Raw genomic sequence first — 55,359 nt, forward strand, 5'->3', positions numbered from 1 at the left:
TAGCCGAACGGGTCCCCCTCGTCGGAGCCGCCGCGGCGACCGCCGGGCAGGAAGAGCTCGATGGCCCAGTCGCGCGCGTTGTTGACGACGATGCCGAGCAGCACGACGAGCGCGATGCCGCCCTTGAGCACCGGGGTGGCGGGGTGGGTGCGCCGGGCGGCGAGGCGGGGGCGCCGTCGCTCACAGGCCGGCCCGTCGCGACTCGGCGAGACTCACGAGCCGGTCGCGCAGCGCCTCGGCGTCGTCGGCGGGCACCCCGGGGATGGTCACGCCCGACGAGGCCGCGGCCGTGACGAACTTCAGGTCGCTGAGACCGAGCGCCCGTACCACGGGGCCGCGGTTGATGTCGATCAGCTGCATGCGGCCGTAGGGCACCGCGACGAAGCGGACGAACATGACGCCCTTGCGCAGCAGCAGGTCGTCGTCGCGCAGCTGGTAGCGAATCGACCGGACGCGCCGGGGCGTGAAAGCGGCCACCAACGCGAAGATCACGACCACCGCGGCGGTGACGGCGTAGGCCCACCACTGCTCGAGGAGCCACAGGGGCAGGGTGGCGGCCGCCGCGATCAGGCCGGTGACCACCCAGCCGATCAGCTCGGGCCAGACGTACTTGGGCGAGACGCCGGTCCAGGAGCCGGACACGGCGTCGTCGCGGCGGGCGATGTCGTCGTAGGCGCTGTCGAGTCGATCCATGGCGGAGGTTCCTCCGGTCGGCGGTGGCGAGACGGAACACGGCCCTCAGGCCGCTTGCGCCCCCGGCCCGCCGTCGTCGTCGCCCGGTGGCACCGTGCACATGCGCTCGGCGACGACCCCCGCCACGAGGAGGGCGAGACCCCCCACCACGGCGACGATCGTGGGCACGAGCGAGCCTACCGCGACGGTCACGCCGCGCGTCAGCATGAAGACGAGCACCCCCGCGGCGGCCCCGCCGAACAGCGCCCCCGAGAGACTGCTCGCTTTGGCCAGCAGCAGCACCCTCGTCGCGTAGTACGGGTCGATGCGGTCGGTGCTGGTGCCCCGGGCGACGCGGCGCACGGGCACGGCCATGCTGACGACGATGCCGCCGATGGCGAGCAGCACGAGGCCGAGCGGCACCGGGGGCACGAGGGCGGCCATGCCGTTCGCGACCAGGGCGGCGTCGACGACGAAGCCCGCGACGAGGGCCGCGAGGCCGAGTGCGATCAGGGTGCCGGGGCGGGTGTGCTTCACGCGGTGACTCCCTGGTCGTGCCGGTCGTCCGCCGACGGGATGGCCGAGGAGGCGCGGCGCCGGTCGAGCAGCCGCGTCGCCCCGGTCACGGGTCGGGTCCGGTCGGGGAGCCGCGCGATCAGGGCGGCGACCGGTCCGTGGCCGCCGAGCCGCGCCTCCTCGTCGATCTCGAACCAGGGCTCGAGCACGAAGGCGCGCTCGGACGCTCGCGGGTGCGGCAGGGTGAGGCGCTCGGTGTCGAGCTCGAGATCGCCGAAGGCGACGATGTCGAGGTCGAGCGTGCGATCGCCCCAGCGGACCTCGCGGGTGCGACCGTGCTCGGACTCGATGCCGTGCAGCGCGTCGAGCAGCGCCAGGGGGTCGAGGTCGGTGTCGACGAGCGCGACCGCGTTGAGGTACTCGGGCCGCGTCTCGTCGGGGCCGTCGAGCGTCAGCGCCACGGACGACACGGGGGTCGAGGCCGCGACGACGGTGATGCCCGGGGTCGCGTCGAGGGCCCGCACGGCGTCGCCGAGCAGTTCGTCGCGGGCGCCGAGGTTCGAGCCGAGCGCGATGACGGCGCGGGTGGTCGGTGTGCCAGCCGCCCGGTTGGCGGGTGTGCCGGCCGCTCGGGTCGCTGGTGTGCCGACGGCGTGGGTGCTGGGCGCGTGCGGCTCGGCGCTCACGGGCGCTCCCGCACGATGGTGATCGAGACGTCCGAGAACGGAACGGTGATGGGCGCGCTCGGCTTGTGCACGGTGATCTCGGTGCGCACGGCGGCGGGGAACGCGAGGACCACGCCGGCCAGACGCTCGGCCAGGGTCTCGATCAGGTCGACCGGGTCGCTCTCGACGGCGGCGACGAGCTGCTCGGCGAGCACGCCGTAGTGCACGGTCGCCTCGAGGTCGTCGCCGGTGGCCGCCGCCCGGGTGTCGAGGTGCACGACGGCGTCGACGACGAACTCCTGACCGTCGCGGCGCTCGTGGTCGAAGACCCCGTGGTGCCCGGTGGCGCGCACGCCGCTCAAGCGGAGCACGTCGAGGCCGACGGCGGCCGTCGCAGCGGGGGCCGCCGCGGCGGGGCTCGTCTCGGCGGCGGGGCTCGTCTCGGCGGCGGTCATGCGTGCCTCGCCGATCGGGTCGACTTCGCGGCGCCCGCCGAGCGGCCCCCCTGCTGCCAGGCCTGCCAGACGTCGAGCGCCGCCCGGGTCGCGGCGACGTCGTGCACGCGCACCGCCCAGACGCCCTCGAGGGCGGCCAGCACGCTGACGACCGCCGTGGCCTGGTCGCGGGCCTCGATCGGAGCGCCTTCGGGCAGCAGCTCGCCGAGGAACCTCTTGCGCGAGGCCCCGACCATCAGCGGCAGCCCGAGACGGCCGAGCCCCCGCAGACCGGCGAGCACCTGCCAGTTCTGAGCGGCGTCCTTCGAGAAGCCGAGACCGGGGTCGAGCACGAGACGGGAGGGGTCGATCCCCTGGGCGACGAGGTCGGCGACGCGCTGCTGCAGCTCGTCGTGCACGTCGGTCACGACGTCGCGGTAGTCGGGCCGGTCGGAGCCGTCGAGCGGCCCGCGCCAGTGCATGGCCACGAAGGTGCTGCCGGTGTCGGCGACGGCCTGCGCCATGAAGCGGTCGGCGAGACCGCCCGAGACGTCGTTGACGATGTCGGCTCCGGCCTCGACGGCCGCGTAGGCCGTGGCGGCGTTCATGGTGTCGATGCTCACCCGGACGCCTTCGGACGCCAGCTGCCGGATGACGGGCAGCACGCGCCGCTGCTCGTCGATCGGGGCGACCCGGGCGCTGCCGGGTCTCGTCGATTCGCCGCCGACGTCGATCACGTCGGCCCCGGCCTCGACGAGCGCTCTCGCGTGCCGCAGGGCGTCGTCGACCTCGACGTAGCGACCGCCGTCGCTGAACGAGTCGGGCGTGACGTTCACGATGCCGACCACGAGCGGTCCGTCGCGTGGCGGGCGCGGTGCCGGCGTGGCAGGAGGCGCGGCCGACGTCGCGGCAGCCGTCTCAGCAGACGTCGCGGCCGGCTGCACGATGTCCATCACGAGGGTCGCGGCGTCCGGCTCGACGCCGGGCGAGCTGCTCGCCGGGGGTCGCCGCAGCTCGTCGGCACCGCGGACGGGCGGCACCACGGGACTCGGCGCGGCGTGCGAGCCGACCCGGGTCCGGGTCGAGGCCTCGTCGCGGTCGTCGAGCGGCCCGTCGAAGCGTCCGCCGGCGATGAGGCGGCGTCCGGAGGCGCGGGTCGGCAGGGCGGGCTCGCTCACCGTGCTCGGACCGCCGGGGGTGCCGGTCGCGGCGGACGGGCTCGCGGAGCCGGGTGTCACGGTGCTCGGGCCGCCGGGGGTGCGGGTCGCGGGCGTCTGCGTGACCGGGGGCAGCTGGGCCGGGGGTCGGACCGCGGCCCGCTCACCGAGCGAGAGGACGAGGCGACGTTCGCTGCCGGCAGCCGGCGCGCTGGCCGGCGGTGCGTCGAGCACGACCGGGTCGGGGTAGCGCGCCCTCCCCCGCGGACGCTTCCAGACACGTCCGGCCGACGACTCGTCGGATGCCCGGTGTGCTCCACTCGGTGAGTCGGTCACGGGGAGGCGCCTCCGATCGGGGCCAGGGGTCGAACAGGGTCGGGCTCCAGGGTAGCGACCGCACCGGCGGCGTCGAGCCGGTGCGGTCGCTCCGCTCGACGGTTACGCCGTGGCGATGCCGGGCGTCGTGCGCGGCGGGCGCTGACGGCTCGACGAGCTGTCGGCCTCGGGCTCGGAGCCGACGCCGCCGTCGACCGCGGCCGCGTCGACCGGCGCCTTGGTGGGCATCGGGATCGCGGGTCGGTCGGAGACGGGCCGCTTGTCGCTCGAGAGCCACTGCGGGCGCTCGGGCAGCTTGCGGACGTCCTTGAAGATCTCGGCGAGCTCGTCGTGGTCGAGGGTCTCCTTCTCGAGCAGCACGGCGGCCAGCTCGTCGAGCACGTCGCGGTTGTCGTTGATGACCTGCCACGCCTCATCGTGCGCCTGCTCGAGCAGCACGCGGACCTCGGCGTCGACCGTCTCGGCGATGTTCTCCGAGTAGTCGCGCTGACCCATGTCGCGGCCCATGAACTGCTCGCCCGAGCCCTGGCCGAGCTTGACCGATCCGACCTTGTTGCTCATGCCGTACTCGGTGACCATCTTGCGGGCCGTGCCGGTCGCCTTCTCGATGTCGTTCGACGCACCGGTGGTCGGGTCGTGGAACACGATCTCTTCGGCGACGCGACCGCCCATGGCGTAGGTGAGCTGGTCGAGCAGCTCGTTGCGGGTGACCGAGTACTTGTCTTCGAGGGGCAGCACCATCGTGTAGCCGAGGGCACGACCACGCGGCAGGATCGTCACCTTCGTGACCGGGTCGGTGTGACGCATCGCGGCGGCGGCGAGGGCGTGACCGCCCTCGTGGTACGCGGTGATGAGCTTCTCGTGGTCGTTCATGATGCGGCTGCGGCGCTGCGGACCGGCCATCACGCGGTCGACGGCCTCGTCGAGGGCGCGGTTGTCGATCAGCTGCGCGTTGGAGCGCGCCGTCAGCAGTGCGGCCTCGTTCAGAACGTTGGCCAGGTCGGCACCCGTGAAGCCGGGCGTCTTGCGGGCCAGCACCTCGAGGTTGACCGACGCGGCGAGGGGCTTGCCCTTGCCGTGCACCTCGAGGATCTGCTTGCGGCCGTCGAGACCGGGGGCGTCGACGCCGATCTGGCGGTCGAAGCGACCGGGACGCAGCAGGGCGGGGTCGAGCACGTCGGGCCGGTTCGTGGCCGCGATGAGGATGACGTTGGTCTTGACGTCGAAGCCGTCCATCTCGACGAGCAGCTGGTTGAGCGTCTGCTCGCGCTCGTCGTTGCCGCCGCCGACGCCGGCGCCGCGGTGACGACCGACGGCGTCGATCTCGTCGACGAAGATGATGGCGGGCGAGTTCTGCTTGGCCTGCTCGAACAGGTCGCGGACGCGGCTGGCGCCGACTCCGACGAACATCTCGACGAAGTCCGAGCCGGAGATCGAGAAGAACGGCACCCCGGCCTCGCCGGCGACGGCGCGGGCGAGCAGGGTCTTACCGGTGCCGGGAGGGCCGTAGAGCAGCACGCCCTTCGGGATGCGCGCCCCGACGGCCTGGAACTTCGCGGGCTCCTTCAGGAACTCCTTGATCTCCTCCAGCTCCTCGATGGCCTCGTCGGCGCCGGCGACGTCGGTGAACATGACCTGCGGGGTCTCTTTCGAGTTCAGCTTCGCCTTCGACTTGCCGAACTGCATGACCTTGCTGCCGCCTCCCTGCATGGACGACAGGAGGAACCAGAAGATCACGCCGATGATCAGGAAGGGCAGCAGGATGCCGAGCAGCGACACGAGCCAGTTGCTCTGCGTGACGGTGTCGTCGAAGTTCTCGAGGTCGGCGTCGGTGATGGCCGTGACGACCTCTTCACCACGCGGCGTCGCGTAGTAGAACTGCTCCTGCTTGTCGCCGTCTTTCAAGACGAGGTCGACGCGCTGCTCGTTGCTGAAGATCGTGGCCGACTTGACGTCGCCGGCGCTGATCGAGGCGAGGCCCTTCTGGGTCGACACCTGCGTCGTGCTCCCGGAGCTGATGACGCTCCACCCGATGCCGATGCCGATCACGGCGATCACGATGTAGATGATCGGGCCGCGGAAGAGTTTCTTGAAGTCCATGTCAGTACGGGCGGAGCCCGACGCCTTTCTGCAGGGAGAAGATGAGCAGAAGGTTACATCGAGCGCCCTATGCGCCTCATGGGTGTTCGCCGTGGGCCTAATGCGCGCCCCGGCCCCTGCCCGCCGGCCCGACCCGCGCCTCCCGCGAGGGCCTAGCTGTAGACGTGCGGCGCGAGCACGCCGACACCGCGCAGGTTGCGGTACCGCTCGTCGAAGTCGAGGCCGTAGCCGACCACGAAGTCGTTGGGGATCTCGAACCCGACGTACTTGACGTCGACGTCGACCTTCGCCGCCTCGGGCTTGCGCAGCAGGGCGAAGATCTCGACCGACGCGGCGCCGCGGGTGCGCAGGTTCTCGAGCAGCCACGACAGGGTCAGCCCGGAGTCGATGATGTCCTCGACGATGATGACGTCGCGACCGAGCAGATCGGTGTCCAGGTCTTTCAGGATGCGCACGACACCCGACGACTTCGTACCCGAGCCATACGACGAGACGGCCATCCAGTCCATCGCGGCGCTCATCTTGAGCTCGCGCGAGAAGTCGGCCATCACCATGACGGCGCCCTTCAGCACCCCGACCAGCAGCGGGTCGCGCCCGGCGTAGTCGGCCTCGACCCGGCGGGCGATCTCGGCGATCTTCGCGTGGATCTGCTCTTCCGTGTAGAGGACGGAGGTGAGGTCGCTCTCGATGTCGCTGAGTTCCATGGCGGGCTGTCGCTCCAGAGGTGAGGTGTGAGGGGGTGGTGGCGGGGATCTCAGGAGGCGCCGGTCGCGGCGAAGTGCAGCGCGCCTCCGGTGCGTATCACTGTAATGCCCGGCAACGACACGGGGCCCTGCCCGTGCCAGTCGGTCACGAGCCGGGCGACCTCGAGGGTCTGCGCGCGACTGAGCGTGACGGCGAACTCGCTCGCGACGGCCAGTCGGATGAGCCGCTGCCGCAGCGCCGCGGGGTTCGCCGCCAACGACCGGACGTCGAGCGAGATGCCGGCCTCGGCGTGGTCCGCCACCTCTTCGGCCTGCTCGAGCGCGAAGTGGTCGAGCGCGTCGTTGTCCTCCCGCAGCTGGGCGGCCGTGCGGACGAGCGCCTCGGCGACCCCGGGCCCCAGCTCGCGCTCGAGCACCGGCAGCACGGACCGCCGCACCCGCACGCGGGCGTAGGCGGGGTCGTCGTTGTGCGGGTCGTCCCACGGATCGAGCCCGAGATCGGCGCAGGAGGCGCGGGTCGTCTCCCGACGCACCCCCAGCAGCGGTCGGCGCCACCGCCCCGTGACGGGCTCCATGCCCTGGAGGCTCACCGGGCCGCTCCCCCGCGCCAGCCCGAGCAGCACGGTCTCGGCCTGATCGTCGAGCGTGTGGCCGAGCAGCACGGCGACCGCACCGGTCTCGGTGGCGACCCGGTCGAGCGACCGGTAACGCGCCTCCCTGGCCGCCGCCTCGGGCCCGCCATCGGCACCGACCTCGACCCGGCGGATCTCGACGGGGGCGAGCCCGAGCGCGATCGCAGCCGAGGAGGCGCGGGTGGCGACCTCGGCGGAGCCCGCCTGCAGCGCATGGTCGACGACGACGGCCCCGGCGCGGAGACCGGCCCGGGGAGCCTCGAAGGCGGTCGCGGCGGCGAGCGCGAGCGAGTCGGCTCCGCCGCTGAGAGCGACGAGCACGAGGGAGTCGGCGGGCAGCCCCTCGAGCGAGGCGCGGACGGCCCGGCGGACGTCGGCCATGGCCGGGGTCAGGCGCGGACGGGTCGGACGGTGCTCGGCGGGCATCTTGTAACGTTAGCGAAGCCGTCGACCGGCCCGGTCGGCACGCCCCCCGAACTGAACCAGGAGCACCCATGGCCGCGTACGACGCCGTGATCGAGATCCCCAAGGGAAGCCGCAACAAGTACGAGGTCGACCACGAGACCGGTCGCGTCTACCTCGACCGCGTGCTCTTCACGGGCTTCGTCTACCCGACCGACTACGGGTTCTTCGAGAACACCCTCGGGCTCGACGGCGACCCCGTCGACGTGCTGGTGCTGCTCGACTACCCGCTGTTCCCGGGCGTGGGCGTGAAGGTCCGCCCCGTGGGCGTGTTCAACATGACCGACGACGGCGGCAGCGACGCCAAGGTCATCGCGGTGCCCGCGAAGGACCCGCGCTGGGAGCACATCCAGGACGTCTCGGACGTCCCCGAGTACCTCCGCAAGGAGATCGAGCACTTCTTCGAGCACTACAAGGACCTCGAGCCCGGCAAGTGGGTCAAGACCGAGGGCTGGGGCGACGCCGCCGAGGCCGAGGCCATCGTCGAGGCCGGCATCAAGAAGCTGGCCGACGAGGGTCACTGACCTCCGCCCGCAGCACGCAGAAGGGGCCCCGCGCGATCACGCGCGGGGCCCCTTCTCTTTCGTCTCCCCGCTACAGCGTGATGCCGCGCTGCGCCATGAAGGCGACCGGGTTGGCGGCCGTGCCGTTGATGCGGGTCTCGAAGTGCAGGTGGCAGCCCGTCGAGTTGCCGGTCGAGCCGACGTGCCCGATCTGCTGGCCGAGCGCGACCCGCTGGCCGACGCCGACCATGATGCCGCCGTCGGGCTGGTGTCCGTAGGCCGTCGTGATGCCGTTGCCGTGGTCGATCAGCACGTAGTTGCCGTAGCCGCCGTACCAGCCGGCGTAGACGACGGTGCCGGCCGTGGCGGCGAAGATCGGGGTGTTGCAGGCGGCGGCCAGGTCGGTGCCCGCGTGCAGGATGTAGGCGCCGGTGACCGGGTTCACGCGCATGCCGAAGCCGCTCACGACGTTCCCACCCGACGGCCGCGTCCAGCCGAAGCTCGACGTGACGCCCACCGGGGTGCCCGAGGTCGGGCTGCCGAGACGGGCGGCGCGGGCCGCAGCCTCGGCCTCCTTCTTCTTGCGCTCGGCCTCGCCCTTCTCGAACTGGGCCTGTGTGGTGTCCGCGTTCGTCTTGAGCGAGACGAGCTGCGCCTGGAGGCGGGCGCCGTTCTCCTGCTGCTCGGCGAGCGAGTCGGCGGCGGCCCGGGCCGCCTCGTTGGCGACCTCGAGCGCGGCCTGCGCCTTCGCGGCCAACTCGCCCAGCGCCTCCTCGGCCACTGCGGCCTGGTCGGTCAGCGACTGCGCCGTGTTGCGATCCTGTGTGGCCTGCGAGTAGATGCCGTCGGCCTGCTCGGTCAGCTTGGTCATCGCGCCGAGCTTGTAGAGCAGCTCGCCCGCGTCGCCCGGGTCGGCGATCAGGGTGCCGGTCATGTCGTTGCCGTTGCCGCCCGAGCGGCCGAGCTGCGCGGCGAGCTGCCCCGCGCGCTCCTCGCTGGCGGCGGCCACGGTCGCCGCCGAGTCGGCCTGATCGCGCAGCTGCTGCGTCTTGAACTGCGCTTCGTCGAAGGCGGTCTGCGCCTTCTGCAGGATGTCGCCCTTCTTCTTCGCGTCGGCGTTCTTCCGGTCGAGGTCCTTCGTCATCTGGTCGAGGATCTCCTCGAGCCGCTTGATCTCGGCGACCTTCGCGGCCTCGTCGCCGCGCGCCTTCTCCACGTCCGACCACGACGGGTAGCTCGCCGCCTGAGCGGAGTCGACGGGACCGCCCGTCACGCCGACGCCCACGCCCGCGACCAGAGCGAGGGCGACGACCACGGCGGTCGCCCGACGACGGCGACGGGTCGAGGCAGCGGGGCGCGACGCACCGGAGCGGCCGAGGAGGCGGAAGAGACTCATGCAGGATCGATTCGTTCGAGAACGGGGTGACGCCGCCTGCGGCCCCTCAGACCTTCAAGCGCAGGTCGAAACTAACGGCGCCCGACCCGTCCGGGGGGTGACACGCCGGAGCGACGTCGCGGTCGGTGATGGCAGCCGCCGGCCGCGCACGGGCGATCACCGACCACGTTTTGCATTAACGCCGCCTGGTCCGTATGCTCGTCTCTCGGTTGCTCTGTGCTCTTCGGAACACACGGCCCCATCGTTTAGTGGCCTAGGACACCGCCCTTTCACGGCGGCAGCACGGGTTCGAATCCCGTTGGGGTCACTGGTTCGGCAACGATCCAGAGTCCGGTTAGTATAAGTAGCAATTGTTTGGCCCTGTAGCGCAGTTGGTTAGCGCGCCGCCCTGTCACGGCGGAGGTCGCCGGTTCAAGTCCGGTCAGGGTCGCCAAGGCGAGTTTCTCGTCTGGAGGGCCAGTCCCTCCCGGTGGGCCAGAGAGTCGAAGCATCTGTTCGATCAGGCCCCCACGGCTGGGTAGCTCAGTTGGTAGAGCGTTCGACTGAAAATCGAAAGGTCCACGGATCGATGCCGTGTCCAGCCACTCAAGGTCCCGTCTCGGCGGGGCCTGTCGTCTTTAAGCCGGGGTTCGGGTCGCTGCCGGGTATCGGATCACTGCCGGGTATCGGATCACTGCCGGGTCACGGATCACTGCCGGTCCTCGGGCGCGGTCGTCGCGCCGGCCGCTGCGAGGTCGCGTGAGCATCGGCCACGACCCCGGCGTCGCGCATCCGCGCCACCGCTGGCTCGACCCGCTGCTGGCCGGTCTCCTGGCGTTCGTGGTCGCCGGTGTCGGCAGCTGGATCCCCTCGTACTGGAGCGACGAGGCGACCACCCTGATCGCCGCCCGCATGCCGCTGCCCGACCTGATCGCGTTCCTGGGTCAGCGCGACGCGGTGCACAGCGTCTACTACCTGATGATGCACGCCTGGATCGGCGTGATGGGCGAGAGCGAGTTCGCCACGCGCCTCCCGGGGGTGCTGTTCACCGGTCTCGGGGCCGCGGGCGTGCTCGTGCTGGTCCGCATGCTGACCAGCCGCATGACGGCCGTGCTCGCCGCCGTCGTCTACGCGGTGCTGCCGCGCCTCACGCTCGAGGCCATCGAGGCCCGGCCGTACGCCCTCACCGCCGCCCTCGCCGTCTGGGTCACCGTGCTGGTGCTCGTCGCGTCGCGGCGTCAGAGCTGGTGGTGGTGGCTCGCGTACGGCGCGGGTCTCGCCGCGTCCATCGCGACGTTCGTCCCGCTCGCCCTGATGGTCGTGGTGCACGGCGTGTTCCTCGCGTTGGCACCGGCTCAGCGCCGACGTCGGGGAGCCCGCCACCGCCTCCTCGGCTGGTCGCTCTCGACCGCGGCCGCGCTGCTGGCGACGGCGCCGATGATCGGCACGGTGCTGAGCGAGCGCAGCCGACTGCTCGGTTCGGACGACCCCTCGACCGGGGCCGACATCACGTGGTGGACGGTGCTCGTCGAGCCGTGGTTCGCGACGTCGATCGCGTACGCGGTGATCGGCCTGGTGCTGCTCATCCTGCTCGGCACGCGGTTGCGCGACCGGGCACGGACCCCGGGCAGCGTCGTGCTGCTCGGGGCCCTCTGGGTCGTGCTGCCGGTGGGTCTGCTGCTAATCGCCGGTCTCGCGCTCGAACCGGTCTTCCAGGCGCGCCTCGTCGTGTTCGCGGCGCCGGGCATGTGCCTGCTGCTGAGCGTGGCGATCACGGGGTTCCGGCGCCGGTGGGTCAGCATCGCGCTGATCGCCCTGCTCGTCGTCGCCTCCGCCCCGACCTGGGTGCTGCAGCGGCAGCCGACGGGCAAGGGCGGTGCGGCCGACCTGCGTCAGATCGCGGGCTACATCGAGCAGCAGGCCCGGCCCGGCGACGCGTTCGTGCTCGACGCCTCGGGCACGGTGTCGACCCGGCCCCGCCAGGCGTTCTACGCGTACCCCGACCGGTTCGATGGGCTCGACGACGTCGCGTTCGTCCGGTCGGGCGCCGCCGAGGGCCGCTTCACCGACGTGACCCTCGGCCTCGACGACGAGACGCAGCGCGCCGAGCTGCAGGAGCGCCTCACCGACGTCGACCGCCTGTGGATCGGGCGGCTGCAGATCGATGCGCTCGACGACCCCGACCTGAACACCCTCGGCGGCTTCGGCTACGACCTCGCGCAAGAGCACCGCACGGGTCGCAGCGTCGTCTACCTGTTCGTCCGCCCCGACGGTCGCGGCTGAGCGGCGACCGCCGAGGAGGCGCGGGTCGGGTCGACCGTCAGCGTCGCAGATCGAGGGTGCAGCACTTCACCCCGCCGCCGCCCAGCAGCAGCTCGGAGAGGTCGACGCCGATCGGGTTGTAACCCCGCTCGCGCAGCTGACGCTCGAAGCCCGTCGCCCGGGCGGCGATGACGACGTTGTAGCCGTCGCTGTACGAGTTGAGCCCCAGGATGGCGGCGTCGTCCTCGTCGACGAGGATCGCATCCGGGAACCGCTCGCGCAGCACCTCGAGCGAGGCCGCGTCGAAGGCGCTCTCGAGGTAGGCGATGTTCTGGCCGCCCTCGACGGGCTCGGGGTCGAGCACCGCGATGGCCGTGTCGAGGTGGTAGAACGCGGGGTTCACGAGGGTGAGCCCGACGACCTCGCGACCGAAGACCCGCGCGACCTCGTCGTGCGAGCGGGTCGATGTGCGGAACCCGGTGCCGGCCAGCACGACGTCGCCGACGAGGAGCAGGTCGCCCTCGCCCTCGTTGATCTCGTCGGGCACGGCGACGTCGAAGCCGGCCTTACGGAACCAGTCCATGTAGGCGGGGCCCTCGGGCTGGCGCTCGGGGTAGGTGAAGAGGGCGCCGTAGGCCTTGCCGTCGACGACGAAGCCGCCGTTCGCCGCGTAGACCATGTCGGGCAGGCCGTCGATCGGGTCGATCAGGTGCACGTCGTGACCGAGGCCGACGTAGGTGTCGTAGAGCACCTGCCACTGGGCCACCGCCTTGGCGGTGTCGGTGGGCGCCGCGGGGTCCATCCAGGGGTTGATCTTGTAGCTCACGGTGAAGTGGTCGGGTCGGCACATCAGCACCGTGCGCGGGGTGGCTCGACGGATGATCGGGGGCTGGGGGTCTCCGGCGGTGTCCACGGAGTCGCTCGTGATGCTCACGGATGCCAGTGTCACACGCACCGGGCGCAGGAGGCCGGGCTGCGACGCAACGAATGTGCGTTATGGGCCTGGATCACGCAACTAGTTGCCGTAGGGTCTCGGGGTGGACAATCTCGACTTCGGCATCATCGACCTGCTGCGCCAGAACGCCCGCGCCGGCTACGGCGACATCGGGGCGTCGGTGGGGCTGAGCGCCTCGGCGGTGAAGCGACGTGTCGACCGCCTCGTCGCGGACGGCGTCATCAAGGGGTTCACGGTGCAGGTCGACCCGACTGTGGACGGCCTGGGCACCGAGGCGTACGTCGAGCTGTTCTGCCGGGGCACGGTGTCGCCGCAGGAGCTGCAGCGGATCCTCAGCACGGTGCCCGAGGTGGTCGACGCCGGCACCGTCACGGGCAGCGCCGACGCCATCGTGCACATGCGCAGCCGCGACATCCCGTCGCTGGAGGAGGCGCTCGAACGCGTCCGCAACGCCCCGAACGTCGATCACACCCGCAGCGCGATCGTCCTGTCGAAGCTGATAAGCCGCCACCCCGCCTGAGCGCGTCGGGCGCCGGGTCCGTGGGCAGAAAGCGCCCTTCACGAGGCCAGGAAAGACGTTTACTGACCACCGAGCCCGGCCTCGCGCCGCGCAACGCGTCGAGTGGTCAGAAGATGTCCTTCGCGAGGCCACCAAGGACATCTTCTGACCACTCGGGCGCGGGAGCGGGGGCGGCGGGGCGCGGGCTAGCGCGCGGGCGCGGGCGCGGGCTCGAGCGCAGGCCCGCCCGGCGCCCGCACCCGCACCCGCGTCAGAGCCGCAGGTCGCGGAGGGCCGCCTCAGGTCGCCCATCGCGGTGGGCCGCGACCGTGACCGTCTGCTCGTGCACGAAGGGGAGCAGCTCGACCCGGCCCTCGTCGGTGACCTCGCCCGTCCAGATCGCGACGTCGGCGCTGTGCCCGACGGCGGACGAGAGCTCCGTCCGCCCCCGGCCGACGAGGCGGATGCGCAGCCCGCGGTAGTCGGCCACACGACGGCGCTGGGCGGCGGAGGGCGTCATGCCGAGCTCGATCGCGGGGTCGTCGACGTCGTCGATCTGCTGCAGCGACCCGACGGCCGCACGGTCGAAGAAGGCCTCGTCGCTCTCGACGATCACCGCCCCCACCTCGACGGGCGACTGCGGAGACGTGATCAGCAGGTGGAGCGCCGCGGGCAGCGGCAGAGCGGTGCTGAGGTCGATGCGCGCCCCCGCCCGGGTGGCTGCGGCGATGAGACGGACGAGGTCGACGGGGTCGCCGCCCGACGCGAGCCGCAGCACGACCGACGCGGGGCGGTGACGCAGCACCGTGCGCTCGACCTCGAGGCCGCCGAGGGCCCGCGAGGCGCCGAAGACGTCTCGCCAGGCGCGTTCGTCGCTGCGGGCCGCCGCGCGGATGCGGTCGAACTCGTCGAACGAGAGGTTCGCACGGGCGGCCTCGATCAGGCGGACAACCGGCTCGGAGACGCCGTCGAGCTGCAACGACTTCTCGAGCGACCGGGCCGCTCTCGACCAGGCGCCCTGCGCGATGACGGTGTGCGCGCCTCCTGCGGCGGTGGTCCGCCCGACCGACGCGCGACGGCGCCCGCCCGAGGGGCTCCGACCCGCCCGGGGTGCGGCGACGGCGCGGTTGACCACGAGCGAGCCGACGTCGAGGGCCTCGAGCCACTGCTCGACCTCGTCGACGTCGAGCGAATGCAACCCGGCCGTCGACGAGCGCTCGAGCGCCCCCTGGAGGTCGACCGCCTCGGCGAAGGTGTCGACGTGCACGAGTCCGAGCACGGGCCCGCCCGGCATGGGGCGGGTGAAGGCGCCGCCCGGGCGCACGCCGTCTCGGATGCCAGGCCGCCAGAGCACGCCGTCGTCGTCGAGTCGTTCGGGCGCGACGAGCCAGGATTCTCCGGGGTCGAGCTCGGTGAGGGCGGCGAGCAGCGGCCCCTCGGCGGGAGCGATCAGCGGCCCGACGTCGGTGGTGGCGGCGTCCGGCCGGCCGACCCGCAGCGCGGCGACGGCGTCGACCAGACGACGACGGAAGCCCGCGGCCCGCGACCTCGACCCCACGACGACCACGAGCCGGGCGGCCCAGGGCGCCTGACCGGCGTGGGCGAACGCGCCGGCCACGACGTCGACGGCCGCTCGGTCGAGGTCGGCGGTCTCGGCGACGACGACGGAGTTGAGCCCGGGCGTCTCGGCCCAGAGCTCGCGGTCGCCCCGGAACGAGCGGACGCCCGCCGCGGTCTCGAACGGGCCGTGCAGCACGACGCGGTCGACGGCCGGGTGCACGAGCAGATCGTGCGCCAGCCCGAGGTCGTCGACGATCGCCGTCGCGACGAGTTCGGCGGGCACGCCGGCCGAGCGGAGCAGGTCGGCGACCACCGAGGCGGTGCGGCATGCCTCGGACGCGGGGCGCACGACGACGCCGCTGCCCGCCGCGAGCGCCGCGGACACCGAGCCGACCAGGGTCGAGACGGCGGAGTCGGCCGTCGGCACGACGACGGTGAGCCGAGGAGGCGCGTAGCGGGCCCCGCGGACGTCGCCCAGACCGCGGGCGAGAACCGCGTGCCACCGGGCGGCGTCGACCGCCGCGCCGACGTCGAGGGCCGCCTCGCTGAGCGTCGCACCCGTCTCGCTGATCAGGACCTCGATCAGGCGGGCCCGGTGGGAGTCGAGCCGGGCGGCGACGGCGTCGAGCAGGGCGGCGCGTTCGGCGTGGTCGCGGCGACCCCAGGCGACTCCGGCCTGGACGGTGCGGGCGACGGTCTCCTCGAGCCGACTGTGATCGGGCACCCGGGCGCCGTCGATCTGCGCGAGACCGAGCTCGGACGTCTGCGCGGCGACGAGGATGCGCCGGCCCCATGCCCGGGCGAGGTCGAGCGCCGGGTCGGCGTCGGGGGTGTTGACGAACCCGGTGCCCGACTCGACGCCGGAGGTCGGATCAGCGGGCCCACCCGCCGCGGTGTCGCCGCCGGGCGCGCCCTCGGCCCCCGCCGCGGCTTCGACGCCGGCAGCGGGCGCGGGCGCGACCGACCGACGGTAGGCGGCGACCTCGCGCTCGAACCCGGGCCCGTCGGCCGGGTCGACGCCGACGGGGCCGCCGATGAGCCCCCTCACCAGCCCGCCGATCGCGGCGTCGAACTCCTCCGGCGGTGCGACGGGCGTGTACATCGCCATGCCGCCGACCTCGGCGGCGACCGCGCGGGTCTGCGCCGGCGCCAGCCCGTGCACGGCCTCGAAGACGACGTGGGGCACGACGTCGTGCCGCTGCGCGAGGGTCCAGGCGTGGGCGAGGTCGAGCAGGCTGTGCGTCGCGACGCCGACGTGCGCCACCGCGGCGTTCTCAGGACGCAGGGCGTGGGCGAGCAGACGCCGGTACGACGCGTCGGTCGCGGCCTTCGTGGGCAGGGTCGGCGCGGGCCGCGCGTGACGGGACGCGTCGACGGCCTCGGCGGCGAGGTTCGCGCCCTTGACGAGTCGGATGCGGATCGGGGCCCCGCCGTCGGCGACCCGCTGCCGCGCCCAGTCGGTGAGCAGCTCGAGCGTCGCCAGGGCGTCGGGCAGGTAGGCCTGCAGCGCGATCCCGGCCTCGAGGCGCCTCAGCGAGGGCTGGTCGAGGAGGCGCGTGAAGACGTCGACGGTCAGGTCGAGTTCGCCGCGCCGCCCCATGTCGAGGTCGATCAGCGTCGGCGCCCGGCCGGCGAGCGCGAGCTCGTACACCGGGGTCAGCCGGGCGACCAGGGCCGAGGCGGTCTCGTCGAGGGCCCACGGGCCGAAGGGGCCGCCGACGTCGCGCAGCGAGACCGACACGTGGTGCACGTCGTCGCGCGCGACCAGGTCGTGCAGCCGCGCGAGGCGGCGGTCGGCCCCGGCCGGGCCGATGACGGGCTCGCCGAGCGGGGCGAGGTTCGTCCGCGAGCCGCCGGACGCGAGGGCGGACAGGTGCGCGCCGAGCTTGTCGGGGCTCTCGTCGACGACGAGGTGCTCGACCAGGCGCCGGAACGCCCGGCGGGCGACGGGCATCACGGCGCGCGGCGCCAGGGGGCCGAACCCGCCCCCGGTCGAGACGGCGGCCCGCAGGTGCCAGGGCAGGGAGTCGGGCATCGCCCGGCTGAGCTGGTCGAGACGACGCGCCGCGACGGCGTGGTCGTCGACGAGCACGACGCCGTCGACGAACGCGGCCGTGAACTCGAGGCCCTCGGCGTCTCGGACGACGCGGGCGAGACGGGTCGCCGACGCCTCGGCCGGGGCGTCTCTCGCGGCCCGGCGCCACCGACCGGCGGTCTCGACGGTCTGCTGCGTGAGGTCGGCGGCGTTCACATCGGACATGGCCCGAGGATATGCCGGACCACCGTCTCTACACTGGGCGAATGGCCCACGAACTGACCGACGACGAGTGGGCCGTCTGGGATGCGTTCTACGCCATGCGCCGACGTCTCGATCGCGCGCTCGAGCTCCGACTGCACACGCAGTCGGGCGTGTCGGCGGCCGAGTACGAGATCCTGGTGGGGCTCGGTCGCAGTGCCGACCGGCGCCTCCGGGTCCGTGACATCGCCGAGCAGATCGGCTGGGAGAAGAGCCGGGTCAGCCATCAGGTCACGCGGATGGAGCGACGCGACCTCGTGCGCCGCTCGGACTGCTCGACGGACGGCCGGGGCACCTGGGTCGAGCTCACCGCCGACGGCCGCCGGGCCATGCTGACGGCGACCCGCGGTCACACCGCCGCCATCGCCGAGTACTTCGTCGCGGCCCTCGGCTCGGATGCGGCGGCGCTGCACTCGTTCTCCCATCGGGTGCTCGACGCGATCGGCGGCGACGCGTCGCCCGACGCGCCGACGGGCCGCCCGGCGGCCTGAGCCGCCGCCTCCGCGCGCCCGGCTCCGCGCGCCTGTCGGGGCGTCAGTGGAACCGGTGGTCCTGGATGGTCATCCGCGGGCCGAACTTCGGCTTCGAGAACCCGCTGGCCGAGATGAGCCGCATGACCCGCTCGCGGTGACCGCGCCACGGTTCGAGCAGCTCGAGCATGCCGTCGTCGTCGACCGGTCGCCCGATCAGGGCCCAGCCGACGAGGGCCGGGAGGTGGTAGTCGCCGACGCTCGGGCTGTCGGCGTCGCCGTGGGCACGCTGCATCGTCTCGGCGGCCGTCCACACGCCGATGCCGGGGATGGATCGCAGTCGCCTCTCGACCTCCGGTCCGCCGCGACCGAGCGCCAGCGTCCTCTCGAGCGACGCCGCGACGGCGCAGACCCGCATCACGGTGTCGGATCGCTGGGGGCCCACCCCGGCGCGGTGCCACTCCCAGCTCGGGATCCGCCGCCACCCCGCGGCGTCGGGCGGCACGACGAGCCCGTCGGGCGCGGGCCCGGGCGCCGGCTCGCCGTGTCGCCGCACGAGGTCGCGCCAGGCCCGCCAGGCCTCGCGACTCGTCACCTTCTGCTCGAGCACGGCGGGTACGAGCATCTGCACGACCTGGTTGGTGCGCGTCAGGCGGAGGCCGGGGAGGCGGTGGCGGGCATCGCGCAGGAACGCGTTGTCGGCGACGTCGAGACCCGACCAGTCGTCTCCGCGACCGAGCATCTCGGGGACGGCCTCGACGACCCAGTCGGCGCCCGGGCCCCAGGCGTGGGCGCGGATGCCGTCGGTCGTCGACTCGAGGCGGAGCGTCGCGGGGCCGGTCGGCGCCCGCACGGCACGCCACAGGGCGCCGCCGACCACCCGGAACGCGGGGTCGCCCGAACCGCGTGACAGCGGTCGGAGCGTCGCCCGCACGTCGACGTGCTCGCTCGGACGGTACGTCGTCTCGATCGGAGCCCCGGCCTCGTCGGGCGTCAGGGCGGGATCGGGCATGCGGCGATGGTAGACGCCGCCCCCGACACCGGGATCGACCGACCCCCAAAGAGGCATTTGACGGTCGGCGTCGCCGGCGTGCTGCGGCTGACCCTCGATTCGCCCGACGAGCCTCGTCGACAGGACCCGGGCCGACGGGATGACACCGGCGGGCAATAGCATCCGATCATGACGGACATCGCAGGCAGTCGCTGGGTGATCACGGGCGCGGCGGGCACGATCGGCTCCGCCCTCCGGGTCGCGCTCCACGAGCAGGGGGTCGAGCTCGTCTCGACCGATCACGCGCCGACGGCGCCGGTCGGGGCGCGCGACCGCGTCGTGATCGCCGAGCTGGCCGATCTGGAGGCGCTGGTCGAGTCGTTCGCGGGGGCCGACGGGGTCATCCACCTCGGGGGCATCCCCGACGAGGCCGACTTCCACGACCTGGCCGACGTCAACATCGTGGGCACGTATCACGTGCTCGAGGCCGCGCGGCGGGCCGGGGTTCCGCGTGTGGTCTACGCGAGCAGCAACCGTCTGACGGGGTCCTACCCCGCCGGCACCCTCGTCGATCCCTCGATGCCGCCGCGACCCGACGGCTTCTACGGCGTCTCGAAGGTGGCGGGCGAGGCCCTGTGCCGGTTGTACGCCGACAAGTTCGGTCTCAGCACGATCTCCGTGCGGATCGGCACCTACGAAGAGCAGCCCGACTCCCCGCGCACGCAGCGCACCTGGCTCAGCCCGGCCGACGGGCTGCGCGCGTTCGTCGCCGCGATGACCACGGCGGAGCACACCGCGGTGTTCTACGCGGTGTCGGCCAATGCCGAGCGCTGGTGGAGCCTCGACGCCGGCGCCGCCGTGGGCTTCGCGCCCCTCGACGACGCGGGGCAGCGTGGCCCCGTCGCGCCGATCGACCCGAGCGTGCCCCAGGGCGGCGACTTCGCGACCCCGGAGTTCTCGACGGACAGGATGCGCCGGTAGCTCAGGCGAGCAACGTGCCGGACGAAGTACCCTGGAGCCCATGAGCCACGCCCGGATCCGACACGTGCGACGTCGCGTGACGGTCCGTGCGCAGTCGTTCCCGAAGGCCCGCGTGCTGACGAAGCGCACGTGCGGCACGAACGGGTGGATGAGCCTGTGGGGCAGCAACGCCCACGGCGAGATAGCCGGCTGCCCGCCGCCACGGCGCTGAGACCGCCCGACCTCCAGGCCGGGTGACACGCATCCCGTTCTCGCTCCACCGACCCCGAGGTCACGCATGTCCGACGCTCCGTCCACCCACCCCTCCCCCCAGCAGGCCCCGGGAGGCGCATCCCGCGCGCAGCGCATCTCGCGCTTCGTCAGCCGCGACACCACGGGCGGGCTGCTGCTGCTCGTGGCCACCGTGCTCGCACTCGTCATGGCCAACAGCCCGGCCGGCGGCTTCTACTCGGAGGTCCGGGACCTCCGCTTCGGCCCCGAGGCGCTCCACCTGAACCTCAGCGTGGGCACCTGGGCCGCTGACGGCCTGCTGGCGATCTTCTTCTTCGTCGTCGGCCTCGAGCTCAAGCAGGAGTTCGTGGCGGGTTCGCTCCGCGACCCGAAGGTCGCCGCCCTCCCCATCGCGGCGGCCGTCGGCGGCGTCATCCTGCCCGCCGTCATCTTCACGCTGATCAACCTGAACGCCGGGCCGGACGCCCTGCAGGGCTGGGCCATCCCGGCGGCGACCGACATCGCCTTCGCCGTCGCGGTGATCGCCGTCGTCGGCAAGAACCTCCCACCCGCTCTGCGGACGTTCCTCCTCACGCTCGCCGTCGTCGACGACCTCATCGCGATCACGATCATCGCCGTGTTCTACACGGCCGGCATCGCCTTCGTCCCGCTCCTGCTCGCGGTCCTGCCGCTGATCGCGTTCGCGGTGCTCGTGCGCCGCGGGGTGCGCTCGTGGTGGCTGCTGATCCCCCTCGGCGTCACCGCGTGGGCCCTCGTGCACGCCTCGGGTGTGCACGCCACCATCGCCGGTGTCGTCCTGGGCCTCCTGGTGCCCGCGATCGCGACGAAGCGGGCCGGCGTCACGCACGTCACCGCCGACGGCCGAGAGGAGCGCCACCCGCTGACGCACCACTTCGCCGAGCGCTGGAGCCCGATCTCGTCGGGTCTGGCCGTGCCGATCTTCGCGTTCTTCTCGGCCGGGGTCTCGGTGGGCGGCGTCAGCGGCCTCACCGAGTCGCTGACGGACAGCGTCGCCCTCGGGATCATCGTCGCCCTGGTCGTCGGCAAGTCGATCGGGATCACCGGCGCGTCGCTCCTCGTGACGCGCCTGCCGGGCATCCGGCTCGACCCGAGCCTCCGCTGGCCCGACGTGCTGGGGCTGTCGTTCGTCGCCGGGATCGGGTTCACGGTGTCGCTCCTCGTCGGCGAGCTCGCCTACGGCACCGGCAGCGCGCAGGACGACGTGGTGAAGGTCGGCGTGCTGGTGGGCTCTCTGGTGGCCGCGCTGATCGGCGCGGGCATCCTCGTCGTGCGCGGCCGCTGGCACGCCCGGCAGCCCGGCTGAGGCCGGGCGGACCCCGCCGAGCCCCCTCGGCCGGCGCGGTCCGCCGACACCGGCATATCGGGTCTGGCTTAAAAGAATGACAGATGATATGTTTTGCTTCCGACCTTGGAGGCAGCATGCCAGTTCCCGACCGCTCCACACGTCGCCCCCGGCGACTGCTGCGTGACCTGACGTTCGAATCGGTGCTCGACGCCATTCTCGACGGCACGCTGCACCCGGGCGAGCGCCTGTTCGAAGACGACATCGCCGCGTGGCTCGGCGTCTCGAAGACACCCGTCAAGGAGGCGCTGGCGCGTCTCGCGACGCAGGGCCTCGTCGACATCGAGGCCAACCGGTACACCCGGATCTCGTCGGTGACGGTCGCCGATCTGCTCGACACGTTCGAGCTGATCGGCATCCTGCACGGCGACGCCATCCGCTCGGCGGCGCACGCCCCGACCGACGAGACGGCGGAGATCGCCGACCGCGTCGTCGAGGCGATGACGGCCGACGGCGCCACCTGCGCCGACGTCGTCCGAGAGACGACGGTCTTCGTCGACCGTGCCGAGAACCCCCTAACCCGCAAGGCCGCCGAGCCCCTCGACCACCGCGCGGCGTTCCTCTCCCGCCACGTGTCGATCGATCTGCACCACCCTGCTCTGCGCCCGTCGTTCGACGCGTTCGTCGCGACGCTCGTCGATCGCCGGTGGGTCGAGGCGGGCGACGCTCTCACGGGGCTGCTCGGTCGCGACGCCCTCGGGCCCGTGGTCGCCGGGCTCGACGACATCCCGCCCCTGCCCGAGACCCGGCGGGTGACCCGGTGACGTCGACGCCCCTCCGCCCGCACGCCGAGAGCATCCGCGTCGAGCTGCCGCCCGTCCGACGCCGACCCCACCGGGTGACGAAGCGCGTCGTCGACGTCGTGGTGGCCGCCCTGCTCATCGTCGCCCTGCTGCCCCTGGCTCTCGTCACGGCCCTCGCCGTGCGACTCGACAGTCGCGGCCCCGTCCTCTACCGGCAGGTGCGCGCCGGGCTCGACGGCGAGGCGTTCACGATGCTGAAGTTCCGCACCATGCACGTCGACGCCGAGACCCGCCTCGCCGATCTCGTCGCGCGCAACGAGGCCGGCGGCCCGCTCTTCAAACTGCGCGACGACCCGCGCATCACCCGGGTGGGTCGCGTGCTGCGCCTCTACTCGATCGACGAGCTGCCCCAGCTCTGGAACATCCTCCGAGGCGACATGAGCCTCGTCGGGCCCCGACCCGCGCTCTTCCGCGAGGTCGACCATTACTGCGACCGGGCGCGTCAGAGGCTGCTCGTGCTGCCCGGTCTGACCGGCCCGTGGCAGGTCGGCGGCCGCTCCGACCTCCCATGGGACGACGGGCTCGACCTCGATCTCTCGTACGTGCACGACTGGACTCCGGCGACGGACGCCGTCGTCCTGGCGCGGACGGTCCGTGCGGTCATCCGCCCCGTCGGCGCCTACTGACACCACCGGCGGTCACGCCGCCGCGCTGCCGGCACGCACGACCGAGAGCAGCACCGGCGCCGACGCGATCTCGGCGAGGGCGACGCGCGAGGCGCCGAGGTCGGCACGGGCCACGGCGGCGCGGAGGGCCGCCAGCGCCGCCGACAGCCCCGCCTCGTCGAGATCGTCGCCGATGAAGCGGGCGTGGAACAGCACCGTGGGGCCGAAATGGCCCATCAGCTGAGCGAGCCGCCGGTTCGACGACGCGGTGGCCATCGCCTCGGCGGCGGAGACGAGCGCCTCGATGACCGGGGGCGCGGTCGGCGACGCGACCCGCGCCTCCTCGTCCACCGGCAGCGGGCCGTCGAGCGCCGTCGCCACCGCGACCCGGGCGGCGTCGTCGGCGATCGCCTCGGCGAGCGCGAGATCGGCGAGCGAGCAGAGCGTCGACAGCAGAGGCCGCACGAGCCACGGGCGCGCGGTGCTGACCCGCGTGTACCGCTTGGGCACCGTCTCGACGAGAGAGAGGTCTTCCAGGCGGGCGAGCGCCATGCGGATGGGTGTGCGCGAGACGCCGAGCCAGTCTTCGAGATCGGTGTCGTGCAGGCGCTCGCCCTCGCCGAGCTGCCCCGACACGATCGCCTCGAGGACGAGCTCGAAGACCTCATCGCGGTGGAGGCGCCGGCAGAGGGTGGGCGACGGGGTCGTCGGGATGGGCATCGATCCTCCTCGTGGTGGGTGGGGGCACCGACCGGTCGACCTGTCGTGCCACATCCCAGAATAGTGCATTTATCATCCAGCTTCTGACGACCGATGGCTACACTCTTCCGGTGGCCGTCCCCAAGATCCTGCTGTTCTACGTCTTCACCCCGCTCGCCGACCCCGAGGCCATCCGCCTCTGGCAGCGCGAGCTCTGCCGCTCGCTCGACCTGACCGGCCGCATCGTGCTCTCGCCGCACGGCATCAACGCGACGGTCGGCGGCGAGCTCGCCGACGTCAAGCGGTACCTGCGGACCACGCGCGAGTACGCCCCCTTCGCGGGCGTCGACGCGAAGTGGAGCGAGGGCACCGGTCACGACTTCCCCAAGCTGTCGGTCAAGGTCCGCGACGAGATCGTCACCTTCGGCGCCCCCGACGAGCTGCGCGTCGACGAGCAGGGCGTCGTCGGCGGCGGCACCCGCCTCAGCCCCGACGACCTGCACGATCTGATGGACCGCGAGCAGGTGACCTTCTTCGACGGCCGCAACGAGTTCGAGTCGCGCATCGGGCGGTTCCGCGACGCGGTCGTGCCCGACGTCGCCACGACGCGCGAGTTCGTCGCCGAGATCGAGAGCGGGCGCTACGACCACCTGAAGGACGAGCCGATCGTCACGTACTGCACCGGCGGGGTCCGCTGCGAGGTGCTCAGCTCGTTGATGACGAGCCGCGGGTTCTCCCGCGTGTACCAGCTGGAGGGCGGGGTGGTCCGCTACGGCGAGCGCTTCGGCGACGACGGCGTCTGGGACGGCTCGCTCTACGTCTTCGACGGACGCGGCTCGGTCGACTTCTCCGACCACACCGCGGTGCTGGGCCGCTGCGTGCGCTGCGGCGACGCCACGAAGCGGATGCAGAACTGCAGCGACGTGCAGTGCCGCGAGCAGCTGGTGGTCTGCGACGCCTGCGGACGAGGAGGCGCGGTTCACTGTGACCCGCACCGCGCCTCCGGCGTACCGTCGCAGCCATGACGGACACGAACGACATCAAGCGCATCTCCGAGGTGCTCGACAAGGGCCGCATCGGCATCCTCACGACCCAGGGCAGCAGCCAGCACCTGGTCAGTCGACCCCTGGCCATCGTCGACCGCGAGTTCGACGGCAAGGTCTACTTCTTCACGCCCGACCCGTCGCCCAAGACGGACGACGTGCGCGCGCACCCGCAGGTCAACGTCGCGGTCGAGACCGGCAAGGGCTACCTGTCGCTCTCGGGCAAGGCGACAGTCGTCAAGGACGCCGAGATCATCGACGAGCTGTGGACCACCGCGGCCGAGGCCTGGTTCGACCAGGGTCGAGACGACCCGACCGTCGCGCTGCTCGAGGTCGACGTCGAGACGGCCGAGTACTGGGTGAGCAACGAGCCCAAGGCCATCACGATGCTGAAGTACGCGAAGGCCGCGATCACCGGCGGTCACCCCGAGAACATCGCCGACACGGGCACCGTCCGCCTCTGAGGCGTCTGGGCTGCGCCCGACTCGGGGCGCGGCCCGGCTGCGGGCGGCCCGGCTGCGCGCGGCTCGGTCGCGCGCGTCCCGGCTGCGAGCGGCTCAGCCGCAGGTGACCTCGCGCCCGGCCGGGTCGACGTACTCGCCCGAGCCGAGCTGGGCGCAGGTCGCCGACAGGCGCGCCAGGTAGTCGAGGGCGCTGACCCCGTAGACGATGCTCGCGATCAGCACGACGCCTCCGATCGCGACGCCGATCAGGGCCAGCCGACGAGAGAAGCCGGCGCGCGACGAGCGGTGGGCGGCGACCAGCCCGAGCACGATGCCGAGCGGCGCGAAGAAGACGCCGAAGACGACCGACGCGACGGCCAGGCCGTGCCCCGGGTCGTCGTGCCGCGGCCGCGGAGCGTCCCACACGTCGTCGTCGGCGGGTGCGAAGTACGAGTCGAAGTCGGCGTCGTGGGCACGGTGCTCGGGTGCGCGCGTGCCCTCCGCAGCGGACCCGGCTGCGCCTTGACCGGACGGCGTGCGCTCGGGCGCTTCGGGCGACCAGGTCTGCGGGGCGACCGTCGCGGTCGACGCGACCCGTGCCTCCGGCAGGGTGTTCACCGGCCGAGGAGGCGCGGCGAGGGGGATCGAGCGATCCTCACCGGGTGCGGGTCGGGTGAAGCGCGCCCACGGCGACGGGGGTCGCGGCGTGGACTGGTCGGTCATGCGTCCACGGTAGTACGCCATGATGGGATCGACCTCGGCCCTCCGGGCCGGGCCCGACCTTGCGATGGAGCATCACGATGAGAATCGGAATCCTCACCAGCGGCGGCGACTGCCCTGGACTCAACGCCGTCATCCGCGGAGCCGTCCTCAAGGGCACGCAGATCCACGGGCAGGAGTTCGTCGGGTTCCGCGACGGCTGGCGGGGGGTGGTCGACGCCGACATCGTGCCTCTCGTCCGCAAGGACATCCAGGGCATCGCGAAGCAGGGCGGCACGATCCTCGGCACGAGCCGCACGAACCCCTTCGAGGGCGACGGCGGCGTGGCGCGCATCACCGAGAACATGGAGCGCCACGGCATCGACGCCATGATCGCGATCGGCGGCGAGGGCACCCTCGCGGCCGCCAAGCGCCTGACCGACGCCGGCCTCAAGATCGTCGGCGTGCCGAAGACGGTCGACAACGACCTCGGCGCCACCGACTACACCTTCGGCTTCGACACGGCCGTGCAGATCGCGACCGACGCGATGGACCGCCTCCGCACCACGGGCGAGTCGCACAGCCGCTGCATGGTGGCCGAGGTCATGGGCCGCCACGTCGGCTGGATCGCGCTGCACTCGGGCATGGCGTCGGGTGCGCACGCGATCCTCATCCCCGAGCAGGCGACGAGCATGGACCAGATCGTCGCGTGGGTGAAGTCCGCCTACGACCGCGGGCGCGCACCGCTGGTGGTCGTCGCCGAGGGCTTCGTGCCCGACCAGGGCACCGACGTGCACTCCGAGCGCGGTCTCGACGCCTTCGGCCGCCCTCGTCTCGGCGGCATCGGCGAGCGCCTCGCCCCCATCATCGAGGAGCGCACCGGCATCGAGACCCGCGCGACGACGCTGGGGCACATCCAGCGCGGCGGCACCCCGACGTCGTACGACCGGGTGCTCGCGACGCGTCTCGGTCTCGCGGCGAGCGACGCCGTGCAGGAGGGGCGCTGGGGTCGCATGGTCGCCCTGCGCGGCACCGACATCGTGCACGTCTCGTTCGAGGAGGCGCTCGACAGCCTGAAGACCGTGCCGCAGCACCGTTACGACGAGGCCGCGATCCTCTTCGGCTGAGCCGAGGAGGCGCGGGTCGCCTCCACACGGACGGATCCGTCCACATTCCCCCGTGCAGGCGAGGCGCGAGGCGTCGTCATCTGACAGTCTCGATGCATGGTCACGTTCATCGTCGTCGGGTCGGTGGGGCTCGTCGTCCTCCTGGTCAGCATCGTCGTGGGTGATCTGCTCGACGTCTTCGACATCGGCGACGGCCTCGTCTCGGGCGTCGCCGTCGGCGCGGCGCTCGCCATCTTCGGCCTGGCCGGCATCGTCACGCTGCAGAGCGGTCTGCCCCCGGGGTGGACGTACGCGATCGCCGTCGCGATGGCGCTCGTCGCCCTCGTGCTGATCCAGATCGTCATCCGCCGCGTGACCAGACGCGAGACCGGCGGCCACTGGTCGCCCGTCGGCTTCGTCGGCACCGCCACCGAGACCATCACGCCGACCGGCGGCGAGGTCCGGCTCGACGGCGTCCGCGAACTCGAGCGGCGTCTCGCCGTCAGCGACGTGCGCATCGAGCGCGGCACCCGCATCCGCGTGGTGGCCGAGTCCGGGCCGCGCGTCGAGGTCGTGCGCGACGACTCCGAGCCGACCCGCGCCTCCTAGGCTCCCCCGGCCCGCCGGGCCCCCCGACAACCGCCCTGCACCACCGAAAGAGAAACGAGAAGCCCTGTGGACTTCATCTCCGGCAACACCAGCGTCGTCGCCATCGTCGTCGCGGTCGTCATCGCCATCGCGCTGCTGTCGTTCATCGCCAGCCGCGTGCGCCGCGTCCCGCCGAACGAGGCGCTGATCGTCGTCGGCCGTGGTGCCGAGCGCTCCGAGGGCGGCGGCATCTCGAGCCCGCAGAAGGTGATCATCGGGGGCCGCACGTTCGTCTGGCCCATCTTCCAAGAGGGATTCAAGCTCAGCCTCGAGCAGTACCAGACCCCCGTCGAGGTCCAGGCGATCGACGCCAACTACATCCGCACCGCGGTCAAGGCCACGGTCAACTTCAAGGTCACCGGCACCGAAGACGGCGTGCGCCGCGCCGCCCAGCGCTACCTGCTGCAGCAGCAGCAGCTGCCGGTCATCGTGCAGCAGTCGCTCGAGGGCTCGATCCGCGGTCTGATCGGCGGGCAGCCGGTCGACGACCTGGTCAAGAACTTCTCGCGCCTCGCGGCCGACGCCGTCAACGAGACGAAGGGCGAGCTCGCCGAGCTCGGTCTGCAGATCGAGACGATGAACATCCGCGAGATCGAGACCCCGGGCAGCACCTACCTCGCCGACCGCGGTCGCGCCGAGGCGGCCGTCGCCAAGCAGAACGCCGACGTCGCCGAGGCGGAGGCCGAGCGCATCGCCGCCCTGGCCCGCATCGGCAACACGCAGCAGACCGCCGAGCGTCAGCTGCAGCTCGACGTGCGCCAGGCGCAGATCAAGGCCGAGACCGACCGCGCCAACGCCGAGGCCTCCGCCGCCGGCGAGCTGGCCCGTGCCACGCAAGACAAGCTGGTCGCCGAGCAGGAGAGCATCGCCGTCGCCGAGCAGGCCAAGGTCAACCAGGAGCGCCTGAACATCGACGTGCGTCAGCCCGCCGAGGCCGCCGCGTACGCCGCCGTCCAGAACGCCGAGGCCGAGCGCGACGCCGCCAACGCCGCCGTCGAGGCCGAGGCGTTCCGCCGCACGCAGCTCGCCGACGCCGCCCGCGCCGCCGCCGAGAACGAGGCCGCAGCCGTCGAGGCCGCCGGTCGCGCCGAGGCCGCGGCCATCAAGGCGAAGGGTCTGGCCGAGGCCGAGGCCGTCGACGCCCTCGCCGAGGCGCAGGGCAAGTTCGGCCAGGCGGCGCTCGCGTCGCAGGTCATCTCGCGCCTGCCCGACATCGCCCGCGAGATGGCGGCGCCGATGAGCAACATCGACACCCTCACCGTCGTGTCGACGGACGGGGCGAACGAGCTCACCAAGTCGGTGGCGAACAACATGACACAGCTGCAGGACGTCGTCAAGGCCACGACGGGTCTCGACCTCGTCGGTGCCCTGGGCGGGTTCCTGGGCGGGCGTGCCGGCGCGGCGCCCGACTCGACCGTCGGCACGTCGCCTCTGGGCACCACGCCGCGCACCACGCCGCGCGACTCCGCGTAGCCTGACGCCCATGCGAGCCGTCGTCGTCGAGAAGGGTCATCCCGCGTCTCTCCGAGAGGTGGGGCCCGTGCCCGACGGCGACGGCCTCGAGCCCGGCCAGGTCGTCGTCGACGTCCTCTGGTCGGGCCTGAACTTCAAAGACGGGCTCGCCCTCGCGGGCGACCCGGGTGTCGCACGGGTCAGCCCGCTCGTGCCGGGCATCGACCTCGTCGGGACGATCGCGGCCGTCGGGCCGGTCTCGGGCGGCGGGCCGGTCTCGGGCGGCGGGCCGGTTTCGAGCGTCGCATCCTCATCTGCCTCCGCGTCGCCCGCGTCGCCCGCGTCGTTCGCGGTCGGCGACCTGGTGGTCGCCACGGGCGCGGGTCTCGGCGAGACGCGAGACGGCGGCTACGCCGAACGCGCCATCGTCGACACCGCCACGCTCGTCGCCGTGCCCGACGGCATCGACGCCCGGCGTGCGGCCGCGATCGGCACCGCCGGTCTGACCGCGATGCTCAGCGTGCTCCGTCTCGAGCGCGACGTGCGGCCGGGCGACGGCGAGATCGTCGTCACCGGCGCCGCCGGAGGTGTCGGGTCGGTGGCCGTCGCCGTCTTGAGCCGGCTCGGGTACTCGGTCACCGCCTCCTCGGGTCGGGCCGACGAGCTGGGTCCGTACCTGCGGTCGCTGGGCGCCTCGTCCGTCATCGACCGCGCCGAGCTCGGCGAGCAGGGGAAGCCGCTCCGGCGCCCCCGCTGGGCCGGCGCCGTCGACTCGGTCGGCAGCACGACCCTCGCGAGCGTGCTCGCCGAGACCGCCTGGGGCGGCACGGTCACGGCCTGCGGCCTCGCTCAGGGCTCGGACCTCGCGACGACGGTGCTGCCGTTCATCCTGCGGTCGGTCACCCTGGCGGGCATCGACTCGGTGCAGGCCCCCCTGGCACTCCGCCAGGAGGCGTGGTCGCGGCTCGCGACCGACCTCGACCTCGAGCTGCTCGACTCGCTCACCACCGAGACGACCCTCGACGAGGTCGTCGCCCTCGGCCCCGAGATCGTCGCCGGGCGCGTGCGCGGACGCACGGTCGTGCGCGTGGGCGCCTGACACGACGGGCTCCGGCGGAACCCCGATGGTCGGCCCCGAGGGCGGGGCCGTGAGCGTGGGGCCTCGACACGGTTCGCAGCGGTCGAGTAAAGTACCGGATAATCGATACTTCCTCGCGCATTGAAGGTCTGATACATGCCCATCCCTACCGGCCCCGAGAACCCGGCCCCCCGCCGTCTCCTCCGTGACGTCGTGTTCGACAAGATGCTGTCCGCGATCGAAGACGGCACGCTGCAGCCCGGCGAGCGCCTCAACGACGACGAGCTGGTCACCTGGCTCGGCGTCTCGCGCACTCCCATCCGCGAGGCGATCGCCAAGCTGGTCGACTACGGCCTCGTCGAGATGGAGGCCAACCGCTACACGCGCATCGCGATGCCCGACTTCGATCTCTATCGGCACGCGCTGCAGGTGTACGCCGGGCTGAACGAGTTGACGGCGCGGTGGGCGATCCCGCTGCTCTCCGACTCCGACGTCGACGAGTTCACGGCCCTGGTCGACACGGCCCTCGGCCGCCTCGACGCCCGCGACGTCGGCGGCCTCGGCGACTTCCAGGCCGTGCCGGCGTACCTCCGCACGAAGGTCGGCAACCCGCTGCTCGACAGCGCCGAGCGCCTCGTCAACGCGCGGGTCATGTTCATGTCGAAGCCCGTGCTCAACCACTGGCAGTGGGAGCTCACGACGGACTTCCTGAACCGCATCCGCGAGGCCGTGCGCCGACGCGACATCGACCTCGCCATCGCCGCGTTCATCCCGTTGAACGAGGCGAACCTCCGCCACCTCGAGGCCGTCGAGGTCGACGGGGCCCTCCTCTCGACCCCGTCGTGACCCCGCTCGGACACTGAGCCGCAGCACAGCAAGACCGCACCACCGCAAGACAGCACCACAGCACCACAGCACCACAGCACCACAGCACCACAGCACCACAGCGAGACCGCACCACAGCACCGCCTCATGTGCGGGCCGACGCAGGGAAGTCGGCCCGCACCTCCCACCCTCCGCCCGACCCAGGAGTGCCCGATGCCGATCCCCACGCTCACCGACCAGCCGCCCGCCCCCCGCCGCCTGCTGCGCGACGTCGTCTACGACAAGATGTTCGACGCGATCATCGACGGCACCCTCGAGTTCGGCGAACGACTGAACGACGACCAGCTGGTCGCCTGGCTCGGCGTCTCGCGCACGCCCGTCCGCGAGGCCATCGCGAAGCTCGCCGACCAGGCGCTCGTCGACATCGAGGCGAACCGGTACACGCGCATCGTGCACCCGACCTTCGACGAGTTCGTCGACACCATCGATGTCGGTTACGCCGTCTGGGCGCTCTTCGTCGAGCGCGGTGTCGCGCGTCTGGGTGCCGCTCAGCGCACCGAGGCCCTGAAGATCCTCGACGCCCGCGCGAAGGCGTTCGCGGCGAAGAAGCCCGAAGACGACCGCGCGCTCGTCCGCTTCAACGAGCTGCTGCTCGAGGCCAGCGCGAGCACCTCGCTGGCGCGACTGTGGGCGAACACCGGCCCGCGCCTCCTGCTGCTGATCCGTCGCCCGTCGTCGCAGGGTCTGTTCGACTTCGACGCGGCCCTCGCGTTCACGAGGACGCTGCGCGACGCGGTCGCCGAGGGCGACGCCCAGGCCGCGGCCGAGGCGGTCCGCACGCAGCCCGAGCGTCTGGCCGAGTTCCACGAGCAGGTCCGCGAGGCGGGCGTCTACCTCTCGTGACGCCGACGTCGATCACGTCGAGCACCGCACCAGTGGTGCTCGACGTGGCCGACGTCCGGGTCGCCCGTGCGGGTCGCGATCTGCTCGCCGGAGTCTCGATGCGCGTGCGGGTAGCCGAGCACTGGGCCCTGATCGGTCCGAACGGGGCGGGCAAGACGACGCTGCTCACCCTCTGCGGCGCCCTCGGTCACCCCACCTCGGGCACGGTCGACGTGCTGGGGCGGCGGCTCGGTCGCGTCGACCTGAGCGAGCTGCGCCGGCGCATCGGCCACGTCGACCCGCGGCATCGCATGCTGCGCGACAACACGGTGCACGAGGTGGTGCTGACCGGGCTCACCGGCAGCAGCGACCCCGTCGCCCGTTGGTCGCCGACACCCGCCGAGGAGGCGCGGGCACGATCGCTGACCGCCTCCGTCGGACTCGGGGCCCGCTCCACGGCCCGCTGGTCGGTGCTCTCGCAAGGAGAGCGGGGTCGCGCCCTGATCGCCCGCGCGCTGCTCGCGTCGCCCGCGCTGCTGCTGCTGGACGAGCCCGCGACGGGTCTCGACGTCGCCGCGCGCGAGCACCTGCTCGACACCCTCGACGAGGTGCGGGCGAGCCACCCCGACGTCGCCTCGGTGACGGTCACGCATCATCTCGAGGACCTGCCGGCCAGCACGAGTCACGCGGTGCTGCTGCGCGACGGACGCGTCTTCGCGCAGGGGCCGGCCGACGACGTGCTGACCTCGGAGCTCGTCTCGGCGGCGTTCGACCACCCGCTGGTGATCGAGCGCGTCGCCGGCCGCTGGTCTGCGCGCACCCGGCGGTCCGGCCCGGCCTCATCGATGTGACCCGAAACGGGCCCTCAGCCGGTGCCGATGCCACTTTCGGGTCACTTCGATGCTTGCGGCGGGCCGGGAAGGGCCCAGCGGGGCCGCCGGCCGGCGACGCGCACCTGGCGGGGCCGCCCGGCGTCATCGATGTGACCCGAAACGGGCCCTCGGCCGGTGCCGACGCCCCCTTCGGGTCACTTCGATGCTTGCGGCGGGCCGGGCCGGCCCAGCCGGGCCGGGCCGGGCCCGGCCTGCGCGCACCCGGCGGGGCCGCCCGGCGGCATCGAGGTGACCCGAAACGGGCCCTCGGTCGGCGCCGACACCCCCTACGGGTCACCTCGATGCTTGCGGCGCGCGGGGAAGGGGCTAGCCGGGCCGCCGGCCGGCGACGCGCACCCCGCGGGGCCGCCCGGCGGCATCGAAGTGACCCGGAAGGGGCCCTCGGCTTGTGCCGATGCCCCTTTCGGGTCACTTCGATGAGCGAGCCGGGCCGACTAGCGGCCCAGCCGCTAGCCGGCGGCGGGCGCCGTCGCGGCCGCGGCGGCCTTGGCGGCCGCAGGCAGCGCGTCGAGGATCCGCGACACCGCAGTCTCGTCGTGCGCCGCCGTGACGAACCAGGCCTCGTACACCGACGGCGGCAGGTTCACCCCGGCGTCGAGCATCGCGTGGAAGAACGGCGGGTAGCGCCAGGTCTGCTGGGCGCGGACGTCGTCGTAGTCTCGCGGGGCGTCGGGTGTGAAGGCGAACGAGAAGAGCGAACCGGCGCGCTGCACGGTGTGCTCGACGCCCTCGGCCGACAGGGCCTCCGAGACGGCGACCGACAGCCGGTCGGCGACCGAGTCGAGCGTCGCGTAGACCTCGGGAGTCGCGAGTCGGAGCGTCGCGGTGCCGGCCGCCACGGCGACCGGGTTGCCGCTCAACGTGCCGGCCTGGTAGACGGGGCCGAGAGGGGCGAGGTAGTCCATCACGTCGGCACGTCCGCCGAGCGCCGCCAACGGCATGCCCCCGCCGATGACCTTGCCGAATGTGACGAGGTCGGGCTCCCACCCGCTGCCGTCGGGGACGACGTCGGCGGCCTCGAGACCCCACCAGCCGGCGGGCCCGACCCGGAACCCGGTCAGCACCTCGTCGACGATCAGCAGCGAGCCGTTGCTGCGGGTGATCTCGGAGAGACTGCGGTTGAACCCGCGTCGCGGGGCGAGGACGCCCATGTTGGCAGCGGCGGCCTCGACGATGACGGCGGCGATCCGAGGTCCGTGCTCGGCGAACGCCTGACGGACGGCGTCGAGGTCGTTGTACGGCAGCACGAGGGTCTGCGCCGCGGTCGCCTCGGTGATGCCGGCCGAGCCGGGCATCGAGAGCGTCGCGACACCCGAGCCGGCCTCGGCCAGCAGCGAGTCGGAGTGGCCGTGGTAGTGACCGGCGAACTTCACCAGCAGGTCGCGACCCGTGAAGCCGCGGGCGAGCCGGATGGCGGTCATGGTCGCCTCGGTGCCGGTGGACACCATGCGGATCTTGCCGATCGGCCGGGCGTCGCCCACGGAGACGCGCTCGCGCACGAGCTCGGCGAGCTCGGTCTCACCCGGCGTCGACGCCCCGAACGACAGGCCGCGCGCGGCCGCCTGCTGCACGGCCTCGAGAACCTCGGGGTGCGTGTGGCCGAGGATGGCCGGACCCCACGACGCGACCAGGTCGACGTACTCGCGACCCTCGGTGTCGGTGACGTATGCCCCCTTCGCACCCACCAGGAACCGGGGCGTGCCCCCGACCGAGCCGTAGGCGCGGACGGGCGAGTTCACCCCGCCGGGGATGGAGCGCTTCGCTCGGGCGAAGAAGCCGTCGTTGGTGCGGTCGTCGCGGTCGATGCCCATCAGATGCGTCCTTCCCGGAGGCGCGTGGCCAGTTCGGTCGCCCAGTACGTCAGGATCGCGTCGGCCCCGGCGCGCTTGATCGACAGCACGCTCTCGTACGACGCGGCGTCGAGGTCGATCCAGCCGTTGGCGGCGGCGGCCTGGATCATCGCGTACTCGCCGCTGATCTGGTACGCCCAGACCGGGACGGTGCTCGTGGCGGCGGTCTCGGCGAGCACGTCGAGGTAGCTCATGGCCGGCTTCACCATCACGATGTCGGCACCCTCGGCGATGTCGAGGTCGACCTCGCGGAGACCCTCACGGCCGTTGGCCGCGTCGAGCTGGTACGTACGGCGGTCGCCCACGAGCGTCGACTGGACCGCCTCGCGGAACGGCCCGTAGAACGCCGAGGCGTACTTCGCCGAGTACGCCAGCAACGCGGTGTTCGAGAAGCCGGCCTCGTCGAGGGCGTCGCGGGCCGAGCCGATCTGGCCGTCCATCATGCCGCTCATGCCGATCAGCTGCGAGCCCGCCTCGGCCTGCACGACTGCCATCGCGTCGTAGCGCTCGAGCGTCGCGTCGTTGTCGACCGAGCCGTCCGCCGCGAGGACGCCGCAGTGGCCGTGGTCGGTGAACTCGTCGAGGCAGAGGTCGGTCTGCACGACGAGGGCGCCCTGCGCCGCGTCGACGGCGACCCGGGTCGCGACGTTGAGGATGCCCTCGGGGTCGGTGGCCCCCGAGCCCACGGCGTCCTTCTCCAGCGGCACGCCGAACAGCATGACGCCGCCGACACCGGCCTCGGCGGCCTCGGCGACCGCATGCGGGAGGCTGCTGAGGCTGTGGTGCACGACACCCGGCATGGACGAGATCTCGGCGGGTGAGTCGATGCCCTCTCGCACGAACATGGGCAGCACGAGGTCGGACGGGTGGAGGCGCGTCTCGGCCGTCAGCCGGCGGAGGGCGGGGGTGGCGCGCAGCCGACGGGGGCGCACGCGGGGGAACTCTGACATCAGTCTTTCTCGGGATCGGAGTGGCGTCCGTCGAGGGCGTGGTCGACCACGGCCTGGACGAGGGCGGCCGCCGAGCGGGTCTCGGCGATCAGGTGCACCGGCAAGCCGGCGGCGCGGGCGTCGAACGCCGTGCGCGGCCCGATGCAGGCGACGAGTGTGCTGGCGGGCAGCGGGGCGAGCTGCGCCGCGATCTGCCGGGCGACGCTGCCCGAGGTGATGAGGATGACGCCGATGTCGCCCGAGCGGACGCCGGTCGCGACGGGCTCGGAGACCTCGACGCCGACGGTGCGGTAGGCGGCGACGAACTCGGCGTCGAAGCCGCGCTCGGAGAGACCGGCGACGAGGGTCGGCTCGGCCAGGTCGGACTGCGGCACGAGCACGCGACCCTGGACGTCGTCTCGGGGCCACTCCTTGACGAGGCCCCGGGCCGAGTTGTCGCCCTCGGGCACGAAGTCCACGCGGTACCCCGACAGCGTCAGGGCCGCGGCCGTCGTCTCGCCCACGGCGGCGATGCGGGTCGAGGCCGGGGGCCGGATGCCGTTGCCGACGAGGACGTCGACCGTGGTGGCGCTCGTCACGACGAGCCAGTCGTAGACGCCGGCCTCGAGTCGTGCCAGGGCGGCCGCGAGCAGCTCGGGCGTCTCGGCGGGTGCGAAGTTGATCATCGGGGCGATGACCGGGGCGGCGCCGTGCGCACGGAGCGCCGCGGCCACACCGTCGCCCCACTTGCCGCCCCGGGGCACGAGGACGCGGGTGCCCTTGAGCGGCCGCTCGGCCGTCACGAGGCGCTCCCCACCGGGTCTCCGCCGGAGGGCCCGCCGCCGATCGGGGCGAGCTCGGCCGCCCCGAGCTCGAGCAGCTCGTCGACGACGCGGCCGGCGACCTCGGCGACGTCGACCAGCTGCGTCTCGAGCGGGCCGTCGTCGAGCGAGACGGCGTGCGACGAGCTGACCGTGCCGGCGCCCTCGGGGCTGTAGACCGTGGCGCTGAGCAGCAGCAGACCGGCGTCGACCACGGCCGAGGCGCCGATCGGCGCGGCGCACCCCGCCTCGAGCCGCGCCAGCACCTGACGCTCGGCCGAGACGACCAGACGCGTGTCGCGGTCGTCGATCGCGGCGAGGCCGCGGGCGAGGGTCTCGTCGGGGTCGCCCTCGCGGACCTCGACGGCCAGCGAGCCCTGGCCGGGGGCGGTGGGCCACCAGCCGAGACCGAGCAGGTCGGTCGCGGCGTCGAGGCGCCCGAGACGCCCCAGACCGGCGGCGGACAGCAGGACGGCGTCGAGATCGTCTCCGACCCGGCGGAGGCGCGTGTCGACGTTGCCGCGGATGTCCACGACCTCGAGATCCGGTCGTCGTGCCAGCAGCTGGGCGGCGCGACGCGGTGACCCCGTGCCGACCCGGGAGCCCTGCGGCAGGGTCTCGAGGGTCAACCCGTCGCGGGCGCAGAGGGCGTCGCGGGCGTCGGCACGACCGGGTGTCGCGCCGATGACGAGCCCGGGGTGCGAGGCGGTCGGCAGGTCTTTCAGGCTGTGGACGACCACGTCGCACTCGTCGACCAGAAGCGCCGAGCGCAGCGCGCTGGCGAAGACGCCCGTGCCCCCGAGGCTGGCGAGCGACTCGCCCGTCGCCTGGGTGCGGTCGCCCTCGGTCTTGATGCGGATGAGCTCGACGTCGGCGCCCGTCTCGCGGGCGAGCCGCTCGGCGATCGTGGTCGACTGGGCGACGGCGAGTGCGCTGCCGCGGGTTCCGATGCGAAGTGTCGTCACAGCTCTAGGGCACCAGGCCCGAGAGGGCGGGCTTGAAGCCGAGACGGACGTTCTCGCAGCACCCGGGGCGGCAGACGTCGTACCAGGGGCCGAGATCGGTCACGTGCGGGCGGTCTTCGACCGGCACGCCGTCACGGCGTTCGAGCACGAGGTCGACCAGGCCCGTCACGTAGTTCGGGTCGATGCCGGGGGTCGGCGTGCGCACGGCCCAGAAGCCGTTCTTCTCGCTCGTCTCGAGGGCCTCGTTGTCGAGATCCCACATGACCTCCATGTGGTCGCTGACGAAGCCGAGCGGCACGATCACGACGGCGCGCGTCGGACCGCCGGCGAGGTCGTCGATCGCGTCGTTGATGTCGGGCTCGAGCCACGGCATCGACGGCGGGCCGCTGCGCGACTGGTAGACGAGCTGCCACGGCACGGTGCTGCCGCCGCCCTCGGGGATCTCGAGCTCGAGTGCGGCCTCGGCGGCGGCCATGACGACCTCGGCCACGGCCTTGTGCTGCGCGGCGTAGGCGCCATCGTCGTCGAAGCCGCGCGACTGCGGGCCGCTCTTCGCGGCATCGGTCGACGGGATCGAGTGCGTCGCGAACAGCACCTGGATCTCGCTCGACAGATCGAGGCCGTCGATCTCGGCGCGGGCCTTCAGCAGGGCGTCGCGCACACCGTCGATGAACGGCTGGACGAAGCCGGGGTGGTCGAAGAACTGACGCACCTTGTCGATCTGCATCGTGTCGGCGAGACCGGTCTCGTCGAGCGCCATCGCGAAGTCCTCGCGGTACTGGCGGCACGAGCTGTACGACGAGTAGGCGCTGGTCGCGACGGCGATCAGCTTGCGGAACCCGCGGCTGTCGGCCTCGCGCACCGCGTCGGCCATGTAGGGATCCCAGTTGCGGTTTCCCCAGACGACGGGCAGGTCGATGCCACGACGCTCGAGCTCGGCCTCGAGGGCGGCCTTGAGCTCGCGGTTGTGCTGGTTGATGGGGCTGACGCCGCCGAAGTGGCGGTAGTGCGTGGCGACCTCTTCGAGCCGCTCTTCGGGGATGCCGCGACCCCGGGTGACGTTGCGGAGGAACGGGATGACGTCGTCCTGGCCCTCGGGCCCGCCGAAGCCGGCCAGCAGGATCGCGTCGTAGTCGGTCGGCTCGGAGACGTGCTCCGGGCCGCGCTCGGCCGCCGGGGTGGCGTTGCGCACGAGCTCGCCGTTGGTGATTCCGCTGGTGTCGGTCACGACAGAACCTCGATGATCTCGGTGGTGGTGATCCGTCGGCCGGTGAAGAACGGGATCTCTTCACGGACGTGACGGCGGGCTTCGGTGTAGCGCAGGTCGCGCATGAGGTCGACGAGCTGCACGAGCTCGGGTGCCTCGAGGGCCAGGATCCACTCGTAGTCGCCGAGCGAGAAGCTCGCGACGGTGTTGGTCAGCACCGCGCGGTGCTCGGAACCCTGCTTGCCGTGATCGGCCAGCATCTGACGGCGCTCGGCCTCGGGCAGCAGGTACCACTCGTAGCTGCGGACGAACGGGTAGACCGTCAGCCACGTCTCGGGCTCCTTGCCGCGCATGAAGGCGGGGCTGTGGTTGCGCGAGAACTCGGCATCGCGGTGCATGCCCATGGCGTTCCAGGTCGGGAGGAGACCGCCGAGGGCGTCGGTGCGCAGCAGCCGGCGGTAGGCCGACTGGATCGCCTCGGGCACCTCGCCGTGCAGCCAGATCATGATGTCGGCGTCGGCGCGCAGGGCGCTGACGTCGTAGAACCCCCGGACGACGACCCCGTCGGCGGCCAGCGATGCGACGACCGCGTCGAGCGCCTCGGCGTCGGCCTCGTCGGGTGCGAACGGGTTCTGGAGGTCGCGTCGGAGGACGGCCCACAGGGTATAGCCGAGACGCTCGCCCCCACCGGCCGACGACGACGCGTCGGTCGGGGCCGGCGACGGCGCCTCGGGTGAGGGGGCGGCGGGTGAATCTGACGTCGGCAACACGGGTGCCGACCCGTCGGCGCTGGTACTCATGCGGCTATTCTCCCCCTCTCCCGGCTGGGAGCCCAACCAGGTACTTCCAGTTCGAGAGAACGGTGGAGAACCCCTCGCGGAGGGGCCTCCGGGGAGGGACTATCGGCGCTTGACGACAGCGACCAGGATGCCGCCGACGGTCAACGCCACGACGCCGGCACCGGCCAGCCAGGGCCACTTGTCGTGCTCGTACGAGGCCTTCGCGCGCTGACCGGCGGCGCCCAGCTGCTTGGGCACGTTCAGCTTGTCTTCGATCTCGTTCAACGTGGCGGCCAGCTCGGCGCGCGTCTTGTCGATGTGACCCTGGATGTCGTTCGTGTCGCTCACGATGGTTCCGATCGGTGCAGAGGAGGTGCGGAGAAGGAGGGAGCGCGTCAGGACTCGTCGAGGCGCGTGCGCGGGATGGTGCCGACGCCCTTGATGGCGCGCAGGTCGCGCTGGAGGCTGGCGAGGGTCTTCTCGGGGACGACCGGCAGACCTACCTTGATCTTCTTGTAGCCGACCCAGCCGAGGATGCCCGCGCCGATCAGCAGGGCGACGGCCACGATCAGCGCCGAGAGCCAGCCCGGCAGCCAGATGGCGATCAGCAGCACGATCGCGGTCAGCAGCACACCCAGCGCCGCGAAGACCAGCACGAGAGCGCCGACGACGAAGCCGGCGCCGAGGCCGAACGCCTTGAGCGTCGCCATGATCTCGCTCTTGAGCAGCGCGATCTCGCCCTTGACGAGATCGGTGACCAGCGTGGGGACGTCATGCAGCAGGGTGAAGAGCGACCGCGAGCGCGTCCGTGAACCGGAGTCGTGCCGGATCCGGTCGCTTCGGGTGGAATCGGTCATCGGGTCTTACCGGTGGTCGCCGACTTCTGCTTCTTCTTCTTGCCCCCGCCGAAGGCCCGCACGATCACGAACTTCGCGCCGTTGACCCCGGCGTCGACGAGGTCGGCGGTCTTCGCGCCGGCGAAGTCCTCCGCCTTGGCGACCTGTCGCTGCACCGCGCGGCTGTGCCAGAGCTTGGACGACGTCGTCGAGATCTGGTCGTAGCGGTCTCGCCCGGCCCGGGCGCCCAGTACGAAGCCGAGGGCTCCTCCGGCGACGAAGATCAATTTGCCTCGCATGTCGCTCCATTCGTGGTCTGCGCACGGCAGTCGGCCGCGCGAGTCCCCAATCTAGTCCGAGCGCGCCGCGAGTTGCCCGACCCCGCCGCTGAGCAGTGCCGCGGCGGTCGCCCGGGACTGCGCGATGACCGCGGCCAGACCACGACCGGCCACGGCACCGCCGACCCGATGCACGCCGTCGAGGGGGGCGACGGGGGCGACCCGCGCCTCCTCGGCGTCCGTGACGGGTGCGGCGAGCGGGGCGTCCCAGGCGACCCGCGCCCAGCCCTCGACGGCATCGGGGTCGATCGGCACGCCGAGCAGCACCGCGGCGTCGGCGATCGCGACGGCCCGCAGCTCGGCGTCGGGCGTGCCGGGCTCGACCACGGGCGAGTCGTAGCTGAGACGGAGCACGTGCCGCCCGCCGGCGAGGTCGGCGAGCCAGGGCCATTTGACCGTCGCGTGCGTCAGGGCCTTCGCCCGCACGTCGAGGGCGCCGGGGGCGACGAGCACGCCCGTGCCCCGCGGCCCGGTGTCGAGCGCCGGCTCGCGGACGACGAGCGTCACGAGCGTGATCAGACCGGGAGCCGAGGAGGCGCGACCCGCCAGAGCCCGCCCCGCACCGTCGCCCACGGCCAGCACCACGGCGTCGGCGACGAGTCGCTCGCCGTCGACGGTGACGGACGACGCGTCGAGCGCCGACACCACCGCACCGAGTCGCATCTCGACGCCGAGTCGCTCGAGGTCGGCGACCAGGGCGTCGACCAGGCGGGCGTTGCCCCCGCGGAGACCGGCGACGGCCGAGCCGGCGGGGGCCAGCGCGCGGAGGCTGAGGACGGCCGCGGCCAGCGACCCCTCCCGCAGCAGCGCCCGACGGAGCCCTGGCGAGACGCGGTCGACGAGGAGGTCGTCGGGGTGCCGCGAGTGCACGCCTCCGACGATGGGCGTGACCAGGCGGTCGAGCACGGCGTCGCCCATCCGCGCCCGGATGAACGGACCTACCGTCGTCTCGTCGGCGCCCACCTCGGCCGGCTGCGCGTCGAGTCGCTCAGCGAGCACGGCGCCCTCGACGCCGATCACCTGCAGCACGTCGGGGTCCGTGAGGTCTCCGGGGATCCCGAGCAGACCCGTGCGGGGCAGCGGGAAGGCCTGTCCGTCGGCCTCGTGCACCCAGGCGCCGCGGCCGTCGGGCAGCACGACGTCGTCGGCGAGACCGAGCTCGTCGAGGTACGCGGCCACGGTGCCGCCGCGGGTGGCGAAGCTCTCGGCACCCGAGTCGAGGTCGATCCCCGCGACGGTGTGCCGACCGACCTCGCCGCCGAGACGGTCGGACGCCTCGAGCAGCAGCACGCTCGCACCGCCACGGGCCAGCTCGCGTGCGACGACCAGCCCCGCGACGCCGCCCCCGACGACGACCGCGTCGGCCGGCGAACCGCCGGCACCGGTCGAGGAGGCGCGGAGCAGGTCAGGCACGGTCGTACCCTTTCTACGAGAGTGGACTTCTAGAGCGTGTGCGCCAGCTCGACGATGCGGCTCAGCACGTCGGGATCGGTGTCGGGGTTGACCCCGTGGCCGAGGTTCAGCACATGGGCCGGGGCGGCGCGACCGCGTTCGACGACGTCGCGCACGTGGGCCTCGAGCACGGGCCAGGGCGCCTGCAGCAGAGCGGGGTCGATGTTGCCCTGCAGGGGCGTGCCGCCGCCGAGCCGCCGGGATGCCTCGTCGAGCGGGATGCGCCAGTCGACGCCCATCGCGTCGACGCCGACGTCGCGCATGGCGGTCAGCACCTCGCCGCTGCCGACGCCGAAGTGGATGCGCGGCACGCCGAGGTCGGCGACGTGCGACAGCGCACGCGCCGAGTGCGGTGCCACGTTCGCCGTGTAGTCGGCGAGCGAGAGCGATCCGACCCACGAGTCGAACAGCTGGGCGGCGCTGGCACCCGCGAGCACCTGGGCGCGGAGGAACGCCCCGGTGACGTCCGCCGCCCAGGTGAGCAGCGCCTCCCAGGTGTCGGGATCGCTGTGCATCAGGGTGCGCGCACGGATGTGGTCTTTCGACGGACCGCCCTCGACGAGGTACGCGGCGAGGGTGAAGGGCGCCCCGGCGAACCCGATCAGCGGCGTGCTGCCCAGCTCGGCGACGGTCTGGGCGACGCCCGCGGCGATCGGCGCCAGGGCCTCGTCGTCGAGGGGTCGGAGGGCGGCGACGTCGGCCGCGGTGCGGATCGGCGTCTCGAGCACGGGGCCGCGCCCGGGCACGATGTCGACCGAGACCCCGGCGAGCTTGATCGGCACGACGATGTCGCTGAAGAAGATGCCCGCGTCGACCCCGTGCCGGCGCACCGGCTGCAGCGTGATCTCGCTGGCGAGGTCGGGCGTCAGGCAGGCGTCGAGCATCTTGGTGCCGACGCGCAGCTCGCGGTACTCGGGCAGCGAGCGCCCGGCCTGCCGCATGAACCACACGGGCAGCGTCTCGGGTCGGTCGCCCCGCAGGGCCCGCACCAGCCGGGAGTCGGCGGTGAGACCGGTCGCGAGCGGGTGCTGGTCGGGCAAGGCGGAGGAGTTCACGCGGAAGATTCTCGCATCGCCCGCTGGACGTCGCATCGAGGTGACGCGACGGGGGTCTCGCCTGGGCGACGGACCCCTCGTCGGGTCACCTCGACGACCGCGGAGCCAAGGAGGCGCGGGTCGGCCGAGGAGGCGCGGGTCAGCCGACCTTGACGACCATCTTCCCGACGTTGGCACCGCGCATCAGGCCGGTGAACGCCTCGAAGGCCTGGTCGATGCCCTCGACCACGGTCTCGTCGTGGACGACGTCGCCGTTCGCCAGCCACGGGCCCATCTCGGCCTGGAAGGCCGGAGCGACGTGACGGTAGTTCCCGAGCGTGAAGCCCTTCATCATGAGGCCGCGCGTGACCATGTTGGTCAGGCCGGTGATGCCGACCGGGGCGCCGGTCGAGTTGTAGTTCGCGATCGAGCCGCAGAGCGCCGCGCGCCCGCCGTCGCGGAACGAGTCGAGGGCGGCCGAGAGGTGGTCGCCTCCGACGTTGTCGAAGTAGAGGTCGATGCCGTCGGGCGCCGCCTCGCGCAGCAGCTCGGTGACGTCGCCGTCCTTGTAGTTGAAGGCCGCGTCGAAGCCGTACTTCGAGGTGAGCAGCTCGACCTTCTCGGCGGATCCGGCGCTGCCGATCACGCGCGAGGCGCCCTTCAGGCGGGCGATCTGGCCGACCATGGTGCCCACGGCGCCGGCGGCTCCCGAGACGAAGACGACGTCGCCCTCGCGGATGCCGGCGATCTCCGTCAGACCGACGTAGGCGGTCAGCCCGGTGAGACCGAGCACGCCGAGGTAGGCCGACAGCGGCACTCCGTCGACGGGCTGCACGGCACGGAACGAGCCCGCGCCTCCCTGGGCCACGTCGCGCCAGCCGAGGTCGTGCTGCACGACCGCGCCGACGGGCAGGTCGCCCGAGCGGGACTCGACCACGCGGCCGATGGCGCCGCCGGTCATCGTCTCGTTCAGGGCGAACGGCGGCACGTACGACTTGACGTCGTTCATCCGACCGCGCATGTAGGGGTCGACGGAGAGGAACTCGTTCTGCACCCGGACCTCGCCCTCGCCGAGGTCGGGCAGCGTCACCTCGACACGGCGCACGTCGTCGGGGGTGGGCTCGCCCTGGGGGCGGGCGATGAGCTGCCACTGGGTGCTGATGGTCATGATTCTCCTGTCGTCGGGCCGAACGGGTGGTCGGCGGGGCCTCGTGTTGCAATGCGCAACACCGGCTGGGCATTCCCGTGCCTCAGCATCACCCCGCGCTTCCGCTCGACGTCGAGCCATCACCCAGCCGAATGCGCCCGGGGGCGTTACTCTTGATCGGTGCTCATCTGCCTGACGGCGTCCCATCGGAACGCCAGCTTCGACCTCCTCGAGAAGTTGAGCATCGGCGCACCCTCCGCGGTCGGCACATTGGTCGACGGCAGCGACTTCGTCAACGGCGCCGTCGTGCTCGCGACCTGCAACCGCTTCGAGGCCTACCTCGACGTCGACGAGCCCCTCACCGCCGGCAGCGCCGTCGCGGTCGAGGCCACCATTGCCACCATGAGCGATGCGAGCGACGTCACGGCCGACGATCTCCGCGACAGCGTGCGGGTCATCACCGGCGACGAGGTCGTCGAGCACCTGTTCGCCGTCAGCTCCGGCCTCGAATCGGTCGTCATCGGCGAAGACGAGATCTCGGGTCAGGTGCGTCGCGCCCTCGAGCGGGCCCGCGAGGGCGGCACGACGTCGTCCGACCTCGAGCGCCTCTTCCAGAAGGCGTCGCACACCTCGCGGGGCGTCAAGAACCGCACGAACGTAGGAGGCGCGGGTCGCTCGCTCGTCCGCCTCGCCCTCGAGCTCGCCTCCTCGCGCGTCACGGACTGGGCCCACGCCCGGGTGCTGATCGTGGGCACCGGCCAGTACGCGGCCACCACGGTCACCGCACTGCGCGACCGGGGCGCCGACCGACTGGCCGTCTACTCGTCGTCGGGTCGCGCCTCCTGGTTCGGGCTGAAGCACGACGCGACCCCCTACGACGACCTCGCCACCGCCATCGAGTGGTGCGACGTCCTCATCACCTGCACCTCGACCACCCAGCCCGTGGTCACCCCCGACGTCGTCACCCCGGGCGCACGCCGACTCGTCATCGACCTCGGTCTGCCGCGCAACGTCGACCCGCTGGTCACCGAGGTCGAGGGCGTCGAGCTGCTCGACCTCGAGACGATCAGCCTGCACGCTCCGCTCGCCGAGCTCACCGCCGCCGACGACGCCCGCGCGCTCGTGTCGACGGCCGCCGCCGAGTTCCAGGCCGTCGCCGCCGAGCAGTCGCTGACCCCCGCGGTCGTCGCACTGCGGAAGCACGTCTTCGACCTGCTCGACTCCGAGATCGAGAGGGCGCGGTCGCGCGGCGACTCGTCCGACCGCACCGAGGCCGCGCTGCGTCACCTGGCCGGCGTGCTGCTCCACACCCCGTCGGTGCGCGCGCGAGAGCTGGCCCGCGAGGGCCGCGGCGAGGAGTTCCGCGACGGGCTCGAGGCGCTGTTCGGCCTCACCGACACGCGCGCGGCCGCCGCCCCGGCCCCGCACCTGCGCGCCGTCGGCGACGCCGGCTGACCAGCGTGTCACCCCCGCGCGACGTCGGCTGAACGGGCGCGTTCCCCCGCACGGCGCCGGCTGACCGTGCGTCGCCCCCGCACGACGTCGGCTGACTCGCGCGCCACCTACGACGCCACGAGATGGACACGACGCCACGAGAAAAGGTGGCGTCATGTCCATCTGGTGGCGTCGTGATGACGACCCGCGCCTCCTCGGCCGACAGCCGACACCGGCGCGTCACCCCCACGCGACGCCAGCCGACGGGCGCGTTCCCCCGCACGACGCCAGCTGACCCGCGCGCCACCTACGACGCCACGAGATGCACACGACGCCACGAAAAAAGGTGGCGTCATGTGCATCTCGTGGCGTCGTGATGACGACCCGCGCCTCCTCGGCCGACCGCCGACCACGGGCGCCGGCGCCGGCACCGGCACCGGCACCGCCGCCGCCAGAACCGGCACCGGCCCCGCGGTCACCAGATCGTGACGCGATCCTCCGGCGGCAGCCAGGCCGCGTCGGTCGGTGAGACGTCGAACGCGGCGTAGAACTCGTCGATGTTGCGCACGATCTGGTTGCAGCGGAACTCGTTCGGCGAGTGCGGGTCGATCGACAGCAGGCGCACGGCCTCCTCGTCGCGCAGGGTGATCTGCCACGCCTGCGCCCAGCTGAGGAAGAACCGCTGGGCCCCGGTCAGACCGTCGATCACGGGCGGCTCGGCCCCCTCGAGCGACAGCAGGTAGGCCTTGTAGGCGATCGACAGCCCGCCGAGGTCGCCGATGTTCTCGCCGATGGTGAGGGCGCCGTTGACGTGGTGGTCGGGCACCTGGGCGGGTGCGAGCGCGTCGTACTGGGCGATCAGCGAGGCGGTGAGCTTCTCGAACGCCTCGCGGTCGGCGGCCGTCCACCAGTCGCGGAGCCGACCGTCGCCGTCGTACTTCGAGCCCTGGTCGTCGAAGCCGTGGCCGATCTCGTGCCCGATGACCGCGCCGATCGCGCCGTAGTTGGCGGCGGCGTCGCGGGTCTCGTCGAAGAACGGGAACTGCAGGATGGCGGCGGGGAACACGATCTCGTTCATGCCGGGGTTGTAGTACGCGTTGATGGTCTGCGGCGTCATGAACCACTCGCCGCGGTCGAGCGGCTGACCGATCTTGCCCAGCTCGCGGTCGAAGCCGACGGCGGCGGTCGCCCGCACGTTGCCGACCAGATCGGCGGGGTCGACCTCGAGGGCCGAGTAGTCGCGCCAGGTGTCGGGGAACCCGATCTTGGGGGTGAACTTCTCGAGCTTCTCGAGCGCGCGGCCGCGGGTCTCCTCCGTCATCCACTCGAGCTCGGTGATGCTCTGCCGGTACGCCTCGACGAGGTGCGCGACGAGCACGTCCATGGCGGTCTTGGCCGCGGGCGCGAAGTGGCGCTCGACGTAGATGCGCCCGACGGCCTCGCCCATGGCCCCCTCGACGAGCGAGACGCCGCGCTTCCAGCGGGCGCGCTGCACGGGTGCGCCGGTCAGGGTGCGGCCGTAGAAGCCGAAGTTCGCCTCGACGAACGGGGTCGACAGGTACGCCGCCGACGAGCGGACGATCTGCCAGCGCAGCCAGTCCTGCCAGTCGAGGAGGCGCGCTCCGGTCAGCAGCGACGCCAGACCGGTCACGAACGACGGCTCCCGGACGACGACCTCGTCGAACACGCGCTCGGGCGCGCCCACGGCATCGCGCCAGACGGTCAGGTCGACGCCTTCGGCGAGCGCCTCGAACCCCGCCCAGGGCAGCAGGTTGTAGGTGGCGTCGCTGTCGCGGGTGGCGACGTTGTCCCAGTGGTGCGAGGCGAGCTCGGTCTCGAGCGCCATGATGCGGGCGGCGCGGTCGTCGGCCTCGTCGAAGCCGGCGAGCTCGAGCATGCGGGCGACGAAGGCGACGTAGGCGGTGCGGATCGACTCGGACTTCTCCTCGCGGTAGTACGACTCGTCGGGCAGCCCCAGACCGCCCTGCTCGACGAACAGGACGTAGCGCTCGGGGTCGCCCGGGTCGTTGTCGACGAAGAGCTGCACGAAGCTCGCGAGCCCCTGCTTCTCGAACGAGCCCAGGAGGCGCAGGAGGCCGTCGACGTCGGTCACGTCGTCGACGGGGTCGAGCAGGGGGCGGATGGGCTCGGCGCCGAGCGCCTCGACCCGCTGCTCGTCGAGGAAGCTCGTGTAGAGGTCGCCGACCTTGCGGGCCTCGGTGCCGGGCTCGGCGTCCTGGGACTCCTGGATGATGTCGCGGACGGCCGCCTCGGCCTCCTCGGCGAGCACGTAGAACGAGCCGTAGCGCGCCTTGTCCTCGGGGATCTCGGTGCGGGCGATCCACCGCCCGTTCACGTGACGGAAGAGGTCGTCCTGAGGACGCACCCCCGGGTCGAGCTCGTCGGTCAGGATTCCGGAGGAGAGGGCGTCGCTGGTCATGGCCGTCAGCCTACGGCCGCGCCGCCGCTACAGTTCTGAGCATGGCACTCCCCTGGTCTCTGCACGGTGACGGAAAGACGGTGGACTCCACCGAGATCGTGGCGCCGGAGGAGCGGCTCACCTGGCCGCGCACCATCGGCCTGGGCGGTCAGCACGTCGTCGCGATGTTCGGCGCGACGTTCCTGGTGCCGATCCTCACCGGGTTCCCGCCGAGCACGACGCTGCTCTTCTCGGGCATCGGCACGCTGCTGTTCCTCATCATCACGAAGAACCGGCTGCCGAGCTATCTCGGGTCGTCGTTCGCGTTCCTCGCGCCGATCGCGGCGGCGAAGGAGGTCGGCGGCATCCCGCTGGCGCTGAGCGGCATCATCGTCGTCGGGGCGCTGCTCGCGATCATCGGCGTGGTGGTGAATCTCGCGGGCACCCGCTGGATCGACTCGCTGCTGCCCCCGGTCGTCAGCGGCGCGATCGTCGCCCTGATCGGCTTCAACCTCGCGCCGGCGGCCCGCGACAACTTCGCGCTCGCCCCGCTGACGGCGGTCATCACGCTCGCAGCGGTGGTGCTGAGCGCCGTGCTCTTCCGGGGCCTCCTCGGTCGCCTCTCGATCTTCGTCGGCGTGGTGGTCGGCTACGTCGCGGCCGTGCTGCTCGGCGAGGTGAGCTTCGACGCCGTGCGCGATGCCCCGTGGGTCGGTCTGCCGACGTTCACCGCCCCGGCCTTCGACCTGTCGGCGCTGCCCGTCTACCTCGGGTTCCTGCCCGTCGTGCTCGCGCTGATCGCCGAGAACGTGGGGCACGTGAAGGGCGTCGGCCAGCTCACCAAGCGCAACCTCGACCCGCTGACCGGTCGCGCGCTGTTCGCCGACGGTCTCAGCACCGTGCTCGCCGGGCTCGGCGGCGGGTCGGCCACCACGACCTACGGCGAGAACATCGGCGTGATGAGCGCCACGCGCGTGTTCTCGACCGCCGCCTACTGGGTCGCCGGCATCGTCGCGATCCTGCTGGGGCTGTCGCCGAAGATCGGCGCCGTGATCTTCACGATCCCTCCGGGCGTGCTCGGCGGCGTGACCACGGCCCTCTACGGTCTGATCGGCGTGATCGGCATCCGCATCTGGGTCGAGAACAAGGTCGACTTCAGCCGCCCGAAGAACCAGCTGACCGCCGGCATCGCCCTGATCATGGGCATCGCGGACTTCACGCTGTCGCTCGGCGGGGCCACGTTCGGCGGCATCATCCTCGGCACGGTCGCGGCGATCGTGGTGCACCACCTGATGACGCTGGTCGGCCGCGCCCGCGGCACCGACTGAGGTGCGCCTCCGGAACCCCCTCGATCGCGAGATCGTCCGCCTCGCCCTGCCGGCGCTCGGCGCGCTGATCGCCGAACCGCTGTTCCTGCTGACCGACACGGCCCTGATCGGGCATCTCGGGTCGGTGCCGCTGGCGGGGCTCGGGGTCGCCGGGGTCATTCTGCAGACGGCGCTCGGGCTGCTGATCTTCCTGGCGTACGCGACGACGCCGACGGTGGCGAGGAGGCTCGGCGCCGGTGATCGCGCCGGTGCCATCCGGGCCGGCGTCGACGGGCTCTGGTTCGCGCTGCTGCTCGGCGTGGTGCTCGCCGTCGTGGGGGCGTTCACGGCACCCGCGCTCGTGGGGCTGTTCGGCACGGAGCCCGCCGTCGAAGCCGCCGCGACGACCTACCTCACGGTGTCGATGATCGGGCTGCCGGGCATGCTGATCGTGATCGCCGCGACGGGGCTGCTGCGCGGACTGCAGGACACCCGCACCCCGCTGATCGTCGCCGGTCTCGGGTTCGCCGCGAACGCGGGCCTGAACGCCGTGTTCATCTACGGTCTCGGCTGGGGCGTCGCCGGCTCGGCGGCCGGCACGGTCGTGGCGCAGTGGGGCATGGCGGCCGTCTACGTGGTCATCGCCGTGCGGGCGGCCCGCGCCGTGGGCGCCGACCTGCGCCCGGGGCTCGCGGGGGTCGGACGCACCGCCCGGTCGGGCGCGTGGCTGCTGGTGCGGAACGCGAGTCTTCGGGTCGCGATGATCGCGACCGTGGCGACCGCCGCCTCCTCGGGGGTGACGGGTTTGGCGACGATCCAGATCGCGTTGACGCTGTTCAGCACGCTCGCGTTCGCGCTCGACGCCCTGGCGATCGCCGGGCAGGCGATGATCGGGCACTCGCTCGGCGCCGGCGACCGCGACCGCGTTCGTGCCGTCACCCGGCGGCTGATGGTGTTCGGGGTCGGCGGCGGGGTGCTGCTCGGCGGGCTCGTCGCGGCGCTGTCGGGCGTGCTCGGGCCGGTGTTCACGACCGACGAGGGCGTGCGGGCGCTGCTGCCCGGCGTTGTGCTCGCGATGGCCGTCGGCATCCCGCTGGCCGGGTTCGTCTTCGTGCTCGACGGGGTGCTGCTCGGCGCGGGCGACGCCCGGTACCTCGCGCTGGCGGGGATCGTGAACGTGGTCGTGTACCTGGCGATCCTCGTGCCGGTCGAACGCGCCGTGGGCGACGGAGCGGGATCGACCGTGGCGCTGTGGCTCGCGTTCGGACTGGGCTACATCGGCATCCGCGCCGTCACGCTCGGAGTGCGGGCCGCGGGGTCGCGCTGGATGGTGGTCGGGGCGCGCTGAGCACCTCGGCAGCAGCGGGGGCGCTCCGCACGTCCGTCCAGCCCACGACCAGGAGACTGCGCGATGTGTAGCGTCTCCTCTCGTGCCTTCCTTCGACGAGACCCCGCTGCGTGACCGCCACTTCGACGACTACCGGCCCGGCGACGGTGGGACGTACGGCCCCGTCGAGGTGACCGAGAGCTCCATCGTGGGCTTCGCGGCCGACTTCGACCCGCACACCATGCACCTGGATCCCCTCGGCGCGGCCGACGGCCCCTTCGGCGGGCTGATCGCCAGCGGCTGGCACACGACAGCCGTGATGATGCGGCTGATGGTCGACAACTTCCTGAACGAGCGGACCAGCCTGGCGTCTCCCGGCGTCGACGAGCTGCGCTGGCATCTGCCCGTCCGCCCCGGCGATCTGCTGCGCGCGCGGTTCACGGTGCTCGAGGCCCGCCCGTCGCGGACCAAGCCCGACCGCGGCATCGTCCGCACCCGCATCGAGATGCTGAATCAGCGCGACGAGGTCGTCATGTCGCAGGTGATGATGAACCTGATCCGCCGCCGCGCGTAGGGGGTCGGCGCCTGCCCGCGTCCCTCCCGTGAGCACGGTGGGCGGAAAGCGCCCTTCGCTGCGCCGGGAAGGGCGTCTTCTGACCAGGGTGGGCGTCAGTCGGGCGAAGCGACGCCGGGCGGCTCGACGCCGGCCTCGAGCCGGGCGACGGCGCGGGCGATGCGGCCGACCCGCGCCTCCTCGGTGGACGCCGTCAGCACCGGATGCATGACCGAGTAGCGGGCCGACCGGCTCAGCCCGGCGAACGCCTGGGAGGCGCGGGTCGAGTCCGCGAGCGCAGCCGCGAGGTCGGCGGGCGGCTCCATGTCCGCCTGGCCCGCATAGGCGCGATCCCAGCGTCCGTCGTCCTTGGCCCGGTCGATCTCGGCCTGGCCCCGCGGGCGCATCCGGCCCGAGTCGACCAGCCGCGCGACGTGGTCGACGTTGCGCACCGACCAGATCGAGCGTGCTCGACGCGGCGTGAAGTGCTGCTGGAAGGTCGCCTCGTCGATGGCGTTGCGGCGCCCGTCGATCCACCCGCTGCAGAGCGCCTCGTCGAGCGCCTCGGCGTAGGTGAGCGACGTGGGGCTCGACGTGCCCTTCTTCGCGAGCACGAGACGCACGCCGTCCGAGGTCGACTCGTGGGCGTCGAGCCAGGCCCGCCAGGCGGCGGCGTCGGGCACGGTGAGGTGGTCGTCGCTCATGTCTCCCTCTCGGGGCCGGGTCCGTCGGCGGGTGGCGACCCGCGCCTCCCCGACCCGCGCCTCCTCGGCTCCGTGGTCAGTCGGCGGTGGGCGATTCGACGGCGCGCAGGGCGGTGACGACCTGGTCGAGGAACGCGTCGACCTGATCCTGGTCGTACCCCTCGCGGAACTTCGTCGGCTGGAATCTCGCCGCGACGACCTCGTCGGCGGTGAGGGGGCCCGGGCCGCGCCCCTGCTCGACGGCCGCGAACGTCGCGGTGATCTTGTCGAGCAGATCGTCGACCTGATCCTGGTCGTAGCCCTCCCGGAATCGGGTCGGTGTGAATCTCGTCGCGACGACGTCCTGTGCGAGCATGTCTCCCCCTCGTTCGTGCCTCGATACTCCCACGGGTCGCGGCCTGCCACGCTCGCGGCCCGGGGGTCAGGTCGTGGGCAGCCAGACGCGCATCGTCGAGGGCCCGCGGTTCGCCCACGAGGCGTAGGGCACGAGGTCGACGCGACCCAGGGGCACGACCCGCCCGCCGGACTCCCCGTAGGGCCAGTCGACCGTCTCGTCGGCGAATCGGGCGATGTCGACGGAGGCGCCGGTCGCGGTGGTCTCCAGGGTCGCGCCGGTGTCGACCACGATGTCGTTCACGTCTCCGCTCGGCAGATCGGTCGACTCGAGCACGAGCACCAGCGGGCCCCGCTGCACGGCGACCTGCCCTCGGACGGCGTCGATGCGCGGGTCGGGGGTGACCCAGCGCGCCTCGAGCGGGAACTCGACGGTCACGACGTCGCCTGCGCGGAACCGCCCGGAGACGGTCGTCGTGCGCCCGACGCGCACGTCCGGGGCCTCACCGGCGGCGGCCTCACCGGCGGCGGCCCCGCCGGCCGCACCACCCCGCCCGACCCGCGCCGACCCGGCCCACGACGGGATGCGCAGGTCGAGCTCGACCTCGCGCCCCGTGTCCTCGCGCCAGGTGACGGTCACGTCGCCCCCGTACGGGTAGCCGCTCCGCACCGAGACCGCGACGACCGTGCCGTCGGCGAGCGCGGTGTCGACGTCGTAGTCGCCGTACTGGTGCAGCTGCAGCCCGCCGGGCGTCGTCGTCGCGAAGGTCGACTCGACGCTCGCCAGCGTGCGGGCCACGTTCGTCGGGCAGCACGACACCTCGAACCAGGGGGCCCGGAGACTCGAGAGGGCGCGCGCGTTCAACGCGGCCTCGTCGGGCGCGACGCCGTCGGTGCGCTGGTGCAGCGTGTTCGTGTAGAAGAACGCGCGGCCGTCGTCACGGGGTGAGGCCATCACGTTGTTCAGCAGCGTGCGCTCGATCAGGTCGGCGTACCGGGGGTCGGCGTCCTGCAGCAGCAGCCGCCACGACAGCATGTTCGACGCGATGCCCGCGCAGGTCTCGGAGTACGCGCGGTCGGGCGGCAGCTCGAAGTCGGCGCCGTACGACTCGTCCTGATGGTGCGAGCCCATGCCGCCGGTCACGTAGGTGCGTCGCGCGACGGTCGCCTCCCACTGACGGCGGACGGCGTCGGCGAGCTCGGCGTCGCCCGTCTCGACCGCGACGTCGAGCGCACCGGCGGCCAGATAGAGCGCCCTGACCGCGTGACCCCGCAGCACGTCCGCGTCGCGCACCGGCACGTCGTCCTGGAAGTACTCCGGCCCGTACTCGATCGGTGCGAGCAGCCCGTGGCCGCGACGCTCGACGAAGAGGCGGGCGAGCTCGACGTGACGGGGCTCGTCGAGAGCCCGACCCAGCTCGACCAGGGCGACCTCGATCTCGGGGTGCCCGCAGACGGCGACCCGCCCCTCCGGCCCGAACGCCTCCCATAGGTGATCGGCCAGGCGACGTGCGACGTCGACGATCGCGCTGTCGAGACCGGTGCGCGCCGCCGCGACGGCCGCCTGGATCAGGTGCCCGAAGCTGTAGAGCTCATGCCCCCACTCGAGGTTCGAGTAGCGCGCCGGCTGCCAGGGGCGGCCGAAGCTGGTGTGCAGGTAGCCGTCGTCGTCCTGCGCCGAGGCGACGCGCGAGACGAGGCGGTCGTAGCGGGCCGCCAGGTCGGCGTCGTGCGACCGGCCGAGCTCCCACGCCATGCCCTCGAGCAGCTTGTAGACCTCGCTGTCGACGAACTCGATGCCGGAGTGCTCCCAGCCTGTCTCGCTCGACGCCGCCCGGTCGAAGTTGGCCGTCCAGCCGATGCGCTCCATCCAGTCCTCGCAGTGCCGCAGCACCACGTGGGCGTTGAGCTGCTGCTTGTCGAACCAGTAGCCGCCGGTCAGACGGATCTCGCTCGAGTCGAGGGGGGTCAGCGCCGAGCTGCGCGGGGCGACGGGGCCGCCGTGGGCGGACGTCGAGGTCTGGACGGTGGTCACGGGGATGCTCCTCGAGGGGTGGGTGGCGGTCATGTCGTCAGTCCTTCACGGCGCCTGCGGTGACACCGGCGGCCACGTAGCGCTGGGCGACGACGAGCAGGACGGTGGCGGGGATGGAGGCGACGACGGCGGTGGCCATGATCGAGTTCCACTCCTGGTTGTTGTTGCCGATGTAGCGGTAGATGCCGAGGGTGATCGTCTGCGCGTCGCCGCCGCTGTTGAGCGTCGACGAGAAGACGAAGTCCGACCAGGCCCAGAGGAACGCGAAGAGTCCGACGGTGACCGCCGAGTTGCGGCTGACGGGCAGCACGATCGAGATGAAGGTCCGCCAGGCGCCGGCGCCGTCGAGCTTCGCGGCGCTCATCAGCTCGTCGGGGATCCCCCGCATGAAGGCGGTGAAGATCAGCACCCCGAACGGCACGGCGAGCGTCGAGTCGGCGATGACCAGCCCCCACCACTCGTCGAGGATCCCGAGGTTCAGGTAGATCGCGTAGAAGCCCATGGCCATGATCACCTGCGGGATCATCTGCGCGACCAGCAGGACGAAGCTCAGCGCGCCTCCTCCCCGGGGTCGCAGCTTCGCGAGCGAGTACGCGGCCGGCGCGGCGAGCGCGATCGTCACGACCACGGTGCCGATCCCCACCAGCAGACTCGTGCCGAGGTACGGCAGCTGGTCGGCGACCACGGCCCGGTAGCCGTCGAGCGTCGGCGCGGCGGGGAACCACGACGGCGGGCTCTGCCGCATCTGCGCGGTCGGGGTGAGCGAGACGTTGATCATCCAGTAGATCGGGAACAGCATGATCGCGGTCAGGACGACGCCGATCACGGTGGTGGCGAGACTGCGACGACCGGCTCTCCCCGAGGAGGCGCGGCGCGCCTCCGATCGGGGGGCCGCGGCGGGGCGGACGGCGGTGGTCATGACTGGTCCTGCTTCCTCTGCACGCGCAGGTAGACGAAGCCGCAGACGAGGGCCATGACGATCAGCAGGTTGCCGACGGCCGCGGCCGGTCCGAAGGAGGGGAGGGTGGAGCCGAAGCCGAGCTGGTACGACCAGATGGCGAAGGTGGTCGAGGCGTCGCCGGGGCCGCCCCGCGTCATGATCCAGATGATGTCGAAGACCTTCAGCGTGTAGACGAGGCCGAGCAGGATCGTGATGGCCGACACCGGTCGCAGCAGGGGGAACGTGATGCGCCAGAAGACCTGCCAGGCGTTCGCGCCGTCGAGGGCGGCGGCCTCGTAGATGTCGCCCGAGATGTTCTGCAGCCCGCTGTAGAGGATCACGAGGTTGAACGGGATGCCGATCCAGATGTTGGCGATGATGACGCTGGTCAGAGCCCATTGCGGCGAGGTGAGCCAGTTCACCTGGTCGCCGCCGAGGGTGCGGATCACCGAGTTGACGACGCCGCTCTCGCTGTTGAGCATCCACGACCAGGTCGACGCGCTGACGATCAGGGGGAGGAGCCACGGCACGAGGAACAGCGCCCGGAGCGTCGCCGAGAGCGGGAACCTCTGGAAGAAGAACACCGCGAGCGCCATGCCGATCGAGAAC

General features: G+C 72.4%; 54 protein-coding genes, 3 tRNA genes and 2 pseudogenes (2 of these 59 running past the window's edge). 25 read left to right on the top strand and 34 right to left on the bottom strand.

Translation table 11 applies throughout. The features are described 5' to 3' along the window. The 9 genes from ACZ6JE_RS06120 to tilS form a co-directional block, all read right to left on the bottom strand. Nucleotides 1-131, bottom strand: the 5' portion of a protein-coding gene (locus ACZ6JE_RS06120; protein ID WP_464318462.1) for a PH domain-containing protein. Its footprint begins 1,624 nt before the window's first position; 131 of the gene's 1,755 nt are visible here — the first part of the coding sequence; the start codon lies at nt 129-131; the stop codon falls past the left edge of the window. Between the two features lie 49 nt (nt 132-180). Further along, nucleotides 181-693 (bottom strand): PH domain-containing protein, encoded by a 513-nt coding sequence (locus ACZ6JE_RS06125; RefSeq protein WP_243215836.1) that lies wholly within the window; start codon nt 691-693, stop codon nt 181-183. 45 nt (nt 694-738) lie between these two features. Continuing rightward, complete coding sequence (locus ACZ6JE_RS06130; protein ID WP_320479131.1) at nt 739-1,209, bottom strand: DUF3180 family protein; 471 nt, start codon at nt 1,207-1,209, stop codon at nt 739-741. Beyond that, complete coding sequence (gene folK / locus ACZ6JE_RS06135; RefSeq protein WP_464318463.1) at nt 1,206-1,874, bottom strand: 2-amino-4-hydroxy-6-hydroxymethyldihydropteridine diphosphokinase; 669 nt, start codon at nt 1,872-1,874, stop codon at nt 1,206-1,208. Before folK ends, ACZ6JE_RS06130 begins: the two co-directional genes overlap by 4 nt. Further along, nucleotides 1,871-2,308, bottom strand: coding sequence for a dihydroneopterin aldolase (gene folB / locus ACZ6JE_RS06140; RefSeq protein WP_464318464.1), 438 nt, complete (start codon nt 2,306-2,308; stop codon nt 1,871-1,873). Before folB ends, folK begins: the two co-directional genes overlap by 4 nt. Further along, nucleotides 2,305-3,780 carry a dihydropteroate synthase gene (gene folP / locus ACZ6JE_RS06145; protein WP_464318465.1) on the bottom strand — a complete coding sequence of 492 codons (1,476 nt, stop codon included), beginning with the start codon at nt 3,778-3,780 and terminating at the stop codon, nt 2,305-2,307. The genes folB and folP overlap by 4 nt, the downstream gene beginning before the upstream one ends. A 102-nt stretch (nt 3,781-3,882) precedes the next feature. Then, a complete protein-coding gene (gene ftsH / locus ACZ6JE_RS06150) occupies nt 3,883-5,880 on the bottom strand; it encodes an ATP-dependent zinc metalloprotease FtsH (RefSeq protein WP_243215841.1) in 1,998 nt (665 codons plus the stop codon). A gap of 152 nt (nt 5,881-6,032) precedes the next feature. Further along, nucleotides 6,033-6,584 (bottom strand): hypoxanthine phosphoribosyltransferase, encoded by a 552-nt coding sequence (hpt, locus tag ACZ6JE_RS06155; RefSeq protein WP_192061730.1) that lies wholly within the window; start codon nt 6,582-6,584, stop codon nt 6,033-6,035. 50 nt (nt 6,585-6,634) lie between these two features. Continuing rightward, a complete protein-coding gene (gene tilS, locus ACZ6JE_RS06160) occupies nt 6,635-7,642 on the bottom strand; it encodes a tRNA lysidine(34) synthetase TilS (protein WP_464318466.1) in 1,008 nt (335 codons plus the stop codon). A gap of 68 nt (nt 7,643-7,710) precedes the next feature. Here tilS and ppa point away from each other — a divergent pair, with 68 nt between their 5' ends. Then, a complete protein-coding gene (gene ppa, locus ACZ6JE_RS06165; RefSeq protein ID WP_146854258.1) occupies nt 7,711-8,202 on the top strand; it encodes an inorganic diphosphatase in 492 nt (163 codons plus the stop codon). A gap of 70 nt (nt 8,203-8,272) precedes the next feature. Here ppa and ACZ6JE_RS06170 read toward each other — a convergent pair whose 3' ends face one another. Beyond that, entirely contained in the window at nt 8,273-9,577 is a 1,305-nt protein-coding gene (locus ACZ6JE_RS06170; protein ID WP_464318467.1) for a peptidoglycan DD-metalloendopeptidase family protein, read from the bottom strand. A 234-nt stretch (nt 9,578-9,811) separates the two neighbouring features. On the opposite strand from ACZ6JE_RS06170, the gene ACZ6JE_RS06175 reads away from it, so the two are divergent. From ACZ6JE_RS06175 to ACZ6JE_RS06190, 4 genes are all read left to right on the top strand, one after another. Beyond that, nucleotides 9,812-9,884, top strand: a tRNA-Glu gene (locus ACZ6JE_RS06175). A 49-nt stretch (nt 9,885-9,933) separates the two neighbouring features. Then, a tRNA-Asp gene (locus tag ACZ6JE_RS06180) sits at nt 9,934-10,010 on the top strand. A gap of 78 nt (nt 10,011-10,088) precedes the next feature. Next, nucleotides 10,089-10,161, top strand: a tRNA-Phe gene (locus ACZ6JE_RS06185). Nucleotides 10,162-10,315: 154 nt separating this feature from the next. Further along, complete coding sequence (locus tag ACZ6JE_RS06190) at nt 10,316-11,839, top strand: glycosyltransferase family 39 protein (protein WP_464318468.1); 1,524 nt, start codon at nt 10,316-10,318, stop codon at nt 11,837-11,839. A gap of 37 nt (nt 11,840-11,876) precedes the next feature. On the opposite strand, the gene ddaH is transcribed toward ACZ6JE_RS06190, so the two are convergent. Beyond that, nucleotides 11,877-12,731: a dimethylargininase gene (gene ddaH / locus ACZ6JE_RS06195; RefSeq protein WP_464318488.1), complete on the bottom strand. Its 855-nt coding sequence runs from the start codon at nt 12,729-12,731 to the stop codon at nt 11,877-11,879. Nucleotides 12,732-12,855: 124 nt separating this feature from the next. Between ddaH and ACZ6JE_RS06200 the strand changes: the two genes are divergently transcribed. Continuing rightward, nucleotides 12,856-13,293 carry an Lrp/AsnC family transcriptional regulator gene (locus ACZ6JE_RS06200; protein WP_192061143.1) on the top strand — a complete coding sequence of 146 codons (438 nt, stop codon included), beginning with the start codon at nt 12,856-12,858 and terminating at the stop codon, nt 13,291-13,293. Nucleotides 13,294-13,543: 250 nt separating this feature from the next. Here ACZ6JE_RS06200 and ACZ6JE_RS06205 read toward each other — a convergent pair whose 3' ends face one another. Beyond that, nucleotides 13,544-17,092 (bottom strand): proline dehydrogenase family protein, encoded by a 3,549-nt coding sequence (locus ACZ6JE_RS06205; RefSeq protein ID WP_464318469.1) that lies wholly within the window; start codon nt 17,090-17,092, stop codon nt 13,544-13,546. Between the two features lie 41 nt (nt 17,093-17,133). On the opposite strand from ACZ6JE_RS06205, the gene ACZ6JE_RS06210 reads away from it, so the two are divergent. Further along, a complete protein-coding gene (locus ACZ6JE_RS06210) occupies nt 17,134-17,619 on the top strand; it encodes a MarR family winged helix-turn-helix transcriptional regulator (protein ID WP_464318470.1) in 486 nt (161 codons plus the stop codon). Nucleotides 17,620-17,662: 43 nt separating this feature from the next. On the opposite strand, the gene ACZ6JE_RS06215 is transcribed toward ACZ6JE_RS06210, so the two are convergent. Continuing rightward, nucleotides 17,663-18,610: a DNA-3-methyladenine glycosylase family protein gene (locus ACZ6JE_RS06215; protein ID WP_464318471.1), complete on the bottom strand. Its 948-nt coding sequence runs from the start codon at nt 18,608-18,610 to the stop codon at nt 17,663-17,665. A 168-nt stretch (nt 18,611-18,778) separates the two neighbouring features. Between ACZ6JE_RS06215 and ACZ6JE_RS06220 the strand changes: the two genes are divergently transcribed. The 5 genes from ACZ6JE_RS06220 (at nt 18,779) to ACZ6JE_RS06240 (ending at nt 22,593) form a co-directional block, all read left to right on the top strand. Continuing rightward, nucleotides 18,779-19,570: an NAD-dependent epimerase/dehydratase family protein gene (locus ACZ6JE_RS06220; RefSeq protein WP_464318472.1), complete on the top strand. Its 792-nt coding sequence runs from the start codon at nt 18,779-18,781 to the stop codon at nt 19,568-19,570. 40 nt (nt 19,571-19,610) lie between these two features. Then, nucleotides 19,611-19,781 (top strand): hypothetical protein, encoded by a 171-nt coding sequence (locus ACZ6JE_RS06225; RefSeq protein WP_192061149.1) that lies wholly within the window; start codon nt 19,611-19,613, stop codon nt 19,779-19,781. A 66-nt stretch (nt 19,782-19,847) separates the two neighbouring features. Then, complete coding sequence (gene nhaA / locus ACZ6JE_RS06230; protein ID WP_464318473.1) at nt 19,848-21,125, top strand: Na+/H+ antiporter NhaA; 1,278 nt, start codon at nt 19,848-19,850, stop codon at nt 21,123-21,125. Between the two features lie 116 nt (nt 21,126-21,241). Then, nucleotides 21,242-21,928: a GntR family transcriptional regulator gene (locus ACZ6JE_RS06235; protein WP_197982001.1), complete on the top strand. Its 687-nt coding sequence runs from the start codon at nt 21,242-21,244 to the stop codon at nt 21,926-21,928. Beyond that, entirely contained in the window at nt 21,925-22,593 is a 669-nt protein-coding gene (locus ACZ6JE_RS06240; RefSeq protein ID WP_371740765.1) for a sugar transferase, read from the top strand. Before ACZ6JE_RS06235 ends, ACZ6JE_RS06240 begins: the two co-directional genes overlap by 4 nt. Nucleotides 22,594-22,605: 12 nt before the next feature. Here ACZ6JE_RS06240 and ACZ6JE_RS06245 read toward each other — a convergent pair whose 3' ends face one another. Continuing rightward, the gene (locus tag ACZ6JE_RS06245) at nt 22,606-23,292 is read right to left on the bottom strand and encodes a GntR family transcriptional regulator (protein WP_464318474.1); all 687 of its coding nucleotides are present in this window, start codon (nt 23,290-23,292) and stop codon (nt 22,606-22,608) included. A gap of 110 nt (nt 23,293-23,402) precedes the next feature. On the opposite strand from ACZ6JE_RS06245, the gene trhO reads away from it, so the two are divergent. Beyond that, nucleotides 23,403-24,296: an oxygen-dependent tRNA uridine(34) hydroxylase TrhO gene (trhO, locus tag ACZ6JE_RS06250; RefSeq protein WP_320477674.1), complete on the top strand. Its 894-nt coding sequence runs from the start codon at nt 23,403-23,405 to the stop codon at nt 24,294-24,296. Next, a complete protein-coding gene (locus ACZ6JE_RS06255; protein ID WP_192061153.1) occupies nt 24,293-24,778 on the top strand; it encodes a pyridoxamine 5'-phosphate oxidase family protein in 486 nt (161 codons plus the stop codon). The genes trhO and ACZ6JE_RS06255 overlap by 4 nt, the downstream gene beginning before the upstream one ends. 93 nt (nt 24,779-24,871) lie before the next feature. Here the strand turns inward: ACZ6JE_RS06255 and ACZ6JE_RS06260 are convergent, their stop codons facing one another. Then, a complete protein-coding gene (locus ACZ6JE_RS06260) occupies nt 24,872-25,480 on the bottom strand; it encodes a hypothetical protein (protein ID WP_464318475.1) in 609 nt (202 codons plus the stop codon). 77 nt (nt 25,481-25,557) lie between these two features. Between ACZ6JE_RS06260 and ACZ6JE_RS06265 the strand changes: the two genes are divergently transcribed. The 7 genes from ACZ6JE_RS06265 (at nt 25,558) to ACZ6JE_RS06295 (ending at nt 32,298) form a co-directional block, all read left to right on the top strand. Continuing rightward, complete coding sequence (locus tag ACZ6JE_RS06265; protein ID WP_192061155.1) at nt 25,558-26,583, top strand: 6-phosphofructokinase; 1,026 nt, start codon at nt 25,558-25,560, stop codon at nt 26,581-26,583. Between the two features lie 96 nt (nt 26,584-26,679). After that, on the top strand, nt 26,680-27,171 hold the full coding sequence (locus tag ACZ6JE_RS06270; protein ID WP_192061156.1) for an NfeD family protein: 492 nt from the start codon (nt 26,680-26,682) through the stop codon (nt 27,169-27,171). Between the two features lie 66 nt (nt 27,172-27,237). Next, a complete protein-coding gene (locus ACZ6JE_RS06275) occupies nt 27,238-28,683 on the top strand; it encodes an SPFH domain-containing protein (protein WP_464318476.1) in 1,446 nt (481 codons plus the stop codon). 10 nt (nt 28,684-28,693) lie between these two features. Next, nucleotides 28,694-29,761: an acrylyl-CoA reductase family protein gene (locus ACZ6JE_RS06280; RefSeq protein WP_464318477.1), complete on the top strand. Its 1,068-nt coding sequence runs from the start codon at nt 28,694-28,696 to the stop codon at nt 29,759-29,761. A 135-nt stretch (nt 29,762-29,896) separates the two neighbouring features. Then, the gene (locus tag ACZ6JE_RS06285; protein ID WP_464318478.1) at nt 29,897-30,586 is read left to right on the top strand and encodes a GntR family transcriptional regulator; all 690 of its coding nucleotides are present in this window, start codon (nt 29,897-29,899) and stop codon (nt 30,584-30,586) included. A 192-nt stretch (nt 30,587-30,778) separates the two neighbouring features. Then, entirely contained in the window at nt 30,779-31,468 is a 690-nt protein-coding gene (locus ACZ6JE_RS06290) for a GntR family transcriptional regulator (RefSeq protein ID WP_464318479.1), read from the top strand. After that, complete coding sequence (locus tag ACZ6JE_RS06295) at nt 31,465-32,298, top strand: ABC transporter ATP-binding protein (protein ID WP_464318480.1); 834 nt, start codon at nt 31,465-31,467, stop codon at nt 32,296-32,298. The genes ACZ6JE_RS06290 and ACZ6JE_RS06295 overlap by 4 nt, the downstream gene beginning before the upstream one ends. A gap of 491 nt (nt 32,299-32,789) precedes the next feature. On the opposite strand, the gene hemL is transcribed toward ACZ6JE_RS06295, so the two are convergent. From hemL to ACZ6JE_RS06355, 12 genes are all read right to left on the bottom strand, one after another. After that, nucleotides 32,790-34,151, bottom strand: a complete 1,362-nt coding sequence (gene hemL / locus ACZ6JE_RS06300; protein ID WP_243215015.1) for a glutamate-1-semialdehyde 2,1-aminomutase — start codon at nt 34,149-34,151, stop codon at nt 32,790-32,792. Beyond that, nucleotides 34,151-35,140, bottom strand: coding sequence for a porphobilinogen synthase (gene hemB / locus ACZ6JE_RS06305; RefSeq protein WP_320477668.1), 990 nt, complete (start codon nt 35,138-35,140; stop codon nt 34,151-34,153). Before hemB ends, hemL begins: the two co-directional genes overlap by 1 nt. Beyond that, nucleotides 35,140-35,922, bottom strand: a complete 783-nt coding sequence (locus tag ACZ6JE_RS06310) for a uroporphyrinogen-III synthase (RefSeq protein ID WP_243215013.1) — start codon at nt 35,920-35,922, stop codon at nt 35,140-35,142. Before ACZ6JE_RS06310 ends, hemB begins: the two co-directional genes overlap by 1 nt. Then, nucleotides 35,919-36,905, bottom strand: coding sequence for a hydroxymethylbilane synthase (hemC, locus tag ACZ6JE_RS06315; RefSeq protein ID WP_463463849.1), 987 nt, complete (start codon nt 36,903-36,905; stop codon nt 35,919-35,921). The genes ACZ6JE_RS06310 and hemC overlap by 4 nt, the downstream gene beginning before the upstream one ends. Nucleotides 36,906-36,909: 4 nt before the next feature. Next, complete coding sequence (locus ACZ6JE_RS06320) at nt 36,910-38,133, bottom strand: ferrochelatase (RefSeq protein ID WP_243215011.1); 1,224 nt, start codon at nt 38,131-38,133, stop codon at nt 36,910-36,912. Further along, nucleotides 38,130-38,912 (bottom strand): hydrogen peroxide-dependent heme synthase, encoded by a 783-nt coding sequence (gene hemQ, locus ACZ6JE_RS06325; protein WP_192061164.1) that lies wholly within the window; start codon nt 38,910-38,912, stop codon nt 38,130-38,132. Before hemQ ends, ACZ6JE_RS06320 begins: the two co-directional genes overlap by 4 nt. Before the next feature lie 99 nt (nt 38,913-39,011). Beyond that, nucleotides 39,012-39,239 carry a DUF3618 domain-containing protein gene (locus ACZ6JE_RS06330; protein ID WP_192061165.1) on the bottom strand — a complete coding sequence of 76 codons (228 nt, stop codon included), beginning with the start codon at nt 39,237-39,239 and terminating at the stop codon, nt 39,012-39,014. A gap of 47 nt (nt 39,240-39,286) precedes the next feature. Next, complete coding sequence (locus ACZ6JE_RS06335; RefSeq protein ID WP_464318481.1) at nt 39,287-39,748, bottom strand: phage holin family protein; 462 nt, start codon at nt 39,746-39,748, stop codon at nt 39,287-39,289. Next, complete coding sequence (locus ACZ6JE_RS06340) at nt 39,745-40,026, bottom strand: hypothetical protein (protein WP_243215010.1); 282 nt, start codon at nt 40,024-40,026, stop codon at nt 39,745-39,747. Before ACZ6JE_RS06340 ends, ACZ6JE_RS06335 begins: the two co-directional genes overlap by 4 nt. 51 nt (nt 40,027-40,077) lie before the next feature. Further along, nucleotides 40,078-41,478 carry a protoporphyrinogen/coproporphyrinogen oxidase gene (locus ACZ6JE_RS06345; protein WP_464318482.1) on the bottom strand — a complete coding sequence of 467 codons (1,401 nt, stop codon included), beginning with the start codon at nt 41,476-41,478 and terminating at the stop codon, nt 40,078-40,080. Between the two features lie 29 nt (nt 41,479-41,507). Continuing rightward, nucleotides 41,508-42,608 (bottom strand): uroporphyrinogen decarboxylase, encoded by a 1,101-nt coding sequence (gene hemE / locus ACZ6JE_RS06350; RefSeq protein ID WP_464318483.1) that lies wholly within the window; start codon nt 42,606-42,608, stop codon nt 41,508-41,510. Nucleotides 42,609-42,711: 103 nt separating this feature from the next. Beyond that, the gene (locus ACZ6JE_RS06355; RefSeq protein ID WP_243215007.1) at nt 42,712-43,719 is read right to left on the bottom strand and encodes an NADP-dependent oxidoreductase; all 1,008 of its coding nucleotides are present in this window, start codon (nt 43,717-43,719) and stop codon (nt 42,712-42,714) included. A 159-nt stretch (nt 43,720-43,878) separates the two neighbouring features. Between ACZ6JE_RS06355 and ACZ6JE_RS06360 the strand changes: the two genes are divergently transcribed. Then, a complete protein-coding gene (locus tag ACZ6JE_RS06360; protein WP_192061170.1) occupies nt 43,879-45,153 on the top strand; it encodes a glutamyl-tRNA reductase in 1,275 nt (424 codons plus the stop codon). 454 nt (nt 45,154-45,607) lie between these two features. Here the strand turns inward: ACZ6JE_RS06360 and ACZ6JE_RS06365 are convergent, their stop codons facing one another. Further along, nucleotides 45,608-47,572: a M13 family metallopeptidase gene (locus tag ACZ6JE_RS06365; protein ID WP_464318484.1), complete on the bottom strand. Its 1,965-nt coding sequence runs from the start codon at nt 47,570-47,572 to the stop codon at nt 45,608-45,610. 41 nt (nt 47,573-47,613) lie between these two features. Between ACZ6JE_RS06365 and ACZ6JE_RS06370 the strand changes: the two genes are divergently transcribed. The 3 genes from ACZ6JE_RS06370 (at nt 47,614) to ACZ6JE_RS06380 (ending at nt 50,759) form a co-directional block, all read left to right on the top strand. Next, nucleotides 47,614-48,879, top strand: a complete 1,266-nt coding sequence (locus tag ACZ6JE_RS06370) for a uracil-xanthine permease family protein (protein WP_464318485.1) — start codon at nt 47,614-47,616, stop codon at nt 48,877-48,879. Between the two features lies 1 nt (nt 48,880). Then, nucleotides 48,881-50,206: an MATE family efflux transporter gene (locus tag ACZ6JE_RS06375; RefSeq protein ID WP_243215681.1), complete on the top strand. Its 1,326-nt coding sequence runs from the start codon at nt 48,881-48,883 to the stop codon at nt 50,204-50,206. Nucleotides 50,207-50,288: 82 nt separating this feature from the next. Then, complete coding sequence (locus tag ACZ6JE_RS06380; protein WP_192061173.1) at nt 50,289-50,759, top strand: MaoC family dehydratase; 471 nt, start codon at nt 50,289-50,291, stop codon at nt 50,757-50,759. 95 nt (nt 50,760-50,854) lie between these two features. Here the strand turns inward: ACZ6JE_RS06380 and ACZ6JE_RS06385 are convergent, their stop codons facing one another. From ACZ6JE_RS06385 to ACZ6JE_RS06410, 6 genes and pseudogenes are all read right to left on the bottom strand, one after another. After that, entirely contained in the window at nt 50,855-51,442 is a 588-nt protein-coding gene (locus ACZ6JE_RS06385) for a YdeI/OmpD-associated family protein (RefSeq protein ID WP_464318486.1), read from the bottom strand. A gap of 103 nt (nt 51,443-51,545) precedes the next feature. Next, nucleotides 51,546-51,704 (bottom strand): annotated as a pseudogene (locus ACZ6JE_RS06390) (DivIVA domain-containing protein); the annotation flags it as partial. Next, nucleotides 51,702-51,797, bottom strand: a pseudogene (locus tag ACZ6JE_RS06395) (DivIVA domain-containing protein); the annotation flags it as partial. The pseudogenes ACZ6JE_RS06395 and ACZ6JE_RS06390, both read right to left, overlap by 3 nt. Nucleotides 51,798-51,863: 66 nt before the next feature. After that, nucleotides 51,864-53,843 carry a glycoside hydrolase family 127 protein gene (locus ACZ6JE_RS06400; RefSeq protein ID WP_464318487.1) on the bottom strand — a complete coding sequence of 660 codons (1,980 nt, stop codon included), beginning with the start codon at nt 53,841-53,843 and terminating at the stop codon, nt 51,864-51,866. Between the two features lie 4 nt (nt 53,844-53,847). Continuing rightward, a complete protein-coding gene (locus tag ACZ6JE_RS06405; protein ID WP_243215687.1) occupies nt 53,848-54,609 on the bottom strand; it encodes a carbohydrate ABC transporter permease in 762 nt (253 codons plus the stop codon). Between the two features lie 116 nt (nt 54,610-54,725). Further along, nucleotides 54,726-55,359 carry the 3' portion of a carbohydrate ABC transporter permease gene (locus ACZ6JE_RS06410; RefSeq protein WP_243215684.1) on the bottom strand. 341 nt of this gene lie beyond the right edge of the window, so the window shows 634 of its 975 coding nt (coding positions 342-975); its start codon lies off the right edge, out of view — the gene reads right to left on this strand; the stop codon is at nt 54,726-54,728.

This window comes from Frigoribacterium sp. AC759 (assembly GCF_979256015.1).

What these genes read in the sequence shown, in the direction of transcription:
- ACZ6JE_RS06125 (WP_243215836.1), bottom strand. Translation starts at nt 693, where the DNA reads ATGGATCGACTCGACAGCGCCTACGACGACATCGCCCGCCGCGACGAC.
- folB (WP_464318464.1), bottom strand. Translation starts at nt 2,308, where the DNA reads ATGACCGCCGCCGAGACGAGCCCCGCCGCCGAGACGAGCCCCGCCGCG.
- ftsH (WP_243215841.1), bottom strand. Translation starts at nt 5,880, where the DNA reads ATGGACTTCAAGAAACTCTTCCGCGGCCCGATCATCTACATCGTGATC.
- hpt (WP_192061730.1), bottom strand. Translation starts at nt 6,584, where the DNA reads ATGGAACTCAGCGACATCGAGAGCGACCTCACCTCCGTCCTCTACACG.
- tilS (WP_464318466.1), bottom strand. Translation starts at nt 7,642, where the DNA reads ATGCCCGCCGAGCACCGTCCGACCCGTCCGCGCCTGACCCCGGCCATG.
- ppa (WP_146854258.1), top strand. Translation starts at nt 7,711, where the DNA reads ATGGCCGCGTACGACGCCGTGATCGAGATCCCCAAGGGAAGCCGCAAC.
- ACZ6JE_RS06170 (WP_464318467.1), bottom strand. Translation starts at nt 9,577, where the DNA reads ATGAGTCTCTTCCGCCTCCTCGGCCGCTCCGGTGCGTCGCGCCCCGCT.
- ACZ6JE_RS06205 (WP_464318469.1), bottom strand. Translation starts at nt 17,092, where the DNA reads ATGTCCGATGTGAACGCCGCCGACCTCACGCAGCAGACCGTCGAGACC.
- ACZ6JE_RS06210 (WP_464318470.1), top strand. Translation starts at nt 17,134, where the DNA reads ATGGCCCACGAACTGACCGACGACGAGTGGGCCGTCTGGGATGCGTTC.
- ACZ6JE_RS06215 (WP_464318471.1), bottom strand. Translation starts at nt 18,610, where the DNA reads ATGCCCGATCCCGCCCTGACGCCCGACGAGGCCGGGGCTCCGATCGAG.
- ACZ6JE_RS06220 (WP_464318472.1), top strand. Translation starts at nt 18,779, where the DNA reads ATGACGGACATCGCAGGCAGTCGCTGGGTGATCACGGGCGCGGCGGGC.
- ACZ6JE_RS06225 (WP_192061149.1), top strand. Translation starts at nt 19,611, where the DNA reads ATGAGCCACGCCCGGATCCGACACGTGCGACGTCGCGTGACGGTCCGT.
- nhaA (WP_464318473.1), top strand. Translation starts at nt 19,848, where the DNA reads ATGTCCGACGCTCCGTCCACCCACCCCTCCCCCCAGCAGGCCCCGGGA.
- ACZ6JE_RS06235 (WP_197982001.1), top strand. Translation starts at nt 21,242, where the DNA reads ATGCCAGTTCCCGACCGCTCCACACGTCGCCCCCGGCGACTGCTGCGT.
- ACZ6JE_RS06245 (WP_464318474.1), bottom strand. Translation starts at nt 23,292, where the DNA reads ATGCCCATCCCGACGACCCCGTCGCCCACCCTCTGCCGGCGCCTCCAC.
- ACZ6JE_RS06255 (WP_192061153.1), top strand. Translation starts at nt 24,293, where the DNA reads ATGACGGACACGAACGACATCAAGCGCATCTCCGAGGTGCTCGACAAG.
- ACZ6JE_RS06260 (WP_464318475.1), bottom strand. Translation starts at nt 25,480, where the DNA reads ATGACCGACCAGTCCACGCCGCGACCCCCGTCGCCGTGGGCGCGCTTC.
- ACZ6JE_RS06265 (WP_192061155.1), top strand. Translation starts at nt 25,558, where the DNA reads ATGAGAATCGGAATCCTCACCAGCGGCGGCGACTGCCCTGGACTCAAC.
- ACZ6JE_RS06270 (WP_192061156.1), top strand. Translation starts at nt 26,680, where the DNA reads ATGGTCACGTTCATCGTCGTCGGGTCGGTGGGGCTCGTCGTCCTCCTG.
- ACZ6JE_RS06280 (WP_464318477.1), top strand. Translation starts at nt 28,694, where the DNA reads ATGCGAGCCGTCGTCGTCGAGAAGGGTCATCCCGCGTCTCTCCGAGAG.
- ACZ6JE_RS06285 (WP_464318478.1), top strand. Translation starts at nt 29,897, where the DNA reads ATGCCCATCCCTACCGGCCCCGAGAACCCGGCCCCCCGCCGTCTCCTC.
- ACZ6JE_RS06290 (WP_464318479.1), top strand. Translation starts at nt 30,779, where the DNA reads ATGCCGATCCCCACGCTCACCGACCAGCCGCCCGCCCCCCGCCGCCTG.
- hemL (WP_243215015.1), bottom strand. Translation starts at nt 34,151, where the DNA reads ATGGGCATCGACCGCGACGACCGCACCAACGACGGCTTCTTCGCCCGA.
- hemB (WP_320477668.1), bottom strand. Translation starts at nt 35,140, where the DNA reads ATGTCAGAGTTCCCCCGCGTGCGCCCCCGTCGGCTGCGCGCCACCCCC.
- hemQ (WP_192061164.1), bottom strand. Translation starts at nt 38,912, where the DNA reads ATGAGTACCAGCGCCGACGGGTCGGCACCCGTGTTGCCGACGTCAGAT.
- ACZ6JE_RS06335 (WP_464318481.1), bottom strand. Translation starts at nt 39,748, where the DNA reads ATGACCGATTCCACCCGAAGCGACCGGATCCGGCACGACTCCGGTTCA.
- ACZ6JE_RS06340 (WP_243215010.1), bottom strand. Translation starts at nt 40,026, where the DNA reads ATGCGAGGCAAATTGATCTTCGTCGCCGGAGGAGCCCTCGGCTTCGTA.
- hemE (WP_464318483.1), bottom strand. Translation starts at nt 42,608, where the DNA reads ATGCGACGTCCAGCGGGCGATGCGAGAATCTTCCGCGTGAACTCCTCC.
- ACZ6JE_RS06355 (WP_243215007.1), bottom strand. Translation starts at nt 43,719, where the DNA reads ATGACCATCAGCACCCAGTGGCAGCTCATCGCCCGCCCCCAGGGCGAG.
- ACZ6JE_RS06365 (WP_464318484.1), bottom strand. Translation starts at nt 47,572, where the DNA reads ATGACCAGCGACGCCCTCTCCTCCGGAATCCTGACCGACGAGCTCGAC.
- ACZ6JE_RS06370 (WP_464318485.1), top strand. Translation starts at nt 47,614, where the DNA reads ATGGCACTCCCCTGGTCTCTGCACGGTGACGGAAAGACGGTGGACTCC.
- ACZ6JE_RS06385 (WP_464318486.1), bottom strand. Translation starts at nt 51,442, where the DNA reads ATGAGCGACGACCACCTCACCGTGCCCGACGCCGCCGCCTGGCGGGCC.
- ACZ6JE_RS06400 (WP_464318487.1), bottom strand. Translation starts at nt 53,843, where the DNA reads ATGACCGCCACCCACCCCTCGAGGAGCATCCCCGTGACCACCGTCCAG.
- ACZ6JE_RS06405 (WP_243215687.1), bottom strand. Translation starts at nt 54,609, where the DNA reads ATGCTGTTCCCGATCTACTGGATGATCAACGTCTCGCTCACCCCGACC.